The sequence below is a fragment of the Acrocarpospora sp. B8E8 genome, from assembly GCF_039871605.1.
Taxonomy (GTDB): domain Bacteria; phylum Actinomycetota; class Actinomycetes; order Streptosporangiales; family Streptosporangiaceae; genus Acrocarpospora; species Acrocarpospora macrocephala.
Map to the genome: position 1 here is coordinate 1 of NZ_JBDPLV010000030.1, position 56037 is coordinate 56037.

General features: G+C 69.6%; 56 protein-coding genes and 1 pseudogene (1 of these 57 only partly in view). 34 read left to right on the top strand and 23 right to left on the bottom strand.

Annotated features, from left to right (window positions below):
• Positions 1-18: 18 nt before the first annotated feature.
• A pseudogene (locus ABGB08_RS26910) lies at positions 19-114 on the bottom strand (VOC family protein); the annotation flags it as partial.
• Between the two features lie 75 nt (positions 115-189).
• On the opposite strand from ABGB08_RS26910, the gene ABGB08_RS26915 reads away from it, so the two are divergent.
• The 3 genes from ABGB08_RS26915 to ABGB08_RS26925 all read left to right on the top strand — a co-directional run bounded on the left by ABGB08_RS26915 (position 190) and on the right by ABGB08_RS26925 (position 3037).
• A complete protein-coding gene (locus tag ABGB08_RS26915; RefSeq protein ID WP_347595277.1) occupies positions 190-1053 on the top strand; it encodes an aminotransferase class I/II-fold pyridoxal phosphate-dependent enzyme in 864 nt (287 codons plus the stop codon).
• A gap of 94 nt (positions 1054-1147) precedes the next feature.
• Positions 1148-1651, top strand: coding sequence for a hypothetical protein (locus ABGB08_RS26920; protein ID WP_347594978.1), 504 nt, complete (start codon positions 1148-1150; stop codon positions 1649-1651).
• A 381-nt stretch (positions 1652-2032) separates the two neighbouring features.
• Entirely contained in the window at positions 2033-3037 is a 1005-nt protein-coding gene (locus tag ABGB08_RS26925; protein ID WP_347594981.1) for an alpha/beta hydrolase, read from the top strand.
• Between the two features lie 153 nt (positions 3038-3190).
• Here ABGB08_RS26925 and ABGB08_RS26930 read toward each other — a convergent pair whose 3' ends face one another.
• Together ABGB08_RS26930 and ABGB08_RS26935 are read right to left on the bottom strand one after the other, a co-directional pair.
• Positions 3191-4162: a GNAT family N-acetyltransferase gene (locus ABGB08_RS26930; protein ID WP_347594984.1), complete on the bottom strand. Its 972-nt coding sequence runs from the start codon at positions 4160-4162 to the stop codon at positions 3191-3193.
• A 170-nt stretch (positions 4163-4332) separates the two neighbouring features.
• Complete coding sequence (locus ABGB08_RS26935; RefSeq protein ID WP_155352631.1) at positions 4333-4578, bottom strand: DUF2630 family protein; 246 nt, start codon at positions 4576-4578, stop codon at positions 4333-4335.
• A 132-nt stretch (positions 4579-4710) separates the two neighbouring features.
• Between ABGB08_RS26935 and ABGB08_RS26940 the strand changes: the two genes are divergently transcribed.
• The 5 genes from ABGB08_RS26940 to ABGB08_RS26960 all read left to right on the top strand — a co-directional run bounded on the left by ABGB08_RS26940 (position 4711) and on the right by ABGB08_RS26960 (position 8909).
• The gene (locus ABGB08_RS26940; protein ID WP_347594987.1) at positions 4711-5577 is read left to right on the top strand and encodes an SIS domain-containing protein; all 867 of its coding nucleotides are present in this window, start codon (positions 4711-4713) and stop codon (positions 5575-5577) included.
• Positions 5574-6395 carry a class II fructose-bisphosphate aldolase gene (locus ABGB08_RS26945; RefSeq protein ID WP_347594990.1) on the top strand — a complete coding sequence of 274 codons (822 nt, stop codon included), beginning with the start codon at positions 5574-5576 and terminating at the stop codon, positions 6393-6395. Before ABGB08_RS26940 ends, ABGB08_RS26945 begins: the two co-directional genes overlap by 4 nt.
• Before the next feature lie 168 nt (positions 6396-6563).
• Positions 6564-8276 carry a 2-isopropylmalate synthase gene (gene leuA, locus ABGB08_RS26950; protein ID WP_347594993.1) on the top strand — a complete coding sequence of 571 codons (1713 nt, stop codon included), beginning with the start codon at positions 6564-6566 and terminating at the stop codon, positions 8274-8276.
• Positions 8277-8397: 121 nt separating this feature from the next.
• A complete protein-coding gene (locus ABGB08_RS26955; RefSeq protein ID WP_347594996.1) occupies positions 8398-8571 on the top strand; it encodes a DUF3073 family protein in 174 nt (57 codons plus the stop codon).
• A 2-nt stretch (positions 8572-8573) separates the two neighbouring features.
• On the top strand, positions 8574-8909 hold the full coding sequence (locus tag ABGB08_RS26960) for a metalloregulator ArsR/SmtB family transcription factor (RefSeq protein ID WP_347594999.1): 336 nt from the start codon (positions 8574-8576) through the stop codon (positions 8907-8909).
• Here ABGB08_RS26960 and ABGB08_RS26965 read toward each other — a convergent pair.
• The gene (locus tag ABGB08_RS26965; RefSeq protein WP_347595002.1) at positions 8906-9604 is read right to left on the bottom strand and encodes a TetR/AcrR family transcriptional regulator; all 699 of its coding nucleotides are present in this window, start codon (positions 9602-9604) and stop codon (positions 8906-8908) included. The two genes, ABGB08_RS26960 and ABGB08_RS26965, sit on opposite strands and share 4 nt — an antisense overlap.
• Positions 9605-9704: 100 nt before the next feature.
• Here ABGB08_RS26965 and ABGB08_RS26970 point away from each other — a divergent pair, with 100 nt between their 5' ends.
• From ABGB08_RS26970 to ABGB08_RS26980, 3 genes are read left to right on the top strand one after another with little or no spacing between them, the layout of a single operon-like run.
• Positions 9705-10193, top strand: coding sequence for an SRPBCC domain-containing protein (locus ABGB08_RS26970; RefSeq protein ID WP_347595005.1), 489 nt, complete (start codon positions 9705-9707; stop codon positions 10191-10193).
• A gap of 9 nt (positions 10194-10202) precedes the next feature.
• A complete protein-coding gene (locus tag ABGB08_RS26975) occupies positions 10203-11129 on the top strand; it encodes an NAD-dependent epimerase/dehydratase family protein (protein WP_347595008.1) in 927 nt (308 codons plus the stop codon).
• 24 nt (positions 11130-11153) lie between these two features.
• Complete coding sequence (locus ABGB08_RS26980; RefSeq protein ID WP_347595011.1) at positions 11154-12053, top strand: Gfo/Idh/MocA family oxidoreductase; 900 nt, start codon at positions 11154-11156, stop codon at positions 12051-12053.
• On the opposite strand, the gene ABGB08_RS26985 is transcribed toward ABGB08_RS26980, so the two are convergent.
• Together ABGB08_RS26985 and ABGB08_RS26990 are read right to left on the bottom strand one after the other, a co-directional pair.
• Positions 12044-13324 carry a Glu/Leu/Phe/Val dehydrogenase gene (locus ABGB08_RS26985; protein ID WP_347595014.1) on the bottom strand — a complete coding sequence of 427 codons (1281 nt, stop codon included), beginning with the start codon at positions 13322-13324 and terminating at the stop codon, positions 12044-12046. The genes ABGB08_RS26980 and ABGB08_RS26985 overlap by 10 nt on opposite strands.
• A gap of 232 nt (positions 13325-13556) precedes the next feature.
• On the bottom strand, positions 13557-14405 hold the full coding sequence (locus ABGB08_RS26990; protein ID WP_347595017.1) for an SDR family NAD(P)-dependent oxidoreductase: 849 nt from the start codon (positions 14403-14405) through the stop codon (positions 13557-13559).
• A 45-nt stretch (positions 14406-14450) separates the two neighbouring features.
• Between ABGB08_RS26990 and ABGB08_RS26995 the strand changes: the two genes are divergently transcribed.
• Together ABGB08_RS26995 and ABGB08_RS27000 are read left to right on the top strand one after the other, a co-directional pair.
• Entirely contained in the window at positions 14451-15020 is a 570-nt protein-coding gene (locus tag ABGB08_RS26995) for a TetR family transcriptional regulator (protein ID WP_347595020.1), read from the top strand.
• A 49-nt stretch (positions 15021-15069) separates the two neighbouring features.
• Positions 15070-16641, top strand: a complete 1572-nt coding sequence (locus tag ABGB08_RS27000; protein WP_347595023.1) for an alkaline phosphatase D family protein — start codon at positions 15070-15072, stop codon at positions 16639-16641.
• On the opposite strand, the gene rocD is transcribed toward ABGB08_RS27000, so the two are convergent.
• The 5 genes from rocD to ABGB08_RS27025 form a co-directional block, all read right to left on the bottom strand.
• Positions 16638-17849 (bottom strand): ornithine--oxo-acid transaminase, encoded by a 1212-nt coding sequence (gene rocD, locus ABGB08_RS27005; RefSeq protein ID WP_347595026.1) that lies wholly within the window; start codon positions 17847-17849, stop codon positions 16638-16640. The genes ABGB08_RS27000 and rocD overlap by 4 nt on opposite strands.
• On the bottom strand, positions 17846-18670 hold the full coding sequence (gene ddaH, locus ABGB08_RS27010) for a dimethylargininase (protein ID WP_347595280.1): 825 nt from the start codon (positions 18668-18670) through the stop codon (positions 17846-17848). Before ddaH ends, rocD begins: the two co-directional genes overlap by 4 nt.
• Before the next feature lie 143 nt (positions 18671-18813).
• Positions 18814-19257, bottom strand: coding sequence for an Lrp/AsnC family transcriptional regulator (locus ABGB08_RS27015; protein WP_155352619.1), 444 nt, complete (start codon positions 19255-19257; stop codon positions 18814-18816).
• A 122-nt stretch (positions 19258-19379) separates the two neighbouring features.
• The gene (locus ABGB08_RS27020; RefSeq protein WP_155352618.1) at positions 19380-19613 is read right to left on the bottom strand and encodes a DUF397 domain-containing protein; all 234 of its coding nucleotides are present in this window, start codon (positions 19611-19613) and stop codon (positions 19380-19382) included.
• 91 nt (positions 19614-19704) lie between these two features.
• Positions 19705-20598 (bottom strand): helix-turn-helix transcriptional regulator, encoded by an 894-nt coding sequence (locus ABGB08_RS27025; RefSeq protein WP_347595283.1) that lies wholly within the window; start codon positions 20596-20598, stop codon positions 19705-19707.
• A 218-nt stretch (positions 20599-20816) separates the two neighbouring features.
• On the opposite strand from ABGB08_RS27025, the gene ABGB08_RS27030 reads away from it, so the two are divergent.
• Positions 20817-21323: an ATP-binding protein gene (locus ABGB08_RS27030; RefSeq protein WP_347595031.1), complete on the top strand. Its 507-nt coding sequence runs from the start codon at positions 20817-20819 to the stop codon at positions 21321-21323.
• Between the two features lie 83 nt (positions 21324-21406).
• Here the strand turns inward: ABGB08_RS27030 and ABGB08_RS27035 are convergent, their stop codons facing one another.
• On the bottom strand, positions 21407-23605 hold the full coding sequence (locus tag ABGB08_RS27035) for an MMPL family transporter (protein WP_347595034.1): 2199 nt from the start codon (positions 23603-23605) through the stop codon (positions 21407-21409).
• A gap of 39 nt (positions 23606-23644) precedes the next feature.
• A complete protein-coding gene (locus ABGB08_RS27040; RefSeq protein WP_347595286.1) occupies positions 23645-27025 on the bottom strand; it encodes a BTAD domain-containing putative transcriptional regulator in 3381 nt (1126 codons plus the stop codon).
• 106 nt (positions 27026-27131) lie between these two features.
• Between ABGB08_RS27040 and ABGB08_RS27045 the strand changes: the two genes are divergently transcribed.
• Positions 27132-27797, top strand: a complete 666-nt coding sequence (locus ABGB08_RS27045; RefSeq protein WP_347595037.1) for a hemerythrin domain-containing protein — start codon at positions 27132-27134, stop codon at positions 27795-27797.
• Here the strand turns inward: ABGB08_RS27045 and ABGB08_RS27050 are convergent.
• Together ABGB08_RS27050 and ABGB08_RS27055 are read right to left on the bottom strand one after the other, a co-directional pair.
• Positions 27794-28510 (bottom strand): DUF5941 domain-containing protein, encoded by a 717-nt coding sequence (locus tag ABGB08_RS27050; RefSeq protein WP_347595040.1) that lies wholly within the window; start codon positions 28508-28510, stop codon positions 27794-27796. The two genes, ABGB08_RS27045 and ABGB08_RS27050, sit on opposite strands and share 4 nt — an antisense overlap.
• Positions 28507-30087 (bottom strand): CDP-alcohol phosphatidyltransferase family protein, encoded by a 1581-nt coding sequence (locus ABGB08_RS27055; protein ID WP_347595043.1) that lies wholly within the window; start codon positions 30085-30087, stop codon positions 28507-28509. Before ABGB08_RS27055 ends, ABGB08_RS27050 begins: the two co-directional genes overlap by 4 nt.
• 240 nt (positions 30088-30327) lie before the next feature.
• On the opposite strand from ABGB08_RS27055, the gene recO reads away from it, so the two are divergent.
• Both recO and ABGB08_RS27065 read left to right on the top strand, forming a co-directional pair.
• Entirely contained in the window at positions 30328-31110 is a 783-nt protein-coding gene (gene recO, locus ABGB08_RS27060) for a DNA repair protein RecO (protein WP_347595046.1), read from the top strand.
• Between the two features lie 13 nt (positions 31111-31123).
• Entirely contained in the window at positions 31124-31894 is a 771-nt protein-coding gene (locus tag ABGB08_RS27065; protein WP_155348182.1) for an isoprenyl transferase, read from the top strand.
• A 7-nt stretch (positions 31895-31901) separates the two neighbouring features.
• On the opposite strand, the gene ABGB08_RS27070 is transcribed toward ABGB08_RS27065, so the two are convergent.
• From ABGB08_RS27070 to ABGB08_RS27095, 6 genes are all read right to left on the bottom strand, one after another.
• Positions 31902-32426: a CGNR zinc finger domain-containing protein gene (locus tag ABGB08_RS27070; protein WP_347595050.1), complete on the bottom strand. Its 525-nt coding sequence runs from the start codon at positions 32424-32426 to the stop codon at positions 31902-31904.
• A gap of 276 nt (positions 32427-32702) precedes the next feature.
• Positions 32703-33083, bottom strand: coding sequence for a transcriptional repressor (locus tag ABGB08_RS27075; protein ID WP_155352608.1), 381 nt, complete (start codon positions 33081-33083; stop codon positions 32703-32705).
• Positions 33080-33913 (bottom strand): metal ABC transporter permease, encoded by an 834-nt coding sequence (locus ABGB08_RS27080; RefSeq protein ID WP_347595054.1) that lies wholly within the window; start codon positions 33911-33913, stop codon positions 33080-33082. The genes ABGB08_RS27075 and ABGB08_RS27080 overlap by 4 nt, the downstream gene beginning before the upstream one ends.
• A gap of 1 nt (position 33914) precedes the next feature.
• Positions 33915-34700 (bottom strand): metal ABC transporter ATP-binding protein, encoded by a 786-nt coding sequence (locus tag ABGB08_RS27085; protein ID WP_347595289.1) that lies wholly within the window; start codon positions 34698-34700, stop codon positions 33915-33917.
• A gap of 62 nt (positions 34701-34762) precedes the next feature.
• Complete coding sequence (locus ABGB08_RS27090) at positions 34763-35692, bottom strand: metal ABC transporter substrate-binding protein (protein ID WP_347595057.1); 930 nt, start codon at positions 35690-35692, stop codon at positions 34763-34765.
• Positions 35693-35773: 81 nt separating this feature from the next.
• Positions 35774-36178 carry a DUF6703 family protein gene (locus tag ABGB08_RS27095; RefSeq protein ID WP_347595060.1) on the bottom strand — a complete coding sequence of 135 codons (405 nt, stop codon included), beginning with the start codon at positions 36176-36178 and terminating at the stop codon, positions 35774-35776.
• Positions 36179-36230: 52 nt separating this feature from the next.
• Here ABGB08_RS27095 and ABGB08_RS27100 point away from each other — a divergent pair, with 52 nt between their 5' ends.
• From ABGB08_RS27100 to ABGB08_RS27110, 3 genes are all read left to right on the top strand, one after another.
• On the top strand, positions 36231-36512 hold the full coding sequence (locus ABGB08_RS27100; protein WP_347595063.1) for an antibiotic biosynthesis monooxygenase family protein: 282 nt from the start codon (positions 36231-36233) through the stop codon (positions 36510-36512).
• A 78-nt stretch (positions 36513-36590) separates the two neighbouring features.
• On the top strand, positions 36591-37976 hold the full coding sequence (locus tag ABGB08_RS27105; protein ID WP_347595066.1) for a glycine--tRNA ligase: 1386 nt from the start codon (positions 36591-36593) through the stop codon (positions 37974-37976).
• A gap of 149 nt (positions 37977-38125) precedes the next feature.
• Entirely contained in the window at positions 38126-38575 is a 450-nt protein-coding gene (locus tag ABGB08_RS27110) for a hypothetical protein (RefSeq protein WP_347595069.1), read from the top strand.
• Here the strand turns inward: ABGB08_RS27110 and ABGB08_RS27115 are convergent.
• Positions 38551-38970, bottom strand: coding sequence for a hypothetical protein (locus ABGB08_RS27115; protein ID WP_347595072.1), 420 nt, complete (start codon positions 38968-38970; stop codon positions 38551-38553). The two genes, ABGB08_RS27110 and ABGB08_RS27115, sit on opposite strands and share 25 nt — an antisense overlap.
• Before the next feature lie 110 nt (positions 38971-39080).
• Between ABGB08_RS27115 and ABGB08_RS27120 the strand changes: the two genes are divergently transcribed.
• Genes ABGB08_RS27120 through ABGB08_RS27150 form a run of 7 tightly spaced genes read left to right on the top strand, consistent with a single transcriptional unit; the run spans position 39081 to position 44759 of the window.
• Positions 39081-39221 carry a hypothetical protein gene (locus ABGB08_RS27120; RefSeq protein ID WP_347595074.1) on the top strand — a complete coding sequence of 47 codons (141 nt, stop codon included), beginning with the start codon at positions 39081-39083 and terminating at the stop codon, positions 39219-39221.
• Positions 39218-40201, top strand: coding sequence for a MoxR family ATPase (locus ABGB08_RS27125; protein ID WP_347595077.1), 984 nt, complete (start codon positions 39218-39220; stop codon positions 40199-40201). The genes ABGB08_RS27120 and ABGB08_RS27125 overlap by 4 nt, the downstream gene beginning before the upstream one ends.
• On the top strand, positions 40198-41097 hold the full coding sequence (locus ABGB08_RS27130) for a DUF58 domain-containing protein (RefSeq protein ID WP_347595080.1): 900 nt from the start codon (positions 40198-40200) through the stop codon (positions 41095-41097). The genes ABGB08_RS27125 and ABGB08_RS27130 overlap by 4 nt, the downstream gene beginning before the upstream one ends.
• Positions 41094-42041 (top strand): VWA domain-containing protein, encoded by a 948-nt coding sequence (locus ABGB08_RS27135; RefSeq protein WP_347595083.1) that lies wholly within the window; start codon positions 41094-41096, stop codon positions 42039-42041. Before ABGB08_RS27130 ends, ABGB08_RS27135 begins: the two co-directional genes overlap by 4 nt.
• A 10-nt stretch (positions 42042-42051) precedes the next feature.
• Positions 42052-42900 carry a trypsin-like peptidase domain-containing protein gene (locus ABGB08_RS27140; RefSeq protein WP_347595086.1) on the top strand — a complete coding sequence of 283 codons (849 nt, stop codon included), beginning with the start codon at positions 42052-42054 and terminating at the stop codon, positions 42898-42900.
• Positions 42901-42909: 9 nt separating this feature from the next.
• Positions 42910-43587 carry a response regulator transcription factor gene (locus ABGB08_RS27145; RefSeq protein ID WP_347595089.1) on the top strand — a complete coding sequence of 226 codons (678 nt, stop codon included), beginning with the start codon at positions 42910-42912 and terminating at the stop codon, positions 43585-43587.
• Positions 43584-44759 (top strand): HAMP domain-containing sensor histidine kinase, encoded by a 1176-nt coding sequence (locus tag ABGB08_RS27150; RefSeq protein ID WP_347595092.1) that lies wholly within the window; start codon positions 43584-43586, stop codon positions 44757-44759. Before ABGB08_RS27145 ends, ABGB08_RS27150 begins: the two co-directional genes overlap by 4 nt.
• Here ABGB08_RS27150 and ABGB08_RS27155 read toward each other — a convergent pair.
• Positions 44756-46186 (bottom strand): alpha/beta hydrolase, encoded by a 1431-nt coding sequence (locus tag ABGB08_RS27155; protein ID WP_347595095.1) that lies wholly within the window; start codon positions 46184-46186, stop codon positions 44756-44758. The two genes, ABGB08_RS27150 and ABGB08_RS27155, sit on opposite strands and share 4 nt — an antisense overlap.
• Positions 46187-46464: 278 nt before the next feature.
• Here ABGB08_RS27155 and ppdK point away from each other — a divergent pair, with 278 nt between their 5' ends.
• From ppdK to ABGB08_RS27190, 7 genes are all read left to right on the top strand, one after another.
• Positions 46465-49098, top strand: coding sequence for a pyruvate, phosphate dikinase (gene ppdK / locus ABGB08_RS27160; protein WP_347595098.1), 2634 nt, complete (start codon positions 46465-46467; stop codon positions 49096-49098).
• 141 nt (positions 49099-49239) lie between these two features.
• Positions 49240-50466: a deoxyguanosinetriphosphate triphosphohydrolase gene (locus ABGB08_RS27165; RefSeq protein WP_347595101.1), complete on the top strand. Its 1227-nt coding sequence runs from the start codon at positions 49240-49242 to the stop codon at positions 50464-50466.
• 189 nt (positions 50467-50655) lie between these two features.
• Positions 50656-51864: an FAD-dependent oxidoreductase gene (locus ABGB08_RS27170; protein ID WP_347595104.1), complete on the top strand. Its 1209-nt coding sequence runs from the start codon at positions 50656-50658 to the stop codon at positions 51862-51864.
• Between the two features lie 138 nt (positions 51865-52002).
• Complete coding sequence (locus tag ABGB08_RS27175; RefSeq protein ID WP_347595107.1) at positions 52003-52785, top strand: M23 family metallopeptidase; 783 nt, start codon at positions 52003-52005, stop codon at positions 52783-52785.
• Positions 52786-52794: 9 nt separating this feature from the next.
• Positions 52795-54645 carry a DNA primase gene (dnaG, locus tag ABGB08_RS27180; protein ID WP_347595110.1) on the top strand — a complete coding sequence of 617 codons (1851 nt, stop codon included), beginning with the start codon at positions 52795-52797 and terminating at the stop codon, positions 54643-54645.
• A gap of 144 nt (positions 54646-54789) precedes the next feature.
• Positions 54790-55929 (top strand): RNA polymerase sigma factor RpoD, encoded by a 1140-nt coding sequence (gene rpoD, locus ABGB08_RS27185; RefSeq protein WP_155338147.1) that lies wholly within the window; start codon positions 54790-54792, stop codon positions 55927-55929.
• 75 nt (positions 55930-56004) lie between these two features.
• On the top strand, positions 56005-56037 hold the 5' portion of the coding sequence (locus tag ABGB08_RS27190) for a hypothetical protein (protein ID WP_347595113.1). The gene runs 438 nt beyond the window's last position; 33 of the gene's 471 nt are visible here — the first part of the coding sequence; its start codon is at positions 56005-56007; its stop codon lies beyond the right edge, outside the window.

Genomic DNA, 56037 nt, shown 5'->3' on the forward strand with positions numbered 1-56037 from the left:
GGTGAAGTTCCCCGTCGTTCAGTCCAAGCAGAACTCGTTTCCCTCCGGATCGGCCATCACGATGTAGCCCGCGCTGGTAGGAGGCGCCGGCTCGTCGCGGCGCAAGCGGGTGGCGCCGAGACCGACGGGCGGACTGGTCCGGCTGGTATCGGCGGGCTATCCCGCAAGCCGAGGGGTTGTACGCGCAGTATCTACGTACCGCTGGTCAACAACGCCAACGGCGAGGTCCTCACCCCCGCGCGCGCCCGTGCCATTGCGCACGCCGTGCTGACACACAACGCACAGCGCAAGGACCGCCCGGTCTATGTGCTGGCCGACGACGTATACGTGGGCAGTTACCTCCGCGCCAGCGTGAAGGGCCAGCCGATCGCGTCGATCAACGGGGAGGACCTGGGCGCACCGGCCCTGGGGCAGATGAGCGACTGGACGTTATCGGTCGTCACCGCGTCCAAGACATTCGCGCTGCCCACCGCCCGGATCGCGTTCGCGACAACCACCAACCCGTGGCTGTTCCAGTCAGTTGCTCACTACCGAACGGTGCTCGCACACGGCCGAGTGCCGCAGATCACCGAGCTGACCGCCGCGGCTGCGCTGTGCCTGACCCCGCAGTCGTGGATTGACGACTGGAATCGCCGCTACCAGCGGGCTCTGGGAGACCTGACCCATCGGATAGACCTGGTGAACGGTGCTGTCGGGTTCGACGCCTTCCAGATCGAGCCGCCCGAGGGCGGCTGGTTCCTGCCGCTGCGGGTCTCCCCACGGTTAATGCCGGGGGCGTCGAGCGGTATCGACGCTTTCGCGGTCCTGCTCCACACCGCAGGAGTGGCGCTGCTGCCGGGCGAGCTGTTCGGGTACCGCGATCACGCCGATGGGTTCTTCCTTCGCGGTTCTCTGGCGGTCGGCGGGGACACCCTGAGGCGGGTCGCCGTGGCGCTTCAGGATGCGGCGGTGGAACTCGTGAGCCCGGACGGGCCTCGCCTGGTGGAGCAGGCGGTCAAGCGGGCCCGCCAGGTCGCCGACATCGACGCGATCCTCGCCGCCTGCGAGTACTGAAGTCCGGGACATCCGCAGGGGCACCTGATTAAGATCGTGCCCCCACATCTGGTGGTCCAGGCGGTGCAAGAACACAACACATTGGGGAGAGGCTATGCAAATGGTCGGTCGGCGGCAGATGCCGAGACGGCGCAGGGGTCACACCACGCAGGTCACAATAGGCGGGGAGTCCTTCACGCTGATCGCCGCCGCCGGGGACGACGGTCTGCTGTCCGACGTGGTGATGCAGTGGGGCAAGCACGGCACAGCCACGTCGGGTCTCATGGACCTGTACGCGATGGCGCTAACGATCGCGGTTCGGCACCACGTGCCGCTCGCCGAGCTTATAGCCGAGCACCGCAACCTGTACTTCGTCCCAAATGGCAGCACCGACGATCCGGACATTCCGCGTGTCCGGTCAGTGATCGACTGGGTGGTGCGCAGGTTGGCGCTGGACTGGCTCCCGTACGAGGAGCGGACGAAGCTCGGCCTGTTCACCCTGCGGGAGCAGCTCGACGCTGCGGCGAAGTCGATGAACGAGGAGGCCAGCATGCGGCCGGTACCAGCCCAGGGCCTGGACACCACGTGGTGGGTATCGGCCACGACGATCGGCGCCTGACACCATCGCCCAACTCGAAGGTTTCGTCGAGGGCCTGGACATCCAGCTCGGCGAGCGCATCAACCGTGGCTACCCGCACATAATTCTCGGCCGGGACACTGGCGTATCGGGAAGCAAGTTTAACTTTCTGGGCGGGATAATCGCCGAACTCAGCCACTGGCCTGTTGAGGCAAAATCCGGGATGGTTATTCTGCGGTGAACTACTCTCGAAGGCGGTGTCTTCCATTCTTGGCAAAGGCATCGCGCATGTCACTGTGAGCTGGATCAACGTCATGGGTTAATGATCGATCAAGACGAACACCCAGTCGCCTCGTGAAGCGAAGGAGTGCCTCTGTGAGCCCCACGAGAGCCTCCCGCCTGGTGAAGGCCGGAGCATGGATCATGGGAACGGCCGCCTTGGCCAGTGCCGCGCACCAGATTCTTGGCGAGCGGCAAGACATGCGCCGCTTTCCTCCCCCGGGAAAGCTCGTCGATGTGGATGGCCGCCGCCTGCACGTGTGGTGTGAAGGCGATCACGGCCCGACGGTCGTGGTTGTGACCAGCCTCGGTTCCGGTTGCTTGGAATGGGTGAGAATCCAGCGTCGGCTCCTGCCCCATCACCGGGTGGTGCTGTACGACCGTGGCGGGCTCGACTGGTCGGAGTGGGTTCCGGGCCGCCGCTCGGCCGTGGAACTGGCCGAGGAGCTTCACGCTGCCCTTGAGGCCGCCGATATCCCCGGCCCTTATGTTCTGGTCGGTCATTCCCTCGGCGGGTCGATCATCAGGGTCTACGCGGCGCGCCACCCGGAAAAGGCCGCGGGTCTGATCCTCGTCGATGCCAGCCACGAACGGTCCTCCGAGGAGATCGTGGAAGAGTTCGGCTGGAGGATGGGCGACTTCGGCCGGTGGCAGCGGGCGCTCACCCGCTATGTCCTCAGGCCGCGCGGGATCGAGCGGACCCGTGTCCGGTTCCTGGGTCATCGCGATTACCATGACGAGGCCGCCCTGACCGTCCCCGCCGATTGGGTCGGGGCTGCTGTGGCGCTGGCGTTGACCACTCGGCGGCGTCGCGCCGTCGTCGCCGAACTCGTACAGAACGGCTCAGCGAACAGGAAGGCATTTGCTGCCGAGCGGCGTGACTTTGGCGACCTGCCGCTAACGGTCATCACCCGTAGCATGACCGCAGTCGACACCTACTACGGCTTCGCAGATGCTGAGTTCCTGCGTAGGTGGATGAAGATCTGGATGCCGTTACAGCAGGACCTCGCCACCCTGTCGACCAACAGCCGCCATGTCATCGCCGAAAATGCAAGCCACCACGTGCATATTGACGAGCCGGACCTCGTGGTCTCGGCGATCATCGATATGTGCGAAACAATCCGAAAATCCCGCCCAGGCGAATTCTAATGGCACATTCCGGGCTGGACCAAGAGTGACACACAGGCCAGGCCGTTTCTTTCTTTGGTGCTAAATGCTCGGACGCCACACAACTCTGCCTTACCTGTAGCTCGCCAAGCATCCGGCCAAAGACCCGGTCGAAGGAACCGGCGGCCCGTTCCTCTAGAGCGACAATTGCCACTCGTTCCAGACGTCCAGGAGGCGGTAGCCGAGCTGTTCGTTGATGGCGATCATGTGGGTGTTGGTGATCGCGTTCCAGGTGATGATTTTGGTGGCGGTGGGTTGTTCGGTGTGGAACCAGGTGGTGTTGGACTGTTTCATGATGAGGCCGAGGCGGTGGCCGCGGTGTTCGCGGAGGACGGCGGTGTCGGTTTGGCGGCCCCAGTCGTTGGGGGTGTGGTCGGTGATGATGCGGGTGAAGCCGACGGGGCGGCCGGTGGCGCGGTGGCGGGCGATCGTGGTGTAGGCGGTTTGCTGGCCTTTGGCCCAGCCTGCTTCGAATCTGCGGATGCGGGCGGCGGTCCAGCGCATGGGTTCGGTGTCCAGGCCGTCGGAGGGGGCGTCGTTCATGGCGCCCATCAGGGTGGCGGCGTCGTCGACGAGGTCGTCGGGGGCCGCGTCCTGCCAGCGGTCGAGGGTGTAGTCGGGGGAGAGGCTCGCCACCCCCTTCTCGTACGCCGTCCAGTCGACGGAGGTCAGGTCGAGGATGCGTCTGGCCTGGGCGGAGGCGGCTTCGAAGCCGTGTTTGCGGGCGAAGGCGCCGCCGGGGGAGTCGGGGAGGGCTTCGGCGAAGAGGATCTGGCGGTCGTGGGCTCGGGCGCGGGCGATGGCGCGTTCGAGCAGGGCGGTGCCGATGCCTTGGCGGCGGTGGGCGGAGCTGACGTGGAAGATGCGTAACAGCGCCGCGTGGGTGTTGTCGGTGCCCGGGATGTGCACCGCGACTCCGCCGACGACCTGGCCGTCGAGGCGGGCGACGTAGGTTTCGCCGTATTCGGCCGTCCAGCCGTGTTCGGCCACCACGGCGAAGCGCGGAAAGGACGAGACGGGGCCGGGAGCCTCATCGGCGGCGGCGATGGCGTGGAACGCGTGCAGGCGGTCGCCGGGGTCGGCGTAGTCGAGACGCTCGATGTCCATGCGTCCAGCAAACCCTCTGGCGCGGGCTCCGAGCGACCGGATTTATCCGCTTATAGCGATGAGGTCACCCGCACCCCAAGCAGCCGGACGGGGCGCGCGTTACTGGCGGTAGCTCGGGGTCGACGGGTAGCCGTGCCGAGGTCGGACAAGCAGCTGGACGGGGCGCGCGTTTACTGACGGTAGCCCTCGACCTCGGTCACCGAGCGGGTTTCCGCGTTGTCGGGGTTGTCGCCGACCTGGCGTTTGGCGCGGCGCTGGCGGAGCAGGTCCCAGCACTGGTCCAGGGACTCCTCCAGGGTCTTGATCCGGGAGCGCTCCTCGCTGCTGGAGACCTGGCCCGCGGCCAGCCGCTCGCGAAGCTCCCGCTCCTCTTCCACCAGTTCGCCGATCCTGGAGAGGATCTCGTTGTCCCGCATGTCCGTGCCTCCTTCTCGCTTTTCCGACACTCTACGTCCCGGAGATCACCACGCCAGTTACTGGTCTGGTTTGACAGATTTGAGAGTTTTGAGAGGTTGTCGGTGATGTTGCCGAAAGTGGGAGACGCAGCGGTGAGCCATACCCAAGCCGAGGTCGAGAGCCAGCCGGAGATGTGGACCAGGACCCTGGCTGTCCCGTACGCGGATCTGCCCCGAGCCGGGCTGAACGTGCTCGGGGTCGGCTGCGGAACCTCGTTCTACATCCTCGACGCGTACGCGCGACGCCGGCAGAGCCTGGGCCGGGGGCGGACCAGGGCCACCATCGCCACCGAGTTCGCCGACGAGGATCCGTACGACATGGCGATCCTGCTGTCGCGGTCGGGCACGACCAGCGATCTGCTGCCGCTGGCGGAGCAGCTGTCCGAGCGCATGACCACGGTCGCGATCACCGGCACGCCCGGGTCGCCGATCACCGAGCTGACCCACCGCCAGGTGCTGCTGGACTTCGCCGACGAACGATCGGTGGTGCAGACCCGCTTCGCCACCTCGGCGCTTACGCTGCTGCGCGCTTCGATCGGCGAGGACGTGAGCGGACTGCCCGCCGAGGCCGAGCGTGCCCTCGCGGAGCCGCTGCCGGATCCCGCGGACTTCGATCACGTCGTCTTCCTGGGGACCGGGTGGACGCTGGGGCTGGCCGAGGAGGCGGCGCTCAAGTGCCGGGAGGCGGCCAAATTGTGGACGGAGTCGTACGCGACGCTGGAATACCGGCACGGGCCGATCGCGTGCGCGGGGCCGCGGAGCCTGGTGTGGTCGCTGGCGCCGTTGCCCGAGGACGTCATCGGCGCGATTGTCGGGACGGGGGCCACGCTCAGGGTGGCGGCGGCTGATCCGCAGGCGGAGCTGGTTGTGGTGCATCGGCTGGCGGTGGCCTTCGCGCGGCATCGGGGGCTGAACTGCGACAGCCCTGATCATCTGTCCCGTTCGGTCGTGACCGGATGACGCTGATCACCACCGCCGAGATCATCGACAACGCCCGGCGGCGGCGGGTGGGGGCGGGCGCGTTCAACGTGATCGAGATCGCGCACGCTGTGGGCATCGTGACAGGGGCGGAACGGATCGGGGAGCCGGCGATCCTGCAGGTCAGCGAGAACACGGTCGCCTATCACGGGGGGATCGACGCGATCGGGGCCGCCTGCCTGGCGGTCGCCGACGCGGCGCGGGTTCCGGTCGCGGTGCATCTCGATCACGCCACCACCTGGGAGCTGGTGGAGCGGGCGGTGCAGCTGGGGTTCTCGTCGGTGATGTTCGACGCGTCGGCGTTGCCGTACGAGGAGAATGTCGCGGCCACCGCGGAGATCGTGCGGCGGTCCGGGGTGTTCGTGGAGGCGGAGCTGGGGGAGGTGGGCGGGAAGGACGGGGTGCACGCGCCGGGGGTTCGTACCGATCCGGCCGAGGCCGCGGCCTTTGTGGAGGCGACGGGGGTGGACGCGCTCGCGGTGGCGGTGGGGACGTCGCACGCGATGGTGACGCAGGACGCCGAGCTGGACTTCGAGCTGATCGCGCGGCTGCGGGAGGCGGTCGAGGTGCCGCTGGTGCTGCACGGTTCGTCGGGGGTGCCTGACGCGGGGCTGGTCCGGGCCGTCCGGCATGGGATGACAAAGATCAATATCGCGACCCAGCTGAACGTCATGTTCACCGCTGGAATTCGTGGGGGATTGACCGACTCCAAAGTGGTCGATCCCCGGCACTACCTGGCCTATGGGCGGGCCTCGGTGGCCGGGCGGGTCCAGCAGTTGCTGGAGGTGCTGACCGGCTGAGCGGTCTCGGGTGTTCTCCTGCGTCTGCTACTGTGCAAGACATGCTGCGCGGTCTGCTTCTTAGCTGCCGCGGCGAGGGCCTGTAGAAGCTAGGCCGGCTCCCTCGTCGCGGAGCGAGCCATGCGCGTCGGCCACTTCTCTGTGAACCCGACCACCAGGAGCCCTTCCGTGTATCCCCAGCAGCAGCGCAGCCCCATGCCGTTCCAGCGTTACAGCCCCTTCGAGCCGATCCGCCTGACCGACCGCACCTGGCCTGATCAGGTCATCGACCGCGCGCCGCGGTGGTGCGCGGTCGACCTCCGGGACGGCAACCAGGCCCTGATCGACCCGATGGACGCCCACCGCAAGCTCAAGATGTTCGAGCTGCTGGTCAGGATGGGCTACAAGGAGATCGAGGTAGGTTTCCCGGCCGCCTCGCAGACCGAGTTCGACTTCATCCGCCAGATCATCGAAGAGGGCCGGATCCCCGACGACGTGGTGATCCAGGTGCTGACCCAGGCGCGGCCCGAGCTGATCGAGCGCACCTTCGAGTCGGTGAAGGGCGCCAAGCAGGCCATCGTGCACCTGTACAACTCCACCTCGACGTTGCAGCGCCGGGTCGTGTTCGGTCAGGACAAGGACGGCATCACCGCCATCGCGGTCGAGGGCGCCAAACTGTGCAAGAAGCTCGCCGAGGACATGGGCGACACCGAGATCTACTTCCAGTACTCGCCGGAGTCGTTCACCGGCACCGAGCTGGAATACGCGGTGGAGGTCTGCAACGCCGTCAACGACGTGTGGCAGCCGACCCCGGACCGCAAGGTGATCCTCAACCTGCCGGCCACCGTCGAGATGGCCACCCCGAATGTGTACGCCGACCAGATCGAGTGGATGCACCGCAACCTGGCCTACCGGGACTCGGTCATCCTCTCCCTGCACCCGCACAACGACCGGGGCACCGCCGTGGCCGCCGCCGAGCTGGGATACCAGGCGGGCGCGGACCGGATCGAGGGCTGCCTGTTCGGCAACGGCGAGCGCACCGGCAACGTGTGCCTGATCACGCTGGGCATGAACCTGTTCTCGCAGGGCATCGACCCCGAGGTCGACATTTCCGACATCGATGAGATTCGCAGGGTAGTCGAGTACTGCAACCAGCTGCCCGTGCATCCGCGTCACCCGTGGGGCGGCGAACTCGTCTACACCGCGTTCTCCGGGTCGCACCAGGACGCGATCAAGAAAGGGCTCGAGCATCTGGAGCGGGACGCCGCCGCGGCCGGGGTGCCGGTGGACGAGTTCGCGTGGGCGGTGCCGTACCTGCCGATCGACCCGAAGGACATCGGGCGGACGTACGAGGCGGTCATCCGGGTCAACAGCCAGTCGGGCAAGGGCGGTGTGGCCTACATCATGAAGGCCGACCACCACCTTGACCTGCCGCGACGGCTGCAGATCGAGTTCTCGCGGGTGGTGCAGGCGCGCACCGACGCCGAAGGCGGGGAGGTGACGCCGGCCGCGATGTGGGCGGTGTTCACCGACGAGTACCTGCCCAATCCCGACCGGCCGTGGGGGCGGCTCGGGCTGCTCGCGCACCGGAACGTGTCCTCCGCCGACGGGCAGGACGTGATCAGCGCGGACGTGCGGGTGGACGGGCAGATCCGCGAGATCCAGGGCCGGGGGAACGGGCCGATTTCGGCGTTCTGCGACGCGCTCGCCTCGGTCGGGGTGGATATCCGGGTGCTCGACTACACCGAGCACGCGATGAGCGCCGGCACGGACGCGAAGGCCGCCTCCTACGTGGAGGGGGAGATCGGCGGGCAGGCCCTCTGGGGGGTCGGCATCGACGCCAACACCACGACCGCGTCGTTGAAGGCGATCATCTCGGCCGTCAACCGAGCGCACCGCTGACATTCGCTCCGGGCCACCTGGCGAGGTGGCCCGGAGCCGAGTTTTTTGTCGGCGGCTCACGTTAGGCTGACACTTGCAGATTTGCTAAATTGCCCATCATGGCAAGCGAGGAGGAGAGGCCATGGGACGGGGTCGGGCCAAGGCAAAGCAAGTGAAGGTCGCTCGCGAGCTGAAATATCGCGATGGCGGCGACCTGGAGTCGCTGCGACGGGAACTGGGCGTCGACGGGGCGCCCGCCGCGAACCGGAGCGACGACGGCGAGACGGAGCAGTACGAAACGGAGCAGGGCGTCTAGTAATGCCCGTGCCGCTCTACCAGGCCAAGGCCGAACTGTTCAAAACCCTCGGCCATCCGCTTCGCATCCGGGTGCTTGAGCTCCTGTGCGAAGGGCCGAAACACGTGCGCGACCTGCTGGTCGAGATGGAGGTCGAAGCGCCCAACCTCTCCCAGCAGCTCGCGGTGCTGCGCCGGGCCGGGCTGGTGACGGCCCGGCGCGACGGGACGACCGTCGCCTACGAGCTGACCGGGCCGGATGTGTCCGAGCTGATGCGGACGGCCCGGGGGATCCTCACCGAGCTGCTGGTGGGGCAGCGGGAACTGCTCGCCGAGCTGGAGCAGTCCCGGCGGAACTAGTCGGGGAGGCCGAGGAAGCGGGCCAGGCCCCGCATGTTGTGGTCGAAGAGTTCGGCCCGGTGGGTGACCACGTTGTCGAACTGGCCGAAGAGCTCGAAGCTGATCATGCCGTACAGGCCGGTCCAGGCGGTGATGGCGCGGGTGATCACGTCGTCGGAGACGCCGGGCATGAGGGATCTGATGATCTCGGCGTCGGCGCTCAGCATGGGCGGGACCGGGGGGCAGATGTCCGGCGGCGACAGGCGCCCGGCGCGGTGGGCGTCGCCGAGGATGCGCCCGTAGACGGTGGTGGCGCGGCTGGCCGGGCCGATCGTGTCCTCGGGGGCGCGGTAGCCGGGGACCGGTGAGCCGTAGATCAGCGCGTATTCGTGCGGGCGGGCCAGCGCCCAGTTCCGGACCGCGTGGCAGACGGTCAGCCAGCGCGCGCCGAAGTCGTCCGGCGGGCCTGCGGCGTCCGCGTCCTCGACGGCGGCGCCCACGGAGTTGTAACCGTCCACGATCAGGGCAGTGAGCAGATCATCCTTGGTCGGGAAATAGCGGTGCACGGCGGAGGACACCATGCCCATCTCGCGCGCGACCGCGCGCAGCGACAGGCCGCTCGCCCCCTCGCTGGCCAGCTGGACTCGGGCGATGTCGGTGATCTCCCGGACCAGTTCGGCCCGGACACGTTCCCGTGCGGTACGGCTTGCGTTCACGTGGGCACCATATCAGAGCGCCGCGATAAATCGAGAGCAGTGCTCTTGACGAGTAGTGCTCTAATGAGAGAGCATTGCTCTCATAAGGAAGGGGACGCCGATGAATGGGTTGTTCTACCGGGGGCCATCCCTCGAGAAGCTGCACACCGACTACGCGCTGCGCGGCCGGATCGACGAGAAGGCGCCGATCGTCTCCACCTCCAGCGTCGTCGTGAACGCGCCGGTCGACCGGGTATGGGAGGTCATGAGCGACCTTCGCGGCTGGCCGGCGTGGTATCCGCAGTATCGGGTGCTCGATCTGACCGAGATGGCCCCGGGCGCGTTCTTCCGGTGGCAGCTGGGCAGCATGAAGATCACCTCCAGGTTCGCCGTGATCGATCCGGGGCGCGAACTGACCTGGACCGGCGTCGTCTTCGGCTACAAGGCCGTGGACCGGCACCTGCTGGAGTCCCTGGACGACGCCAGGACCCGCGTCACCATGTCCGAATCCCTCGCCGGGCCCTTCGCCTCCGTGCTGTACGGCCCGGACAAGCTCCGCGAAGGACACGAACGTTACTTGTCCGCACTCAAGGCCGAAGCCGAGAAATAGGAGCACATCATGGGTAAGCACGTCATTGTCGGAGCGGGTCAGGTCGGCCGCCAGGTCGCCGAAATCCTGGACGCGCAGGGGCACGAGGTCGTCCTGGTGTCCCGGTCAGGCTCCGGGTCCGAGCGCATCACGAAGGTCGCCGCCGATGCCGCGGACGCCGACGCGCTCGGCCGCGCCGCCCGGGGAGCCGATGTCCTCTACAACTGCGTGAACCCGAAATATCACCGCTGGCCGACCGACTGGCCGCCCATCGCGAACGCGCTCCTCCGCACCGCGGAGGCCAACAGCGCCGTGCTGGCCATGGTCGGCAACCTGTACATGTACGGCCCCGTGGACGTCATGACCGAGGACCTTCCGCCGGCCGCGACGGGCCACAAGGCGAGGGTCAGGGCCGAGATGTGGCGGCAGGTGCTGGCCAGCCACGAGGCCGGGCGGATCAGGGCCACCGAAGTGCGCGGGTCCGACTATTTCGGTCCGGGGTCCACGGACCAGGCGTACCTGTCCATGCAGGTGATCGGTCCGGTGGCGGCGGGCAAGCGGGCCGTCGTGCTGAGTGATCCCGATATTCCGCACTCGTGGACGTACCTGCCGGATGTGGCGCGGGCGTTGGTGATCGCGGGAACGGATGAGCGGGCCTGGGGGCGGCCCTGGCACGTACCGACGGTGCCGCCGCTCACCATCCGGCAGGTCGCCGAGCGTGTCGCCATCCTGGCCGGGACGCGATCTCCCCGGATCACGGAGATCCCCGTGTGGGGGGTCGCGGCTCTGGGGCTGTTCATGCCGTTCATGCGGGAGCTCCGCGAGACCCGCTACCAGTTCGACCGGCCGTTCGTGCTGGACTCCTCCGCGTTCCAGAAGACCTTCGGCGTCGCGCCGACACCCATCGATGAGGCCCTCAAGGCGAGCATGCAGCATCTCGCCGCGCAAACCCGGTGATGTCGTCTTATGTAGGGTCGGGGGATGCTGCGTATTGGAGTGATCGGGCTCGGCGATATCGCCGCGAAGGCGTACCTGCCGGTGCTCGCCGCCACCCCCGGGCTGGACTTACGGCTCTGCACGCGTGACCCGCGGACATTGCGGCGGGTGGGTGACACCTACCGGGTGTCCGGCCGGTTCTCGCGGGTGGATGATCTGATCGCCGATGGGATCGACGCGGCTTTCGTGCACGCGGCCACCGCCGCGCATGTGGAGATCGTCAGCGGGCTGCTGGACGCGGGTGTGCACGTCTTCGTCGACAAACCGCTCGCTTATCACTTCGTGGACGCGGAGAAACTCGTCCGGCTGGCGCGGTTGCGCGAACGTTCGCTGATGGTGGGGTTCAATCGCCGGTACGCCCCCGCGTACGTGGTTCTGGCCGGACTCCCGCGCGACCTGGTGATCATGCAAAAGAACCGGGCAAACCTTGCCGAAGATCCACGAGTCGCGATATTTGATGACTTCATCCACGTGGTCGACACGCTGCGGTTCCTGGCTCCGGGCGAGGTCACCGGGACCCGGATCAGGACGCGGGTGGTCGGCGGGCTGCTCGAACACGTCGTCCTCGAACTCGAGGGGGACGGATTCACGGCGCTAGGGATCATGAGCAGGGTCAGCGGCGCCGCCGAGGAGACCTGCGAAACCATGGGCGGCGGCATCAAACGCCGCGTGCTCAATCTCGGCGACGTCGTCGACTTCACCCCTGGCGAGACGCTCGTCCGGCGGCCGGACTGGACGCCGGTCTCCCGGCAACGCGGCATCGAGCAGGCCTGCCACACCTTCCTGGACGCGGTCGGTGCCGGCAGGCTGCTCGATGCCGATGACGCTCTGGAGACCCATCTCCTCTGCGAGCAGATCGTCACTCAGGGCGGATCTCAGGGGTAGAGGCCACGCAGCCGGTGTGCTTCGGCTACCCGGCCGACCCCGATCGCGTGTGCCGCTTCGCGCAGGGTCAGCCCGCGGTCGGCGGCAAGCGTGTTCACTTCGCGGAACGCGCCCTCCATCAGGTCGCGTAACTTGACCTCGACCTCGTGGGCGCTCCACGAGTAGGCCTGGGTGTTCTGCACCCATTCGAGATACGACACGATGACGCCGCCGGCGTTGGCCAGGATGTCCGGGATGATCGTGGTGCCCTGATCGGCGAGGATCAGGTCGGCTGCCGGGGTGGTGGGCCCGTTCGCCCCCTCCACGATCAGCCGCGCCTTCACCCGAGGCGCGTTCGCGCCGGTCAGCACCCCTTCCAGGGCGGCCGGGACCAGCACGTCCACATCGAGTTCGAGGAGCTCGTCATGGGTGATCGCGTCCGCGTGCGGGTAGCCGGGCACCCCGCCGTTCGCACCCGCCCACGCGCGCACATCGGCGACATCGAGCCGCTCCGAGTAGATCGCGCCGGACGCGTCGGAGACCGCCACCACCCGGCAGCCCGCGTCCGCCAGGTACTGCGCCGCCAGCGCCCCCACCTTGCCGAACCCCTGCACCGCGACCGTACGGCCTTCGGCGCAGCCCAGCGCGGCCAGCGCCGCGATCTGCACCCCGCGCGAGGTCGCGCCCGCCCGCCCGAGCGACCCGCCGAGCGTGGTCGGCTTCCCGGTTACGACACCCGGTACGGAATAACCCGCGTTCACGCTGTACGTATCCATGATCCACGCCATGGTCTGCTCGTCGGTGCCGACGTCCGGAGCCGGGATGTCCTTCTCGGGTCCGATGAGGGGCTGTATCTCGTTGGCGTACCGCCGGGTCATCCGCTCCAGCTCGCGGGTGGTGAGCGTGCCCGGGTCCACGGCCACGCCGCCCTTCGCGCCGCCGTACGGGATCCCGACGAGAGCGCATTTCCACGTCATCCACATGGCGAGCGCGGTGACCTCGGCCAGATCGGTGTCCGGGTGGAAGCGGATGCCGCCCTTCGCCGGGCCGCGCGAGAGATTGTGCTGCACGCGATATCCCTGGACGACCTCCATCCGGCCGTCCTCCCGCCGTACCGGAACCGAGACGGTCAGGGATCTGCGCGGTGTGGCCAGCATGCGATGCAGGCCGTCATCAAGCCCGAGGAAGCGCACCGCCTCGGCGAGCTGGAACCGGGCGGCGTCCAACGCCTGCTGCCCCGGAGCCATGCCCTGAATTCCCGACGTCGTTGTCGGGAAGTCCATGATGGTCATGTCGGAGAGTTCTCCTCCATCTAGTGTCGGTGCGCCGCACGGGGACGGCTCCGGCCCGTCCCGTCGTCATTGACGGAACGTTCCCACCGGCACCGGTCCCCGTGCGACGCCTCTACCTGTGATCCAATCCTGGCGTCGGCCCTCGGGGGAATATGCCGAGTCGGCGGAATAGGTCTGCCTGTTGGCCGTTTTGGAGCGTGTCGCAACCCGATGCCGACGGCGCCGCTTGCGTCTACGCCGAGACGTAAGCCTCCGAGAGCTCCCACAACCGTGTCGCGAGCTGGGCGTCATCGGCCTGCGGGTTGACCTTCGCCCCGGCCCGCAGCCCGTCGTGGTAGGCGCCGTTGGCGACCTCGGACGCGCTCGCCAGGGCGATCAAGGGGCCCGCGCCGTCCGCCGCGCCGAGCGCGACCCGCCGGATGAGCGGGATCCGGCTCACCACTCCGACCAGCCCGGAGCCGGACGCGAACCGGATCTCCTGCTCGACCCCGCGTTCCGCGGCGACCCGCCGCGGATGGAAGCAGACCGCCGTCACCCCGGCCTCGCGGCGGGCCAGTTCCCGGGTGAACAGGATGTTCATCAGCTTGCTCGTCGAGTAGGCGATCCAGCCGCCGCCGTAGCGGCGTCGCGTCCACTCCAGGTCGTCGAGGTCCAGCTTGCCGAACCGGTTGCCGACGCTGGCGGTCGTCACGACCCGGGCGCCGCTCTCCCGCAGCCGCGGCAGCAGAAGCTTCGTCAGCAGGAACGGCGCGAGATGGTTGGCCTGGAAGGTCAGCTCGTGATCGTCGGTGGTGACGCGTCGCTCCGACACCAGCCCGCCCGCGTTGTTGGCCAGCACGTCGATGCGCGGGTAGCGGTCGAGCAGGCGGCCGGCCAGCGCGCGTACCTCGGAGAACCTGGCGAAGTCGGCGATCTGCGGCTCCGTGCCGAGCCGGGCCGCGATTTCCCGCGTACGCCCGGCGGAGCGCCCGACCGCGACGACGGTCGCGCCCCGCTCGGCCAGACGAAGGGCGGCGGCCGCGCCGATGCCGGAACTGGCACCGGTGATCACGACGGTACGCCCATGAAGATCCTTAGTCATGAGACAGAGTGTCTCACCATGAGTCGGAGATGTATAGTGGGGGTGATGGTACGAGGACAAGCGCTCAGAGATCACGTGGCGAGCGGCATTCTGGAGGCGGCCGCGGCGCTCATCGCCGAGCGGGGCGAATCGGTGAGCATGACCGACGTGGCCACCGCGGCGGGCGTCGGCCGCGCCACCCTCTATCGCTACTTTCCGAGCCGCGAGGCGCTGCTGGCCGCCCTGCTCGAGGCCGGCCTCGCCGAGGTGGCCCAGCGGCTGGCCGATGCCCGGCTCGACGACATCCCGATCCCCGAGGCGTTCGCCCGGGGCACCCGGGCCGTCCTCGCCGGGATGCTGAAATACCGCGGGCTCGGCTCGTTCCCGCTGACGGAGGCCCAGAAGGAGGCGGCCGACACGGCGATGATGGGGCCGCTGCGGGCTCTGTTCGACCGCGCGGCCGAGGAGGGGGCGCTGCGGTCCGACCTGTCGCGCGAGGCGCTGGTCGAGGTCTATCTGAGCCTGCTGGAAGGGATCAAGGTGCGGGTGATGCTCGGTGGCCTCGGCGGTCTCGGCGTCGAACCGGCGGCCGCGGCGATCACGGAAGTGTTCCTGCGCGGGGCGTTGGCCGGCTGATCGTCGCGCGGGGGTGCGGGCGATGTCGTGCCTGCGGTATCACTTGGGGGTGGCACACCTGGTGATCGGGCCGTTGTTGCGGCATGTCGATGGGTTCACGGCGACTGTTTGGGTTGAGACCAGTGCGTCGTGCACGGTCACCGTGGTGGCGGGGGAGGAGCGGGTTTCGGAGCGCACTTTCACGGTGCACGGGCATCACTATGCGGTGGTTGATGTGCCGGTTCGGGAGGCGGTGCCGTACCAGGTGGAGTTGGACGGGGTGGGGGTGTGGCCCGAGGAGGGGATGGAGCGGAGTGTTGTCCGGCCGGTGCGGCGGCTGGAGAAGGTGGTGTTCGGGTCGTGCCGGACGAGTGTGCCGCATGACGCGGCGCATCTGGTCAGTCATGGGGTGGACACGCTTCGGGCTTATGGGCATGGGATGACGGTTGACGATCAGCTGCCTGATCTGTTGCTGATGTTGGGGGATCAGGTGTACGCCGATGAGCCGTCGGCGGAGATAAAGGGATATATCCGGGAACGGCGGGGGAGTGCCGCGCCGGTGGATGAGATCGCGGACTTCGAGGAGTACGCGGAGTTGTATCGGCAGGCCTGGACGGATCCGGAGATCCGGTGGGTGCTGTCCACGGTGCCGACCGCGATGATCTTTGACGATCATGATCTGCGGGATGACTGGAACACCTCGCAGCCGTGGCGGGAGCAGATGGCCAAGATCGCGTGGTGGAGGCGCCGGGTGGTCGCGGGGCTGGGGGCGTATTGGGTCTACCAGCATCTGGGCAATCTGACGCCGGCCGAGCGGGCCGTCGACGAGGTCTACGGGAAGATCCGGGAGGCGGAGGACGGAGCCGAGATCCTCGACGCTTTCGCGGAACGGGCCGACGCCGATCCGACCACCAGCCGGTGGAGTTACGCGCGGGACTATGGCGGCATCCGGCTGATCATGCTGGACACGCGGTGCGCGCGGCATCTGGTGCCGGGGGAGCGGTCGGTGCTGGACGCGACCGAGTGGGCCTGGCTGGAGCAACAGGTGGCGGGGGAGTACGACATGCTCCTGGTCGGCTCGTCGGTTCCTGTCCTGCTTCCGGCTGGAATCCACCACGTCGAAGCCTGGAACGAAGCGCTCGCCGACGGCGCGTGGGGCAAGCGGGTGGCCCGATGGTCCGAACGTGTCCGCCAAGCTGTCGATCTGGAGCACTGGGCGGCGTTCCGCCGTTCGTTCGAACGCCTATGCACCATGCTGGCCGGAACAGGGAAGACCGTGCTCCTGCTGTCCGGAGACGTGCACTACTCGTATGTGGCCAAGGTCAAGGGGGCGCCTCTCTACCAGCTGGTCTGCTCCCCGATCAGAAACCCCCTCAGCCGCACGCTCCGCCTGGCCAACATCATCGCCCAGTTCGGCGTCGCCACCCTGGTCGGCGGCCTGATCGCCAGAACCGCCAGACTCCCCAAACCACCCTTCAAATGGCGGATCACCAACGGCCCATGGTTCTCCAACGCCCTGGCCACGCTGACCTTCCCGGCCGACGGCATCCCCGAAGCGCGCTGGTACAGCCCGACGACCGTCGCGGACCCACCCGAACTCACCGAAATCTCCCGAGTACCGCTACCCGGGAGACCGGCTTAGAGTTTCGTCGACCGGGCTTGGAACTCGCTGAGCACTGCGGCGAGTTGGTCGATCGCCCAGGAAAGATCCTCGGCGGTGATGACCAGTGGGGGAGCCAGGCGGATGGTGGAGCCGTGGGTGTCTTTGGCGAGGACGCCCTTGGTCATTAGGGACTCGCAGACCTGGCGGCCGCTTGCCAGGGATGGGTCGATGTCGATGCCTGCCCACAGGCCGCGGCTGCGGACCGCGACCACGCCGGGGAGCGTGCTCAGGCGGTCGTGCAGGGTGGCGCCGAGTTCGCGGGCCCGGGCCTGGAACTCGCCGCGCTTCAAGATGGCGATTACCGCGTTGCCGACCGCGCAGGCCAGCGGGTTGCCGCCGAATGTTGATCCGTGCTGGCCTGGCTTGATCACACCGAGCACGTCCGCGTTCGCGGCCACTGCGGAAACCGGGACGATGCCACCGCCCAGGGCCTTCCCCAAGACGTACATATCCGGAATGACGCCTTCGTGGTCGCACGCGAACGTCTCGCCGGTGCGTCCGAGGCCGGACTGGATCTCGTCGGCGATCATCAGGATGCCGGCCGAGGTGCAGATCTCGCGGACCTGCGGGAGGTAGCCGTCCGGTGGCAGGAGCACGCCCGCCTCGCCCTGGACCGGCTCGATCAGCACCGCCACCGTGTTCTCGTCGATGGCCTCCCGGATCGCCTCCGCGGAGCCGTACTTCACGATCGTGAAGCCCGGCGTGTAGGGGCCGAAGCCGTCGCGCGCGTCCGGGTCGGTGGAGAAGCTGACGATCGTGGTGGTACGGCCGTGGAAGTTGTCCTCCATCACGATGATGTTGGGTTCGCGGATGCCCTTGACCTCGTGGCCCCACTTGCGCGCCACCTTGATCGCGGTCTCCACCGCCTCGGCGCCGGTGTTCATCGGCAGGATCATGTCCTTGCCGCACAAGTCGGTCAGCCCATCCGCGAACGCCGCGAACTGGTCGTGGTAGAAAGCCCGGCTGGTCAGCGTGAGCCGGTCGAGCTGCGCCCGGGCGGCGGCCAGGATCTCGGGATTGCCGTGGCCGAAGTTGAGCGAGGAGTATCCCGCCAGGCAGTCCAGGTAGCGCTTGCCCTCGACGTCGACGACCCAGGCGCCCTCGGCGGAGGCGATGACGACCGGGAGCGGGTGGTAGTTGTGCGCGCTGCGGCTCTCGGCCAGCTCGATGAAATCCCGGGTGTTCACAGGCGGATCTCCAAAGTGCAGCACTTGGGCCCGCCGCCGGCTTTGCGCAGCTCGGTCAGTTCGACGGGAACGACCTGATAACCATGCCTGGTCAGGGTATGGCAGAGCCCGTCCGCCTCGGCGTTGATGACGATGTTCTTACCGTCGCTGACCGCGTTGAGGCCGAGCACCAGCGCGTCCGCCTCGCCGGCGATCACCGCGTCCGGGAAGAGCCGCCGCAGCACCTTCAGGCTGCCCTCGGAGAACGCGCCCGGGTAGTAGGCCACGTTGCCGTCGCCGAGCGCGAACAGCGCGGTGTCCAGGTGGTAGAAGCGCGGGTCGACCAGCCGCAGCGTGATCACCGGCCGGCCCAGGAACTCCTGCGCCTCCATGTGCGCCGCGGTGTCGGTACGGAACCCGGTGCCCGCCAGGATGATCTCGTCCAGGGTGAGGAAGTCGCCCTCGCCCTCGTTCGTGAAGGCCGCCTCCTTGACCGGATAGCCCCGCCGGGTGAACCAGTCCAGGTAGGCCGGGCCCTCCGCGGCCCGCTCCGGGTGCGCGAACCGGGCGCCGTAGACCTTGCCGTCCACGACCAGCGCGCCGTTGGCCGCGAACACCATGTCCGGCAGCCCGTCGATCGGATCGATCGCGCTCACCTTGTGCCCGAGCGACTCGTACGCGCTCTTCAAGGCCTCCCATTGCCGTACGGCTGTCGCCGCGCTGGCTCCCAACGCCGGATCCATCCACGGATTGATCCGGTACGTGACTCCGAAGAACTCGGGTCGGCACATCAGGAAATGCCGGGTGGTCGCGACCCGATGGTCAGGAAGACCCACGGTCATGTGCGCAGGAATCACGAAATTTCTCCACAAAGAGGGCTGGGTTGCTGTCTTCAGGGTAGAAATGCCGCGACTTCTCGCCAATGCGGCGACATTGCGCCTCAGCGGTGATCGATTGCGTTTTCCGGGGCCCGACCGGCGATTCGTTACGCCGGACGGGACGTGATCAGGCGGGTGAGCACGATCGCGCTCTTGGTCCGCACCACGAAAGGCTCGGCGGCGATGCGCTCGATGACCTGCTCGACATGGCGCACGTCGGTGGCCCTGATGTGCAACAACGCGTCGGCCTCCCCGGTGACCGTGCAGGCCGAGACGACCTCGGGCAGCCGCGACACCGCCAGCGCGATCGCGCTCGGCGAGGTCTTCCCCTGGCAGAACAGTTCCACGTAGGCCTCGGTGGTCCACCCCAGCGCCGACGGCTCGACCTGCGCGGTGAATCCGGTGATCGCCCCCGTCTGCACCAGCCGATCCACCCGCCGCTTCACCGCCGGAGCCGACAGCCCGACCTGGCCGCCGATCTCCGCATATGTCGATCGGGCGTCCTCGACGAGGGCCCCGATGATGGCACGATCCAGCTCGTCCAACTTCACGCCCCCTGTATATCGCCCTGGCGGGCGAGCAGGCGCGGCGGGCGGCCATGATCAAAAGCGGTGGTCAAACCTTCGTGAGCGCCGCTCCCGGAACGCGGCGCTCAAGAGCGTTCCAGCCGAGATCAGGTCCGCGCGACCAGATCGTCGAACTCGCCCGACTTCACCGCCCGCAGGAACGCGGCGATGTCCGCGCGGCCGAAGACCAGCGCGGGACCTGTCGCGAAGCGGGAGTTGCGGAAGGCGACCTTGTTGTCGGCGAGGCGGGCCACCTCGACGCAGCTGCCGCTGGGATTGCTATGGGTGCTCTTGCGCCACGTGGTGCCGCTCAGGTCGTTCGCGTTGGGGACGTGGTCCATCGTGCCCTCCAGATTTCTCGTTCTGGAGAGCAAGACTATGCCGTGCACGTGCATCCGTGTTTGCAGTTGTGTTTGCAGGTGTGTTTGCACGCTAGAGAGTTTTGAGGATGTCCTCCAGGAACGCGGCGGTCCGGGAGACCGGCATGGCCTCCACGCAGAGGGTGTTCATGACCTGCATGTAACGGTCGACTTCTTCGGGTTTCTCCAGGTAGAGGGCGCTGGTGAGCTGCTCCAGATAGACCACGTCGGGCAGTTCGCGCTCGTCGAACCGCAGGATGGTGAACGGGCCGCCGGCGGCGGCGTGGCCGCCCCGGTCGAACGACACGATCTGCAGGGTCACATTCGGGTTACGAGTTGCGTCGAGCAGGTGCTCGATCTGCCCGCGCATCACCTCGACGCCGCCGAGCGGTCGGCGCAGCGCGGCCTCGTCGATCACCGACCAGAGTTTGACCCCGTCCGGGCCCTCCAGGCGCTTCTGCCGGGCCACGCGTAATGCGACCCGGCGGCCGATCTCGTCGTCCGGGGAGTCCTCGTGGCCGAGTTTGATGACCGCGCGGGCGTAATCCGGCGTCTGCAGCAGGCCGTGCACGAACTGGACCTCGTAGCTGCGGATGACCGCCGCGGCCTCCTCAAGGCCGACGTAGACCTCGAACCAGCTGGGCAGCAGATCGCTGTACTTGTGCCACCAGCCGGGGGTGTTGGCCTCCCTGGCCAGGGTGAGCAGGACGGCCCGCTCGTCGGGGTCGGTCAGGCCGTACATGGTGAGCAGGTCCGCGACGTCGCGTTCCTTGAAGCTCACCCGGCCCAGCTCCAGGCGGCTGATCTTCGCGTGCGAGGCGCGGATGATGTGCCCCGCGTCGTCTGGGGAGATCCCCTTCGCCCGGCGCAGCCGCCTGAGCTGCGCGCCCAGCAGGATGCGCAGCACGGTGGGACCGCCGCGCGAATACGGGAGGACGCGAGGTTCCTCGCTTGTGTCAGGCGCCACGTTCACGTCGACTCCAGGGCTGGACGAACGATTGCCGGAACAGTGAACCATTGTCGCATTGCGGGCACGTTGCGGGTAGCCGATCTTAGACCCGAGCTGACAACTCCGCGGTTACGAATATTTACCGGGAATCTGGGGATGTACGTACCGATGCACGTGCATCCGTGATTGCATATGATGTTACAGGGAAGGCCGAAAGTTCACCTTCAAGGACGGCGATGACCGCACATCTGGCAGGGCTAGGAGCCGCGACCGCGCCTTCTTGGCTCATTCCGGAGTTCGAGTCGGTTGTGGGGCCTGACTTGAGCTGGCCCGCACCCGCCAGCTGCGCTCTGCGAGCGGGTGCGGGCTCGGCCTCGGTCGCCAGGAGGTTCGCCGTCCAGACCCTGCGCGAGTGGGGCCTGCCGCAGGTCGCCGACGATGTCCAGCTGGTGGTATCCGAGCTGGTCACCAACGCGCTGCGGCATGCCCTGCCCGACGGCATGAACTCCGGCGCGTCCGGCGCCCCCGTCCAGCTGCGGCTGGTCAACCAGAGCGTGCACGTCGCCTGCGCGGTCCGCGACCCGAGCGAGCGGGTGCCGATGATGTGCCCCGAGGATGATTTCGCCGAGTCCGGGCGTGGCCTGCTCCTGGTCCAGGAGCTGAGCCTCACCTGGGGCTGGACCATCCTGCGGGGCACCGGCAAGGTCGTCTGGGCGATCTTCACCGTTCCAGGCGGTTATTAATGAGAAAACCCGTCCCATAGCCAGCCGCATAGCCACCGACCAGGCGATTCACCGCTGCGGCTGTCCAGATCACGACTTTCTCATTAATAGAGTCGGGCCAATTCCCGCTCAGGAGCCGCCGCGTGCGCGGTTTTCGGGAGCAGCCGGTCGAGCCAGCCGGGCAGCCACCAGTTGGCCCGCCCCAGCAGGGCCATCGTGGCGGGCACCAGCACCATCCTGACCACGGTCGCGTCGATCAGCACGGCGGTGGCCATGCCGACCCCCGTGGTCTTGACGGTCACGTCCGGGTCCAGGGCGAAGCCGATGAAGACCGCGACCATGATCGCCGCCGCGCTGGTGATCACCTTGCCGGTGGCGGCCAGGCCGCGCACCACGCTGCCCCGGGCGTCGCCGGTGGCCAGCCAGTCCTCCCTGATCCGGGAGAGCAGGAAGACCTCGTAGTCCATGGACAGGCCGAACAGCACGGTGAACATCAGGATCGGCACCCAGCTGGAGATGGGCCCGCCGTGCGGCAGCCCGACCAGGCGCGCGCCCGCGTCGGTCTGGAAGACCACGGTGATCACGCCGTACGCCGCCGCCACCGAGAGCAGGTTCATCACCGCCGCCTTCAGCGCCACCACCGGGGCCCGGAACAGCAGGGTGAGCAGCAGCAGGGACAGGGCGACCACGAACGCGATCACGATCCACAGCCGCTCGGCCAGCCGGTCGGAAATATCACCGAATCCGGCGACGGTTCCGGTCACCATCACGCCGTCGGGCAGGGTGGCGCGCAGCCGCTTGACCAGCTCCGTGGTGCGCTCGTCCTGCGGTCCCGTGGTCGGTTCGATCGTGAGGACCGCCGCCTGGCCCTGGATCAGCGGGGGCGTGACCGCCTTGACGCCGACCTGGCCGGGCAGGGCGGCGGCCACCTGGGCGGCCAGCGGAGCGGGCATGGCGAGCACGATCGGGCCGTTGGCGCCGGGGCCGTACTCCGCGGCGACCAGGTCGTAGGCGACCCTGGTGGTGTTGCTCTCGGGCTGGCTGCCCGCGTCCTGCGGCCAGGTGCGCATGCCCAGCACGGGGGCCGCCAGGGCGAGCAGCACGACCAGGGCGGCCAGCGCGGACCGCAGTGGCCTGGCGCCGACCCAGCGCGCCCAGCGCTCGGTCCGGGTGGGGCCGGTGCGCAGCGCCGTACGGACCGGGTCGCCGGTGCGCTCGCGGCGGGGCAGCACCCGGCGGCCGGCCAGCCCCAGCATGGCCGGGACCAGGGTGATCGAGGCGATCATGACCGCGCCCACGGTGGCGAACGTGGCGTACGCGAACGAGGCGTACACCGGCAGGGTGGACAGGTTGAGACCGAACAGCGAGACCAGCACGGTCAGGCCCGCCACGAGCACCGAGGAGCCCGCGGTGGCGGTGGCCTCGGCCGCCGCCTCGCGCGGCGACAGGCCCCGGCGCAGCCCTTCCACGTGCCTGCTGACCAGGAACAGCGCGTAGTCGATGCCGACGCCCAGGCCGACCATCGACGCGATGGTGGGGGCGGTTGACGAAATGTCGGTCACGGCCGCCAGGAGCGTGATCAGGGAGGTGCCGACGCCCAGGCCCATCAGGGCGACCAGGATGGGCAGCCCGGCCGCGACCAGCGAGCCCAGCGCGGCCACCAGGATCAGCAGCGCGGCGATCACGCCGACCGCCTCGGCGGAGCCGCTGGGCGCGGAGAAGTTCTCCGGCACCTCGCCGCCGAACGCCACGGTGAAGCCCGCCTGCTCGACCGGTTCGGCCGCGGCGCGCAGCGCGTCCACGCCCTCCGAACCGGAGAAGTCGGTCACCGGGATGCGGTAGTTGACCGCGACCAGCGCCGTGTCTCCATCCTTAACGTCTCCATCCTTAACGTCTCCATCCTTAACGTCTCCATCCTTAACGTCTCCATCCTTAACGTCTCCATCCTTAACGTCTCCATCCTTAACGTCGCCGTCCGCCGACAGGCGGGGCGGCGCGACCATGGCGACGCCGCGCATCATCTTCAGCCGGGCCGCCAGCTCGGTCAGCAGCGGCTCGGGAACGGCCCGATCGCCGTGGACGACCACGCGGGCGGTGGCGCCTGACAGTTCGGGGAAGTGCTCGGCCAGATAGGCCGTCCCCACTTGATAGGGAATGCCGGGGATGGAGTAGTCGTCATGGGTGTCGCCCCCCGCGACCCCGGCCACGCCGACGGCGGCGACCAGGGCGAGGAGCCAGGCGAGGAGCGTGCGCCACGGATGGGCCGCGGACGCGCCGCCGAGGCGGCCGAGAAGACGAGCCATGGGGGTGTCCTTTTCATCGGATTGGACCCCTACAGTCGGTCAGCCCTCTTGCCCGTCTCTTGGCGCCGTCTTGGAGTCCACTCCGCGCGCCGCCTCCTCGGCCTCCGCCGCCCACGTGGCGGCCCCGTGGACGCGCGCGATCACGGCCGCGTGCCGGTAGCTCGCCGCCGCCTCCGCCGGCCGCCCGGCGGCCAGCAGCAGATCGCCGAGCGTGTGCGCGACCGGCCTGGCGGCCACCGACAGGGACGCGGTCCCGGGCACCAGGTCCTCGATCTCGCGGAGCACCTCGATCATCTCCGCCATCTCGGCCGGGGTGCCGAGCCGCGCCACCGCCTGGCCGCGCAGCACCGCGTACATGGAGTAGTAGTAGTCCCGCCGCAGCGCCTGCCCCCGCGCCCGCGCGGCCTGCGCCCGCTCCACCTCGCCGGCTTCGAGCAGGACGAGTGCCACGATGTCGGCCGCGGTCGGCCCGTACGTCTCGAACAGCAGGTCGGCGGCGGGGGCGTACTCGGCCAGCCGGCCCTGGCTGAGCCGGATCCCGAACACGGCGAAGGCGTGCCCGCCCTCGGCGTGGATCGAACCGGCCCGCGACAACGTGTGGTACGCCTCGACGTAGCGCTGTTCCGCCTCCTCCAGCCGTCCGGCGATGTGGGCCAGCGTGCCCTCGGCGATCATCCCGACCGCCCCGGCCTCCACCATCTGGTACGCCTTCGCGATCTCGTGCGCGCGGTCCAGGTGCGCCCGCATGCGCTCGATATCGCCCAGCATGCAGCGCCCCCGGGCCGCGAGGAACTCGCCGTACCAGCGGTAGGCGACCATGTGGTGGGCCACCGCGATCTCGATCAGCCGCTCGCTCAGCTCGACCACCCGCCGCGGGTCGGCCTCCATGTGGCAGCGCCGGATCTGCACCACCAGGTTGATGGCCTCGGCCGCGGGGTCGTCCATGGTCGCGACCAGCGCGTCCAGGTCCGCCACCGCGGCGGTGGCCCGCGGATCCTCCTCGCCCTCCATCTCGGAGTACACCATGTCCAGCAGCCGGCACCGCGTCAGCGGCTCCAGGTCGTCGCGGCGCAGCACCCGGGCCAGCAGGTCCAGCGTGCGCTCGTCCACCGTCCCGTACGGCTTGATCTGCCAGGGCGTGGCCTCGGTCCAGCAGGTGAGCGCGGTGATCAGCAGGTCGTCCCGGCCGGTCTCCTCGGCCAGGTCGATGGCCCGCTGCCGGGTCTGCCTGGCGGCGGCCACGTCCCCGGACAGCACGTGCGCCTGGGCCAGCCGGGCCAGCAGCTCCACCCGGCGGAAGTCGGGGTCGCCCACCTCTCCAGGCACCCGCTCGAAGCACTCCAGCGCCTGCGCGAACAGGTCCGCGGCGGTGTCGTGGGCATAGCGGCGGGTGGCGAGCTCCCCGGCCCGGATGGAGTAGCTCATGGCCCGCTCCGCGGTGGCCGAGGTGGCCGCCCTGGCGTAGTGGTGGGCCAGCGCGGGCAGGTCGCCCGGATGGAGCCGGGCGATCGAGTCGGCCACCCGGGCGTGCGTCCTGGCCCGGCGCATCTGGGACAGGTCCTGGTGCAGCGTGTCGCGGACCAGCGCGTGGGCGAACCTGACCCGGCCCGGCGCGGGCTCGGTGAGCAGCCCGGTGAGCACCCCGGCCTCCAGCGCCTCCAGCACGCCGTCCTCGTCGGCGTCGGCGGCCCCGACCAGCACCTCCACCTCGGCCTCGCGGCCGACCACGGCGGCCAGCCTGAGCACGCTCACGGCCGGCGCGGGCAGCCGGGCGAGCCGCCGCCTGAGCACGTCCCGCACCCCGTCGGGAACCGCGCCCAACCGGCCTTCGGAATCCAGCAGCCGGGCGCTCTCCCGCACGTAGAACGGGTTGCCGCCGGTCCGCTCGGCGAGCGAGGCGAGCGTGTCCCGGTCCACCGGCCTGGCGCAGATCGAGGAGACCAGCGCCTCGATGTCGGCGGCGGACAGGCCGGCGAGCGGCAGCCGGATGGGGGAGTGCCGGGCCAGCTGCGCGAACGCGTCCTCCTGCGACTCGGTCACGTCGGACGGGCGGAACGCGGCCACCAGCAGGATGCGCGCCCCGGCCAGCTCCTCGGCCACGGCGGTGAGCAGGCCGAGCGTCTCGGCGTCGGCCCGGTGCAGGTCGTCCAGGACGATGGCGAGGCCGGGACCGTTCCCGTTCTCGCCGGTCATCCCGCGCAGCCAGGCGCAGGCCGCGCGGTGCAGCCGGAACCGGCCGATGGCCGCGTTCTCCTCGGTGGGGTGCTGCCCTTCGCCCAGCAGCGGGGCGAGCTCGCCCTGGTAGGCGCCGAGCGGCACGTCCCTGGTGAGCGGGCGGAGCGCTTCGATCCACGCCCAGGCGGGCGGCGCGCCGTCGTCCTCGGGGCAGCGTCCGGTGGCGATCCGCCAGTGTTCGGGGCCGAGCCCGTCGATGAGCCGGTTGATCAGGGTGGACTTGCCCGCGCCCGGCTCGCCGCTGATCAGCACCAGGCGTGACTCGCCCGCGAGCGCGTCCTGCGCGGCCTTGGCCAGCACGTCCAGTTCGGTGTCCCGCCCGACGAACAGCGGCTCCACCGCCCGGGTCTCGGCCGGTTTGCGGGTCTTGGCGGCGACCGGCTGCGGGGCGCGGGGCCGGGTGGCGGCGGTGAGCACGGACAGGTCCTGGTTGAGGATGGCTCGTTCCAGTTCGACCAGCGCGGGGCCCGGGTCGAGGCCGAGCTCCTCGGCGAGGGTGTGCCGGGCGCGGCGCAGCGCGGCCAGCGCGTCGGCCTGCCGTCCGCTGCCCCACAGCGCCAGCGCGAGCAGCCGCCAGCTCTCCTCCCGGAGGGGATGGCGCCGGGTGAGCAGCTCGGCTCCGGGCACCGCCTCGATCGCGGGCGCGGAGTGCAGCGTCACCTCGACCAGTAATTCCTGCGCGCCGAGCCGGATCTCGCCGAGCCGGACGGATTCGGCGATCGCCCACTCCTCATCGGCGACTTCGGCGAACGCCTCGCCCCGCCACAGGCCGAGGGCCTCGCCGAGCGCCTTCCTGGCCGCGGCCGGGTCGCTCTCGCTGAGCGTTCTGGCCTGCTCGGCCAGGCGCTCGAACCGCCAGGCGTCCACGGCGTCGGGGTCCAGCCGGATGGCGTAGCCGGGGGCGGCGCTGACGATCACTTCGGCGGGCGCGCGCGGGGGCCGGTCGGGTTCCAGCAGGCGGCGCAGGTTCGCCACGTAGGACTGGAGCGAGGCGGTCGCCTTGGCGGGCGGTTCACCGCGCCACAGGTCCTCGATCATCCGGTCGACCGAGACGACGTCGCCGCGCATCGCCACCAACAGGGCCAGCACCGCACGCTGCCGAGGACCCCCCAGCGGTACGGATCTGTCGCCCACCCGGGCGTCAAGCGGTCCGAGTACCCGCAGGAGCACCGGCACACGAGCCATCACGGGGCTAAGCGTAGTACTGCCTCGATCCCAAGACCGTCCCAAGTGGGCTTCAAGACGGCAGGCGGAGATTTATCGGCACACAGACCAACAAGGGAGCTCAGAAATGTCCACCGCCACCCAAGACCATCCGTACGTCCAGGAAATGGTGATCATCCACCGGGTGTTCCGGCGCGAGTCCCGGCTGCTGCCGCGGGTCGTCGGCCGGGTCGCCGCCGGGGATGCCGCGCGCGCCAAGGTGGTCGCCGAGTACTACCGCGCGTACGCCGAGGGCCTGCACCACCACCACACGAACGAGGACAACCTGCTCTGGCCCAAGCTGCTGGCCCGGGTCGACCTGGAAGCCGAGCTGGTACTGCGGATGGAAGCCCAGCACGAGGTGGTGGCCGGCACGATGGAGCGGATCGCCGCCCTGCTGCCCGAATGGGAGCGCACCGCCGCCTTGCACCTGCGCGACCAGATCATCGCCGAACTCGGCAGGCACCGTGACGCGCTGGTGGAGCACCTGGGCGAGGAGGAAGAGCGCATCCTGCCGCTGATCTCCGAGCACATCACGGTCGCCGAGTGGAACGCCCTGGGCGAGCAGGCGTTCCGCGAGATGGCCAACGACTCCGCGACCAAGAAGCTGATCTCCCTGGGCTCCATCCTGGAGGAGATCACCTCGGAGGAGTACGCCCACTTCATGGCCGACAAGCCCGTCATGGTCAAGCTGATCTGGAACCTGGTCGGCAAGCGCGTCTACGCCAAGCAGATCAAACTCATCCGAGGCTAACCCTGTTCGGCGTCGCCGGTCGCGGCTTCCATGGCCTCCTCCGGGCTGGCCTCCAGGTCCTGGTCGGCGGAGGCCTTGTCCAGCGCGGACGCCTTGTCCAGCCGCACCCAGCTGGTCACGCTCTCCACCGAGAACAGCACCACCAGATACGCGGTGAGCAGCCCGGCCACCCACGTCAGCTGCCCGAACGCGGCCCCGGCCCCGATCACCAGCAGCCGGACCTCCCAGCCGAGACCCGCCTGGAAGATCCAGGCGGGCGGCCAGATGCTCTGCCTGGTCCGGTAGACGGTGTCGTAGGTGTGGTAGCCCACGATGTAGATCAGCACGAAGAGCAGCCACTTGGGCGTCTGCTCGGCCAGGCCCAGCAGGATGATGGTGAGGAACTCCGCGCCGCGCAGCAGCGGCGGGGTCAGCCAGTCGAAGCGGCCCAGATGGTCCCGGGGCGCGGTCGGCACCACCAGCGCCACCAGCACCAGCGCCGGGACCAGCAGGATCGGGCCCTCGGTGAGCACGCCGGTGACCGCCAGCGCGATGATCGCGAGCAGGGCCGCCAGGGTCGCAGGAACCGGCGGCAGGCCGGGCCCGAGGCGGTTCTTCAGGACGGCGACCAGGGGGCCGTCGTCGCGGTAGGCGAGCAGCCGCTCGGTCTGGATCCGGCGGCGCTCCTCGTCCGGGTCGGGGAGCGGGGTGACCTGCTGCGGGTGCGTGATCATGCGAGTGACCTCAGGAGACGTCCGGTCAGGGTGTAGGTGGCCGCGACGCCGCCCCAGACGATCAGGGTGAGGAACGTCACCCGGGGGTCGAAGAACGCGGTGACCAGGGCGATGGCGGCGAACCGCTCGCCGATCGGGAAGACGATCATCTTGCGGGCCCAGTGCATCGGGCGGAACCGCCCGGCCCTGGCCCAGAACCGGAGCATGGCGTGCACGCCGCCGCTGCGGCTGAGCTTGCGGGTCTCCAGCGCCTCGCGCAGCGGCCGGTCGTCGGCCACGGTCAGCTCCAGGGTGGGCAGCGGCACCGGCGGCTTGCGCCGGTTGGCGGCCCCGAAGGAGAAGTCCAGCAGGTGCTTGACCGACTGGAGCGCCAGCGCCACGAGGGCCAGCGTCCACACGCCCTCGCCGTCGCCGAACTGGCCGGACACGGTCGCGCCGACGGCCAGGCCGACGAAGCAGGCATACTCCTTGAACCGGTCGAAGGTCGCGTCCAGCCAGGCGCCGAGCACGCCGAACTGGCGGGCGTAGCGGGCGACCTGGCCGTCCACGCAGTCGAAGACGAACGCGAAGTAGATGAGCACGCCGCCGGCCACGTAGCCGGGCCGGGTGCCGGTCGCGAACGCGCCCGCGGCCAGCAGGCCCGTGAAGATCGAGATCAGCGTGACCTGGTTGGGGGTCAGGCCGCGGCGGGCCGCCCAGCGAGCCAGGAAGCGCGAGTAGGTGCTGACGAAGAACGTGGTGAAGAAGCCGTCGGCGCCCTTGACCGCGTTGTCCAGCCGGGCCCGGTCCTCGTTGAAGGCAGCCATCTCGGCGAGCGCGGCCACCGCCTCGGCGGGGTCGTGCAGGCGGCGGTAGAACAGGTCGCGGCGGCCGCGCACGCCGACCGAGACGCCGCGCCGGACCAGGCCGAACACGAGCAGCTCGGTGACGTCGTCCTCCGGGCCGACCAGGTGAACCAGGTCGGCGAGCTCGCGGGCCACCTCGGCCAGCGTAGCCACGTGCTTCTGCTGCACGTGGATGGGCCCGAGCAGGGCCGCGTTGGGGCGGGTGACCGCGTGGTGGGCGGTGCCCACCGAGATCACCCGGCCGCGCCCGGCCCGGGTGCGCTGCGGCAGCCCCTCCAGCACGGCCGTGCCGATCTCGGGCTCGGCCTCCTCGATCGGGGGCGGCTCCGGCGCGTTCTCGTCCCGCTCCTCGCGCAGGATCAGCGCGATCGCGCCGCGCTTGGCCTTGGTCAGCTGGTAGATCAGCTCGTCGTGCAGCAGCGCGTTGGCGGGCAGGATCAGCACGTTGTCGGTGGATCCCGCCACCGCGTCGGCCAGCGCGCGCAGGTCACCGGCCACGTCGGCGCTCTCGGCCACCCGCGCCGGCTGGACGCGGAACGCCGCCGCGTCGGCGGGCCTGGCGATCGTGACGGGCTCGGGGTCGAGGGAGGCGAGCTGCTGGAGCAGCCTGCCGTACACGGTGGGGGCGCCGGGCAGCGACGGCAGCGGCAGGTCCGTGGGGGGGACGGGCGGCGCGCCGGCCTCGGAACCGATCGGGCCGGGCGAGGAGCCCAGCAGGACCACGCGGGTCATGGCACCCTTTCAGGCGGGGGTCAGTCAGTCAGGGCGGCGGATACCAGGTGGCCGGTCAACCATCTGATACGGAAAGCCCGCCAGCGCGCCAAAGCTTAGTGACCTTTCGGTTAAGCCGTAGCACCCCAGGTTTACCCCACGTCAACCCGATGTCCAAGCTAGGGACGACTTTTCCGCCCCAGGCAGCGCCCCAATTCTTACCGAAATTTCCCTATTTGTGACCCGGAGTAGCATGAGCGGGTGAGTCTTTACCGTGACGAGGGCGTCGTGCTGCGCACCCACAAGCTGGGGGAAGCCGACCGAATCATCACGATCCTCACCAAGCGCACCGGCAAGGTCAGAGCCGTCGCCAAGGGCGTGCGCAAGACCAAATCCCGGTTCGGCGCCCGGCTGGAACCCTTCACCCACGTGGACGTGCAGCTGCACCCCGGCCGATTCCTGGACGGCCGCTCGCTGGACATGGTCACCCAGGTCGAGACCCTCCGGCCGTACGGCGAGGCGCTGGGCGCCGACTACCCCCGCTACACGGCGGGCACCGCCATGCTGGAGACCGCCGACCGGCTCACCCCCAGCGAGAAGGAGCCCGCGCTCCGCCAGTTCCTGCTGCTGGTGGGCGGGCTGCGCACGCTGGTGGACGGCTCGCACGAACCCCGCCTGGTGCTGGACGCGTTCTTCCTGCGCTCCCTCGCGGTGGCCGGTTACGCCCCGGCGCTGGCCGAGTGCGCCCGCTGCGGCGCGGAGGCGGTCCGGGCGTTCGCGATCGTCGCGGGCGGCGTGGTCTGCGGCGCCTGCCGCCCGGCGGGCGCGGCCGTGCCGGCGGCGGAGACGATCGCGCTCATGATCGCTTTACTGCGCGGGGACTGGCCCGCCGCCGACGCCTCGCACTCCCGCAACCGGGTCGAGTGCAGCGGCCTGGTGGCCGCCTACCTCCAGTGGCATCTGGAGCACGGAATCCGCTCATTGCGTCATGTCGAACGCACCGAGTCTGCACCGGCGGCGCACGTTCCCCCCACACGGAGCTAATACCCTCGTGGGCATGGTTCGACCGCCTACCCCGCATCCGTCCGGGGCCACCCCGCCCGCAATCCCGCGCGAGTCCGTGCCCCGGCATGTCGCGATCATCATGGACGGCAACGGCCGCTGGGCCAAGGCCCGTGGCCTGCCCCGTACGAAAGGGCACGAGGCGGGCGAGGCTTCGCTGTTCGACGTCATCGAGGGGGCGATCGAGCTCGGCATTCCGTACCTGTCGGCGTACGCGTTCTCGACCGAGAACTGGAAACGTTCGCCCGACGAGGTGCGCTTCCTGATGGGCTTCAACCGGGACGTGATCCGGCGGCGGCGTGACGAGCTGAACGCGATGGGCGTGCGGGTGCGCTGGGCCGGCCGGCCCGGGCGGCTGTGGAAGAGCGTGATCTCCGAGCTGCAGACCGCCGAGGCCATGACCACCCGCAACGCCACCCTGACCCTGCAGTTCTGCGTCAACTACGGCGGCCGGGCCGAGATCCTCGACGCCGCCGTCCGGCTCGCGGGCGACATCGCCGCCGGGCGGGTCAAGGCGGGCCGGGTGAACGAGCGGCTGTTCTCCCGCTACCTGGACGAGCCGGAGATCCCGGACGTCGATCTGTTCGTCCGCTCCTCCGGGGAGCAGCGCATCTCCAACTTCCTGCTCTGGCAGACCGCGTACGCCGAGATGGTCTTCCTCAACCGCCTCTGGCCCGACTTCGACCGCCGCGACCTCTGGCAGGCGTGCGAGATCTACGCCCAGCGCGACCGCCGCTACGGCGGCGCGATCCCGAACGCCGTCTAGGCACCTTTTAAGCTCGGCGCCGCGCCCGATACGCGGCCACGTGCATCCGGTTCCCGCAGGTACGGCTGTCGCAATAGACGCGGGACCGGTTGCGCGACTCGTCCACGAACACGTGCGAGCAGTCGGGGGCCGAGCAGGTCCGCAGCCGATCCCGCTCACCCTCGACCAGCACGTGCGCCAGCGCCACCCCGCAGTCGGCCGCCAGATGCTCGGCCAGCGAGGCCCCGGGCGCGAAGTAGTGCACGTGCAGCGGGAACCCGTCGTGCTGGGTCAGCCTGGGCGTGATCCGGGTCCGCCCGAGCAGCGTGTTCAGCCGATCGATCGCGACCGGATCGTCCGGGGCGGTGAACACGTCATGGAAAGCGCTCGCCAGCGCGCGCACCTCGGCCAGATCGCCGGGGTTCAGGAACTCCACCCCGCTGACCTTCCGGCGGAGCACGAAGGCGGCGAGCTCCTCCATGTCCGCGGGCGGGGTGTTGACCAGATCGACCGCCGTGGCGAGCGAGTACACCATGTCATGACTGAATGGCATGTCGACTCCCGTCAACCCCCCGTTTTCCCTTGTCCAGGAAGCGTATCCGTTACCCGAAATGTGACCAAATGCGAGCACAGATCAGGCAGCCGTAGCCTTGCGACCCCGGCGTTCCCCGTTTCTGGGGTTCCCGCTTCAGCGCCGACCGCCTACCCATTCGTAGGTCTTACACCGGCTCCACGGGCGTTTTGCGTCTCCCCGCAACTCTGGGCGACGTTGGTCTCATCAAAACATGCGTTCGCCTACGCTCGCTCGCATTTGCCTGAACTGCTTCCGTCAGCGTGGACCGGAGCAGTCGGCGCAGGTGCCGAAGACCTCCACCGTGTGGGTGATCTCCACGAATCCGTGCTCGGCCCCGATCGCCTCCGCCCAGCGCTCCACGTCGGGCCCGGCCACCTCCACGGTCCGGCCGCACGCGCGGCAGACCAGATGGTGGTGGTGCACGCCGCTGGCGCAGGCCCGGTAGACGGCCTCGCCGTCGTCGGTGCGCAGCACATCCACCCGGCCGTCGTCGTTGAGCGCCTGCAGCGCCCGGTAGACCGTGGTCAGCCCGATCTTCGCGCCGACCGACCGCATCTCGGTGAAGATGTCCTGCGCGCTGCGGAAGCTCTCGCTCCTGCGGAGAATCTCGTGCACCGCGTCGCGGCTTCTGCTCATGATATGGACTCCCGGGTACGGCTTCGCCGTACGAATCTACCCACCGCCAGGGCCACGGCGAACCCGGCGAGGGCGAGCAGGACGATCGCCGCGCCGGACGGCACGTCCAGGTAGAAGGAGGACGTCAGCCCGCCCACCGTGGCGAGCACGCCGAACAGCATGGCCAGGGCCATGGTGGCCCGGAAACTGCGGGTCAGCTGCTGGCTGGTGGCCACCGGGACCACCATGAGCGCGCTGACCAGCAGCAGGCCCACCACCCGCATGGCGACCACCACCGTGACGGCCGCCACCACGGCGATGAGCAGGCCGAGGAAGCGGGTGGGCAGGCCGGCGGAGCGGGCCACCTCCTCGTCCTGGCAGAGCACGAACAGCTCGCGGCCGAAGACCGCCAGCACGGCCAGCACCAGCACGGCCAGCACGGCGATGACCCACACGTCCTGCCGGTTCACGCTGGTGATCGCGCCGAACAGGTAGGAGTTGAGCGAGGCCGTGCTGCCGCCGGGGGTCAGGTAGATCAGCATCACGCCGCCCGCCAGGCCGCCGTAGAACAGCAGCGCCAGCGCCACGTCCCCGCTGGTCCTGCCCCTGGCCCGGACCAGCTCGATGGCGACCGCGCCGAGCGCGGCCACCACGACGGCGGTCAGCACCGGCGCGGTCCCGGTCAGGAAGCCCAGCGCGACGCCGGTCAGGGCGACATGGCCGATGCCGTCGCCGAGCAGGGCCAGGCGGCGCTGCACGATGAAGGTGCCGACGGCGGGCGCGGTCAGGCCGACCAGTACGGCGGCGGCCAGCGCGTACCGCATGAAATCCAGGGACAGCAGCTCTATCACGTCATAGATCCAGGTTCTCGGTGCGCGAGCCGATCGCGGCGTCCGACCAGCCGGAGAGCGCGCCCGCGCCGGGGTGGGGGGCGTGCGGGTGCACGTGGTCGTGCCCGGGCAGCGCGTGCGCGCCGACGGCCTGCGGGGGCGGGCCGTCGTGCACCACGCAGCCCTCCTTGAGCACGACCGCGCGGGTGATCAGCGGTTCCAGCGGGCCCAGCTCGTGCGCCACCAGCAGCACGGTCCTGCCCCCCTGGATCAGCCCGGCCAGGGTGTCGGCCAGGTGCCGCTGGCTGGCCGCGTCCACCCCGGCGGTGGGCTCGTCCAGCACGAACACGTCCGGTTCCCCGGCCAGCGCGCGGGCGATCAGGACCCGCTGCTGCTGGCCGCCGGACAGCGCTTGGACGGGGTCCCCGGCCCGGTCGCTCAGGCCGACCTCGTGCAGGGCGCGGGTGACCGCCGCCTTGTCCGCCGCGCTGGTGGGGCGAAAGCGGCTCTGGCGGGCGATCCGGCCGGAGGACACGATCTCGCGCACGGTCGCGGGCACGCCGCCGCCGACCGAGAGGCGCTGCGGCACGTAGCCGATGCGCCACCACTGGCGGAACCGGGCGGGGGCGGCGCCGTACAGCTCGGTGGTGCCGCCGGACAGGGGGATCAGGCCGAGCAGCGCGCGGATCAGGGTGGACTTGCCGGAGCCGTTGGCCCCGAGGACGGCGACGACCTCGCCCTCCTCGATGGCGAGGTCGACGCCGCGGAGGATCTCCCGGCCGTCCAGGCTGATCCGCCCGGCGGTCATCCGGAAGGCCGTCGTGGCGGGCACGTTCACCGCCTTTCCCAGGTCGTGCGCGACAGGTGCGGTCATGTGCAGCCAAGCGCGGTGCGGAGGGTGGCGAGGTCGCCCCGCATCGCGGTCAGGTAGTCGCCGCTGGCGGGCTGGCTCTCCAGCGGATTGAGCACCGCCGTCTTCGCGCCGACCTCTTGGGCGAGGACCTCGGCGACCTTCGGGCTGACGAGCTCCTCGGTGAAAATGGTAGTCACCTTCTTCTGCTTGGCGATCCCGGCCACCTCGGCCAGGCGGGCCGGGGAGGGCTCGGCGTCCGGATCGATGCCGCTGATGCCGATCTGTTCGAGCATGTAGCGGTTGGCCAGATAGCCGAAAGCCGTGTGGCTGGTGACGATGGCGCGGTTGGCGCAGGTGGTCAGCCCCTGCTGGAACTCCTTGTCCAGCGTGGTGAGGTCCGCGGCGGTCGCGGCGGCGCGTTCCCAGTAGCCGGACGCGTGCGCCGGGTCGGCGGTGGCGAGCCGTTCGCCGAGCTTGGTGGCGATGGTGGCGAAACGGTGGGGATCAAGCCAGATGTGCGGGTCGTAGCCGATGTCCTCGTGCGCGTGCCCGTCTTCTTCCCCGTGCTCTTCCTCGTGCGCCGCGGTCGCGAGGGTGGGGACGACCGTCGCGGCGTCGAAGCCCTCGCCGGCGGCGTGCTGCTGGACGGCCTCGTCCACGGCCGGCTGCACGCCCTTGATGTAGACGATCAGCCCGGAACTCTGGATGTCGGCGACCTGCCGGGGCGACAGCTCCAGGTCGTGTGGCTCGACACCGGGCTTGGTGAGCCCCTCCACGGTCACGTCGGCGCCGCCGACCCGCTGGGACAGCCACTGGAGAGGATAGAAGGCGGCGGCGACGTGGAGCTTGCCCCCGGCCGGAGCCGATTGAGGAGATCGATCGACGGTGGACCCGCAGGCGGGCACGGTGAGCAGAGCCGTCCCCGCGACGGCTATGAGACTACGCAAGCGCAAATTTCCGGACATCACGCTTACGAGTATGAAGGAAAATGAAAACGGTTGTCAAAACTGTCCGGTTTATCCGCCGTGTCAGATGACCCCGAACCGGGTGAGTGCCACTAGCAGGAGAAATGTGCCCAGTGCCACCCGAAGCAACCGCCCACCCGGCCGCAAGGACGGCCAGGACATGTACGCCAGCCACGCCACGAACCCGAACACCGGCAGCACCGCCAGCCCGCCACGCCAGTCCGCCACCGCGAAACCGACCAGCAACAGCACCACCAGCAGGACCGGCACCACCCAGCGCGGCAGTTGGTAAAGAAACACCAGCACGGTCGCGCTGCGCTGCTCGACCGCCCGGCGGAACCCGGTCGAGCCGGGCGTGAAGAACTGTTCCCCCGCCGGCAGCGGACGCTTGGCCGCGGGCTTGCGGGCCGGCGGCCGGGGCTTGGCCAGCGGGTGCGGTGATTTGCGGGGTTTAGAGGTATCGGCCACGGTCACGAGCCTAACGCCGCGACTCCACCAGGGGGATGGCATGCTGGGGCCCATGCTCGCCGTGATCCGCTATTCGGTGCCCGAGGCGCAGACCGACCAGTTCACCGGTCAGGCCACGGAAATCCTCGATCTGCTCGCCGCCCAGGACGGATTCGTCCGCGGCCAGGTGAGCCGCTCGGTGGACGAGCCCAACCTGTGGGCCCTGGTGAGCGAGTGGGACGGCGCGGGTTTCTACCGCCGTGCCCTGTCCGCGGCCAGGATGGCGATGTATCCGCTGATGACCCTCATGATCAACGAGCCCAGCGGCTACGAGCAGGTGTACGGAAAGGGCTGAGCGGGTGACTGCGGGATTCCCCTAAGCTTGGCGGATATCAATCCCAGCGCCGACACCCAGCCGGATGGAGCCGCACTCATGGCACGTCGTACCGACGTCATGGAAACCATTGTCAGTCTCGCCAAGCGCCGCGGGCTCGTGTACCCGTCGAGTGAGATCTATGGCGGACTGCGCGCTTCCTGGGACTACGGTCCGCTCGGGGTCGAGTTGAAGAACAACGTGAAGCGCGAGTGGTGGAAGAGCGTGGTGCAGGGCCGCGACGACGTCGTGGGCCTGGACTCGTGCGTGATCCTGGCCCGCGAGGTCTGGGTCGCCAGCGGCCACGTGGAGACCTTCACCGACCCGCTGACCGAGTGCCAGTCGTGCCACAAGCGGTATCGGGCCGACCACCTCGAAGAGGCCTACATCGAGAAGCACGGCAAGGCCCCGGAGCACGGCCTGGCCGACCTGGTCTGCGTGAACTGCGGCACCAAGGGCGCGTTCACCCAGCCCAAGCAGTTCAGCGGCCTGCTGAAGACCTACCTGGGCCCGGTCGAGGACGAGTCGGGCCTGGCCTACCTGCGCCCGGAGACCGCGCAGGGCATCTTCATCAACTACCTGAACGTGCAGCAGTCAGCCCGCAAGAAGATCCCGTTCGGCATCGGCCAGCAGGGCAAGTCCTTCCGCAACGAGATCACCCCGGGCAACTTCATCTTCAGGACCCGCGAGTTCGAGCAGATGGAGATGGAGTTCTTCGTCAAGCCGGGCACCGACGAGGAGTGGCACCAGTACTGGATCGACGAGCGCCTGCGCTGGTATGTCGATCTGGGCATCGCCAAGGACAACCTGCGGCTCTACGAGCACCCGAAGGACAAGCTGTCCCACTACTCCAAGCGCACGGTCGACATCGAGTACCGGTTCAATTTCACCGGCGCGGAGTGGGGCGAGCTCGAGGGCATCGCCAACCGCACCGACTTCGACCTGACCAGCCACGGCAAGGCCTCCGGGGTGGACCTGTCGTTCTTCGAGCAGGAGACCGGCGAGCGGTATGTGCCCTATGTCATCGAGCCGGCCGCCGGTGTGGACCGGGCGGCGCTCACCTTCCTGCTCGACGCGTACACGGTGGACCAGGCTCCCAACGCCAAGGGCGTGATGGAGGAGCGCACGGTCATGCGCCTGGACCACCGGCTCGCCCCGGTCAAGGTCGCGGTGCTGCCGCTGTCCCGCAACGCCGACCTCTCCCCGAAGGCCAAGGACCTGGCCGCCCAGCTGCGCCGCCGCTGGAACGTGGACTTCGACGACGCGGGCGCGATCGGCCGCCGCTACCGCCGACAGGACGAGATCGGCACGCCGTTCGCGATCACGGTCGACTTCGACACCCTGGAGGACCACGCGGTCACCATCCGGGAGCGCGACACGATGGCCCAGCAGCGGGTGAGCCTCGACCAGGTCGAGGCCTACCTGCGCCAGCACCTGAACGACTAGCCCGCCCACGGGATCAGCGTCGCGTGACGCGGTTGTGCCACACGGGCCCGTCCAGGAGGTCGAAGACCACCTGCACGGGCCCGTGTCCGCATAGCCAGAGTGAGCAATAGTGTTGCACTAGTGATGCACATCTGGCTTATCGTGGAAGCATGAAGTCCTTCCCGTTCAGTGCCTTGGCCCGCGAGCGCAACGAAGTCTTTCCCGAACTGGACGCCGCCGACGTCCTTCTTGAACGCCGGGACGCCGAGAACGTCTGGCTAGTACGCGACGAGCGCTATCAAGCCGCGCGCAGCGCGCTGCTCACTCTGGCCCGGTCCATGACGATCGTGGCCCGCGCCAACCAGGCACTCGCTGAGGAAGCGCTGGCCGAAGATCTGCCCTGGCTGACTTGGCTGCCGGAGAATGAGCGCCCGCAGTGCGTCCGCGAACTGCTCGCCCATCTCCTCGCCGGGGCCGACACCGGCGAATTGATGCCCTACGCCCGAGCCCGCCGGTCCTGGACCTCCACCGCACTGGCCTGGAGCAACCCTGAGATCGCCCGCGAACTCCTCAACCCGTTCGACGGCACCGGCGGTCAACGCATCGACGGCGACGAGTGAGCGGGCGAGGCGAAGAGATCCGCCGACCGACCGGGTGGATCGTCCGCGCAGCCAACGCCAAAGCCTGGCGGGCGTGGCGCGAACTGCGGGCACAGGCGCCAGGTAATTGCGACCGGTGCTGGTTGGACCTCACCGGTGACCCCCGCCGGATCAATGACCGGCAACACCCTCTTAACGGGGCGCTCGGCACCGTGAAGCACGACGGCCGCGACCTTGAGCAGTGGCAGTACGAGATTACCGCCGGGGGACGCGTCTGGTATGTGATCGATGATGCCGAACAAGTCATCTGGTTCACGAAAGTCGCCGCCGGTCACCCAAAGGAGTCGGAACGACGGAACCGGTGGTAATGGCTGACGCTTGGCTACTTCGGCGAGGTAGCGCTGAAACGGCGTCATCTACCGAAAGTTACCGACCGATTCCGAAAGACAAAGTAAAACGCTGATTTATGGGGGTTTTCGGGGCGGTTTGCTGACATGGGGTGATTGTTGCTTTGGGAAGGGGACCCATGTCTACTCGTTGGAAGGCGGCGGCGTTCGCCTCGGGGCTCGTGCTGGTGGCCGCGGGGCCCGCGAACGCGGAACCCGCGCCGCGGCCGGAGGCCGAGCTGCTGCTCGTGGTGGACGACTGCCCGTTCCTCGAACTGTGAGCGAGCCCCAGCGGCTCGAACGCGCGCTGTTCGAGGTCAAGAGAGTAATCGTCGGCCAGGACAAGATGGTCGAGCGCATGCTCGTGGCCATCCTGGCCCGCGGTCACTGCCTGCTCGAAGGGGTGCCCGGCATCGCCAAGACGCTGGCCGCCGAGACCCTGGCCGCGGTGGCGGGGGGCTCGTTCGCCCGGATCCAGTTCACACCCGACCTGGTGCCCTCCGACATCGTCGGCACCCGCGTCTACCGCCCCTCGACCGAGAGCTTCGACACCGAACTCGGTCCGGTGATGGCCAACTTCGTGCTCGCCGACGAGATCAACCGGGCCCCGGCGAAGGTGCAGTCCGCCCTGCTGGAGGTGATGGCCGAGCGGCACGTCAGCATCGGCGGCACCACCCACCCGGTGCCGACCCCGTTCCTGGTGCTCGCCACCCAGAACCCGATCGAGTCCGAAGGCGTCTACCAGCTGCCGGAGGCCCAGCGCGACCGTTTCCTGATGAAGATCGATGTCGGCTACCCGACCGAGTCCGAGGAGCTCGCCATTCTCTACCGGATGAGCGTGGACCCCCCGCGGGCCGCCCAGGTCCTCGGCGCGGACGAGCTGCTCGCCCTGCAGCGCACCGCCGAGACCGTCTTCGTCCACCACGCCGTCGCCGAATACACCGTCCGCCTCGTCTACGCCACCAGAACCCCCGACCGGTACGGCCTGCCCGAGCTCACCCGCCTGCTCGCCTTCGGCGCCAGCCCCCGGGCCACCCTCGGCCTGGTCGCCGCCGCCCGCGCGCTGGCCCTGATGCGCGGCCGCGACTACGTGCTCCCCGGCGACGTCGCCGACCTGGCCGTGGACGTGATCGCGCACCGCCTGGTGCTCTCGTTCGACGCGCTGGCCGAAGGCATGTCTGCCCGCCATCTGGTGGAACAGCTGCTCAGAACCATCCCGCAGCCCAAGATCGCGCCCACCCAGCAGGAGGACGCGGCGTGAGACCGCCCGAGGAGGTGCTGCGGCGGCTCGAACTCACCGTCACCCGCAAGCTGGACGGGCTGCTCCAGGGCGACCATCTCGGCCTGCTGCCGGGGCCGGGGACGGAACCGGCGGAGGCCAGGCCGTACCAGCCGGGGGACGACGTGCGGCGGATGGACTGGAACGTCACCGCCCGTACCGCGCTGCCGCATGTCCGGGACGTGGTCGCGGACCGGGAGCTGGAGGTGTGGGTGCTGCTGGACGCGACCGCCAGCATGGACTTCGGCACCGGCCTGATGGAGAAACGCGCGCTCGCGCTGGCGGCCGTCGCCTCGGTGGGCTTCCTCACCCAGCGCACCGGCAACCGGATCGGCGCGCACGTGCTCCAGTCCGGCGCGATCCGGCGGCTGCCCGCCAGGACCGGCCGGCCGCACCTGATGGCGCTGATGCGCACGATCATGACCCTGCCGCGCGACGGCGTGGGGGTGCCCAGGATCGGCTTCGCCATGGAACAGCTGCGCCGGACCGTGCTGCGGCGGGGTCTGGTCGTGATCGTCTCCGACTTCCTGGACCCGGCCGAGACCTGGGAGACCCCGCTGCGCCACCTCGGGGTGCGCCACCAGGTGCTGGCCGTCGAGGTCGCCGACCCCCGCGAGTTGACCCTGCCCGACGTCGGCGTGATCACCCTGGTGGACCCGGAGACCGGGCGGCGGCAGGAGATCGCCAGCGGCAGCGCCCGGCTGCGGGAACGGTACGCCGCCGCCGCCGAAGCCCAGCGCGGCAGCATCCGCGCCGTCATCCGCCGGGCCGGGGCCGCCCATCTGGCCCTGCGCACCGACCGGGACTGGCTGCGCGACCTGATCCAGCACATCCTGCTGCAACGCCGCCTGGCCCGGTTGGCGGGAGGGGCCGGATGAACTTCCTCGCGCCGCAGTGGCTGCTGCTGCTCATCCCGGTGGCCGCGATCGTCGTGGCCTACCTGGTCATGCAGCTGCGCCGCAGCAAGTACGCGGTCCGCTTCACCAACCTGGACCTGCTCACCAGCGTCGCCCCCAGGGGGCCGGGATTTCGCCGCCACGTTCCGGCCGCCGCCTTCTCGGTCATGCTCGTCCTGCTGGTCATCGGGTTCGCCCGCCCGACCGCGGAGGTCCAGGTGCCCCGGGAGCGGGCCACCGTCATCGTCGCCTTCGACGTCTCCGCGTCCATGCTGGCCGAGGACGTCGAACCGACCAGGTTCGCGGCCGCCCAGCAGGCCGCGCGCCGGTTCGCCGAGGGGCTGCCCCCTCGTTTCAACCTCGGTCTGGTGGCGTTCTCGCAATACGCGTCCATAGCCGTCCCGGCCACCACCGATCGGCAGGCCGTCCTGGACGCGGTGGACCGGCTGTCCACCTCCGCGGGCACCGCCATCGGGGAGGCCGTGTTCGCCTCCCTCGACGCGATCAGCACGATCGACGCGCAGGCGGGCGCGGACCCCCCGCCCGCCCACGTGGTGCTGCTCTCGGACGGCTCGATCACCACCGGGCGCTCCATCGCCGAGGCCGTCGGCGAGGCCACCGCCCGGCGGGTGCCGGTCTCCACCATCGCGTACGGCACGCCGCGCGGCATGATCCAGATGGACGGCCGCACCATCCAGGTCCCGGTGGACGGCCCCGCCCTGAAGGACCTGGCCGACTCCACCGGGGGCCGCTTCTACGAGGCCGCCTCCGGCGACGAGCTGCGGGCCGTCTACGACGACATCGGCAGCTCGGTCGGGTTCCGGGTCGAGCGGCAGGAGGTGTGGCCGTGGTTCGTCGGCCTCGGCCTGCTCGGCGCGGTCGTCGCGGCCGGAACGTCCCTGTTCTGGTTCTCCCGCATCCCCTAGAGAGGCGCGCGTGACAGATCCCATCGGACTCGGGACGCCAAGCGGGCCGGGATTCCAGCAGGTGCCGATCGAGTGGCGGCCGGTGGCGCGGGCCGTACCGGAGCGGCCGGAGGAGCGGCGGCGGCGCGGGGCGCTGGCGTCGGCGACGCTGGTGGCGCTGCTGGTCGGCGGCGCCGCCGGCGGCGCGGCCGGATGGCTGGCGGGGCGGCCCGGGGAGGAGCAGCGGGCGGTGGCGTTGCCCCGGTCCGCGGCTGGGCCGCTGCCGTCGGCGGGCAGCCTGAGCGGCACGGCGTCGACGGTGCTGCCGAGCGTGGTCTCGGTGGAGGCCGGGAGCGCCTCCGGGTCGGGCTTCGCCATCGACCAGATCGGCCATGTGCTGACAAATGCTCATGTGGTGGATGACGCGGATTCGGTGACCGTGATCCTGCACGACGGGCGGCGGCTGTCGGCGCAGGTGATCGGCAGCGACGAGGCCTACGACCTGGCGGTGCTGCAGGTGGAGGCGGGCTCCGGGCTGGTCCCGGCCATGCTGGCCCGCTCGGCTGACGTCCGGGTGGGCGACCAGGTGCTGGCGATCGGGTCTCCGCTCGGCCTGGCCGGGACGGTCACCTCGGGGATCGTCAGCGCCCTGGACCGGGAGGTCCAGCTCGGCAACGGCGGCAGGCAGACCGCGCTGCAGACGGACGCCTCCATCAACCCGGGCAACTCCGGCGGGCCGCTGGTGAACGTGCGCGGCGAGGTGGTGGGCGTGAACACGGTCATCGCCACCCTGTCGCGGCGCGGCGGCAACATCGGCATCGGGTTCGCGATTCCGGTGGACCGGGCGGCCTCGGTCGCGGAACGCATCATCCGGGACTAGGTTCGATAGATGAGGCTGCTCGTGGTCGAGGACGAGGAAGACCTCGTCGATGCGCTCAGAGTCGGCCTGGTCCGGGCCGGTTACGCGGTGGACGTCGCCTACGACGCGCCCACCGCCGACGAGAAACTGAAGGTCAACGCCTACGATCTGGTGCTGCTGGACCTGAATCTGCCGGGCGGGGACGGGTTCGAGCTGTGCCGGGCGGTCCGGCGCGGCGAGGGCGGCGGCCAGGTCCGCATCCTGATGGTGACCGCCAGGGACCGGCTGGACGACCGGGTCAAGGGCCTGGACGAGGGTGCCGACGACTACCTGGTGAAACCGTTCGCGTTCCCGGAGCTGCTGGCCCGGGTGCGGGCGCTGCTGCGCCGCGACACCGCCGGGGGGACCGCCGTGCTGGAGGTCGGCGACCTGCGCCTGGACACCGCGCGGGTGGAGGCCTACCGGGGCGGGCGCCCGCTCAGCCTGACCCCCAAGGAGTTCGGGGTGCTGCACTATCTGATGACCCGGCCAGGCCACGTCGTCTCCACCGAGGAACTGCTCGAACACGTCTGGGACGAGCACACCGACCCGTTCACCAACACGGTCCGGGTGACCGTGGGCACGCTCCGGCGCAAGCTGGCCGGGGAGGGCGACTCGCTGATCGAGACCGTGATCAGCCGGGGCTACCGGCTGCGGGGGGCCACGTGAGGCTCTTCGTGCAGACGATCAGGTTCCGGTTGACCGTGCTCTACTCCGGGCTGCTGATCGCCTCGGCCGCGCTGGTCTTGGGGGCGATCTACTTCGCCGTGTCCAAGACCACCGAGCAGCGGCCGTACACGGTGGAGTACGCCAAGGCCCAGACCCGGTCCGGGGAGTATCTGGGGAAGATCCCCGTGGTGCAGGTCGAGGAGGTGGAGAACGCGGTCAACGTGCGCACCATGGAGACGCTGCGGAACTACTCCTTCGGCACGCTGGCCGGGCTCTTCCTGGCCGCGCTGGTGATCGGCTGGGTGCTGGCCGGGCGGGCGCTGCGGCCGATCCGGTCGATCACCAGGACCGCCGCCGAGATCCAGGCCACCGACCTGGCCCGGCGGATCAACCTGGCCGGGCCCAGGGACGAGCTGCGCGACCTGGCCGAGACCGTGGACACCATGCTCGGCCGGCTGGAGGACGCCTTCCGGGCCCAGCGCCAGCTCATCGACGACGCCTCGCACGAGCTGCGCAGCCCGCTGGCGATCATCCGGGCCAACCTGGACGCGGTGCTGACCGCGCCGGAGGCCACCGACGAGGAGCGGCTGCGCGCGGTCGCCATCGTGGACCGGGCCACCACCCGGATGACCCGCCTGGTCGAGGACCTGCTCGCCTCGGCCCGCCGCCAGGCCCCCGCCTTCGTGGACGCCGACGTGGACCTGGCCGCCATCGCCAACGAGGCCTGCGAGGAGTTCGCCGCCCTCGCCGTGGCCAGGAACCTGACGCTGCGGCGGCTGCTGCGCCCTGGCCTGTCCACCGTCGGCGACCACGACGCGCTGCGCCGCGCGATCGGGAACCTGATCTCCAACGCGGTCCGGCTGGCGCCGTCCGGCACCGAGGTGATCGTGGCGGCGGGGGAGCGTGGCGGCTGGGTGTGGGCGGCCGTCCAGGACGCCGGACCCGGCATCGCCGAGGACGAGCGGGATCGGGTGTTCGACCGGTTCTGGCGCGGTCAGGCCAGCCGCAGGGACCGGCATACCGGGCTCGGCCTGGCGATCGTCCGCCAGATCGTCGAATCGCACGGCGGCCTGGTCCGGGTCTTCTCCGAGCTGGGCACGGGCAGCACGTTCGTGCTCTGGCTGCCCGGGCCGAGTCCCGGCGAGGCTCCGGAGGGCAATCCGATGGCCTAAGGGCAGACGGTGCCGTTGTCGGGGACCTTGCCGTTCAGGAAGTAGGCGTCGACGAGCGTGTCGATGCAGGTGTTCTGGCCGTACGCGCCGTGGCCTTCGCCCTTCAGCGTCAGCAGCACGCCGGTGCCCAGTTGCTCGGTCAGCTTGGGCGCCCACTCGTACGGCGTGGCCGGGTCGTTGGTCGTGCCGATCACCACGATCGGCCCCGAGCCGCGGGCGTCGATGTGCTTGTTGCTGTCCTCCCCGCGCGCGGGCCAGACGCTGCAGCCGCCCGCGCTGGCGACGTCGGGCCCGAAGATCGGCGACTTCTTGCTCATCTCCTTGGCCAGGCTGACCGACTCCTCGACGCTGGGGCGGTCGGTGGTGTCCGCGCAGAGGATCGCGATCAGCGACGATTGCAGGGTGTTGTAGCTGCCGTCCGGCTGGCGCCCGGCGTAGGAGTCGGACAGGTTGAGCAGCCCCGCGCCGTTGCCCGCGATCGCGTCCGCGATGGCCTGGGTGAGCAGCGGCCAGGTCAGCTCGCTGTACAGCGCCTCGGCGATGGCGACCCTGGCCACGTCGTCGGTCACCAGCCGCCCCTGCACGTTGAGCGGCTTGCGCCGCAGCGAGGAGATCAGGCCGAGCACGGCCGTGTTGCCGTTGAAGGGGCAGTCCTGCCTGGCGCAGTCGGCCAGGTAGTTCTCGTACGCCCGCTGGAACCCCTTCGCCTGCGTCTTGGACTGCTCCAGCAGCCCCAGCGCCGGATCCACCGCCGCGTCCAGCACCATCCGCCCGGTCACCTTCGGGAACTGCGTCGCGTAGAGCGCGCCCAGGTGGGTGCCGTAGGAGAACCCGAGGAAGTTCAGCTTCGGATCGCCGAGCCGGACCCGCAGCATCTCCATGTCCCTGACCGCGTTCAGTGTCCCCACGTACGGCAGGATCTCCCCCGAGTGTTTCTGGCACGCCTGCGCGAACTCGGTCAGCAGCCGGGTCTGGGTGGTCACGTCCAGGCTGGGTTCGGCCCGCAGGAACGCCTCGAAGGGCTTGGGGTCCATGCAGCGCACGCCGTCGCTGCGCTCCACCCCGCGCGGGTCGAAGCTGACCAGGTCATAGTGCCCGCCCAGGCTGCGGAACGCCGCCGCCGCGTCGGTCAGGGTGCTCACCCCGGAACCGCCGGGGCCGCCGAAGTTGAGGACCAGCGAGCCGAGCTTGGGGCCGGGTCCGGTGGCCCGCAGCCGGATCAGCGCGATGCCGATCGTCTTGCCCCCCGGCTTGGTGTAGTCCAGCGGGACCTCCATGGTCGCGCACTGGAAGCCCGCCGTCGGCGCGATCTTCTCGCACGCGCCCCAGTTGATCTCCGCGGGTTTCGCCGTGGTCTCCGGGGCGGGCGCGGTCGTGCCGCACGCGCACAGAGCCAGCAGCGCGGCAACGGCCGCCAGTCGCCTCATCAATACCCCTCGATAGTCTGTGAGGCTTCTTCCCGGCAAATGGTCTACACCAATTAACGTGCAGGCAACATTTCGCACCTCTTGAACGATTGGTTTATACCACGTCGTGGAGTGAGAAGAATGGTCGTTTTTTACGCTTCGCTGAATTGGATTAGACCGGTCTGTGGGCCTCTGCCTGCGGAAATGGTTACATGTGACAGTCGTGACGATTCGTGGTGTTCTTTATCGGTAGAGTCCTGAAAGGCGGGGTCGGTCTGCGTTTGCTGAAGGAGCTCATCGTGCCGAAATACGTCTACGACTTCACCGAGGGGAACAAGGATCTTCGCGATCTACTCGGCGGCAAGGGCGCCAATCTCGCGGAAATGAGCAATCTGGGTCTTCCCGTGCCTCCCGGGTTCACCATCACCACCGAGGCGTGCCGGAAGTATCTGGCGGACGGCGAGATTCCGGTCGAGGAGATCGCCACACACCTGGCCAAGCTGGAGGCGGCCATGGGCAAGCGCCTCGGCGACCCCGAGGACCCGCTGCTGGTGAGCGTACGTTCCGGGGCCAAATTCTCGATGCCCGGCATGATGGAGACCGTCCTCAACATCGGCCTCAACGACGCCTCCGTGCACGGGCTGGGCGCCAAGTCGGGCAACGAGCGGTTCGCGTGGGACTCCTACCGGCGGCTGATCCAGATGTTCGGCCGGACCGTGCTCGGCATCGACGGGGAGAAGTTCGAGGAGGCGCTGGAAGAGCTCAAGGGCGGCCGGGGCGACCTCGATCTGGACGCGGCGGATTTCCAGCGGTTGGTCGGGACGTACAAGGAGATCGTGCGGGCCGAGAAGGGCCGGGAGTTCCCCGGTGACCCGCGCGAGCAGATGGAGCTGGCCATCCGCGCGGTCTTCGACTCCTGGAACGCGCCGCGCGCGGTGCTCTACCGGCGCCAGGAGCGCATCCCCGCCGACCTCGGCACGGCCGTCAACGTGGTCGCCATGGTCTTCGGCAACCTCGGCATGGACTCCGGCACCGGCGTCGCCTTCACCCGCGACCCCGCCTCCGGGCAGCAGGGCGTCTACGGCGACTACCTGCAGAACGCGCAGGGCGAGGACGTGGTGGCGGGCATCCGCAACACCGTCCCGCTGCAGGACCTGGAGAAGATCGACCCGACCTCCTACCAGGAGCTCCTGGACATCATGGCCCGCCTGGAGGGCCACTACCGGGACCTGTGCGACATCGAGTTCACCATCGAGCGCGGCAAGCTCTGGATGTTGCAGACCCGGGTCGGCAAGCGGACCGCCGCCGCGGCCTTCCGGATCGCCGTGCAGCTCGTCGACGAGGGCCTCATCGACATCGACGAGGCCGTCGTGCGGTGCACCGGCGACCAGCTCGCCCAGCTGATGTTCCCCCGCTTCGCCGACGGCGCGAAGAACACGCTGCTGACCAAGGGCATGAACGCCTCCCCCGGCGCGGCCGTCGGCCGGGCCGTCTTCTCCTCCGACCGCGCCGTCGAACTCGCCGCCCGGGGCGTGGACGTCATCCTGGTACGGCGCGAGACCAACCCCGACGATCTCTCCGGCATGATCGCCGCCAGGGGCGTGCTGACCTCGCGCGGCGGCAAGACCTCGCACGCCGCCGTGGTGGCCCGGGGCATGGGCAAGACCTGCGTCTGCGGCGCCGAGGCGCTGGAGGTGGACGCCAGGGCCCGCCGCTGCACCGTCGGCGGCACCGACATTAAGGAAAGAGTCGTCGAGGAGGGCGACGTCATCTCCATCGACGGCACCACCGGCGCGGTCTACCTGGGCGAGGTGCCCGTGGTGGCCTCGCCCGTGGTGGAGTACTTCGAGGGCATGCCGTCCGGCGACGAGCTGGTGGCCGCCGTGCACCGGATCATGGCGCACGCGGACGGCAGCAGGCGGCTGGCCGTCCGCGCCAACGCCGACACCCCCGAGGACGCGGCCCGGGCCCGGCGGTTCGGCGCGCAGGGCATCGGCCTGTGCCGCACCGAGCACATGTTCCTGGGCGAGCGCCGCCAGCTGGTCGAGGACCTGGTCCTGGCCGAGACCCCGGCCGAGCGGCAGTCCGCCCTGGACGCCCTGGAACCCCTGCAGAAGGCCGACTTCACCGGCCTGTTCGAGGCGATGGCCGGGCTGCCGGTGACGATCCGGCTGATCGACCCGCCGCTGCACGAGTTCCTGCCCGACCTTGTGGAGCTGTCGGTCAAGGTGGCCACCGGCGCCGGAACCGACAAGGACGCCCGGCTGCTCGCCGCCGTCAAGCGGCTGCACGAGCAGAACCCGATGCTCGGCCTGCGCGGGGTACGGCTCGGCCTGGTCATCCCCGGCCTGTTCGCCATGCAGGTCCGCGCGATCGCCCAGGCGGCCCGGCAGGCGACGAAGGCCCGCGCCGAGATCATGATCCCGCTGGTCGGCGCGGTCCAGGAGCTGGAGAGCGTACGCGAGGAGGCGCTCCACATCCTCGCCGAGGCCGGCGTGCACGCCCTGATCGGCACCATGATCGAGGTCCCGCGCGCCGCGCTGACCGCTGGGCAGATCGCCGAGGCCGCCCAGTTCTTCTCCTTCGGCACCAACGACCTCACCCAGATGACCTGGGGCTTCTCCCGCGACGACGTCGAAGCCTCCTTCTTCGGGAAATATCTGGATCTGGGGATCTTCGGGGTGTCGCCGTTCGAGTCCCTGGACCGGGACGGCGTCGGCCGCCTGATGCGGATCGCGGTCGAGGAGGGGCGCGGCGCCAGGCCCGACCTGAAGCTGGGCATCTGCGGCGAGCACGGCGGCGACCCCGACTCCGTCCGGTTCTGCCATGAGATCGGCCTCGACTACGTCTCCTGCTCGCCGTTCCGGGTCCCGGTGGCCCGGCTGGAGGCGGGCCGGGCCGCGCTGAGCAGCGCCGGATCCGACACCCGGTAGCCATCTTGGCGACCGGGCGTTCGCGCCCGGTCGCCAACGGACTAGGGGCCACTGTTTCCATCGCGTTTGTCGTTGAGAGCGGTGTTTGCGGGTACTGTCTCACTCTCCTCGTCAATCTCCCTTGCAGAGAAAGGGGGACTCGTGACGCCGTACACCGAACACGACCAGGCACGATGGGTTCCCGAACCGCCGAGCCACACCGAGCGCGGGCCGTTCGAGCGGGACCGGGCGCGCGTCCTGCACAGTGACGCGCTGCGCCGCCTGGCGGCCAAGACGCAGGTCGTCACCCCCGGCGAGCGCGGCATGCACAGCCCGCGCACCCGGCTCACCCACTCCCTGGAATGCGCCCAGATCGGCCGCGAGATGGCCGGAGTCCTGGGCCGCGACCCTGACCTGGTGGAGACCGCCTGCCTGGCCCACGACCTCGGCCACCCGCCCTTCGGCCACAACGGCGAGACCGCCCTGAACGCGGTGGCCGCCCGCTGCGGCGGCTTCGAGGGCAACGCGCAGAGCCTGCGGCTGCTCACCCGGCTGGAGGCCAAGGTCCTCACCGAGGACGACCGCAGCGCCGGGCTCAACCTCACCCGCGCCGCCCTGGACGCCGCCATCAAATACCCGTGGACCCGCGAATCCGGCCCCAAATACTGCGTCTACCCGGACGACCGGCCGGTCTTCGACTGGGTACGGCAAGGCGCCCCGCCCGGCCGGGTCAGCTTCGAGGCGCAGATCATGGACTGGGCCGACGACGTCGCCTACTCCGTGCACGACCTGGAGGACGCGCTGCACTCCGGCCATGTCACCCCCAAGGCGCTCCGCGACCCCGAGGAGCGCCGGGAGGTCTGCCGCACCACCCGCGCCTGGTACGCGCCCGACACCGACCTGGGCGAGCTGGAGGACATCTTCGCCCGCCTGGTCGCCGAACCGGTCTGGCCCGCCCACTTCGACGGCGGCCTGGCCGACCTGGCCGCGCTCAAACGCCTCACCAGCACCACCATCGGCCGGTTCTGCCGCTCCGCCCAGGAAGCCACCAGGGCCGCCTATCCGGCCGAGTCGGCCGGCCGCCACGACGCCGATCTGATCGTGCCGCGCCTCACCCGGCTGGAGTGCGCCCTGCTCAAAGGCATCACCGCGCACTACGTGATGACCCGGGACGACCACCACGCCACCCAGGGACGGCAGCGCGAGCTCATCGCCGAGCTGGCCTCGCTGATCATGCTGGGCGCGCCCGCCACCCTGGAGCCCGCGCTCCGCCCCGCCTTCGAACTCGCGGCGGGCGACGCCGGGCGGCTGCGCGCCGTGGTCGACCAGATCGCCTCCCTCACCGACGCCTCCGCCATCGCCCTGCACGGGCGCCTGACGGCCAGGTAGCTGTGTTTATGGCCGATCCTCCGGATCGGCGGGCTTGGCCGCGCCTGCGTCTTCCCTCGTCACTCCGGCCGCTCCGCGACCTGCGTTCCTCAGTCCAGACACAGGCGCGGCCAAGCCGGGACATACGACTTACGGCGCGGAGGTTGCCCACAGGTGCGAGGATCGGCCATAGGGAAGGAGCACCCTGACATGTCTCATCACGATTCGCGGTTCGTCATTATCGGTGGTGGCCTGGCCGGTGCCAAGGCTGCCGAGACCCTCCGGGCGGAGGGGTTCGACGGACCGGTGACGATCATCGCGGCCGAGCAGGAACGCCCGTACGAGCGGCCGCCGCTCTCCAAGGGCTACCTGCAGGGCTCGGCCGAGCTGCCCGAGGTCTACGTGCACGAGGACGGCTGGTACCGCGCGCACGACGTGGACCTGCGCCTCGGCGTACCGGCCACCCGGGTGGTGCCCGGGGAGCAGGTGGTCGAGCTGGGGACGGGGGAGCGGCTGCCGTACCTGCGGCTGCTGATCGCGACCGGGTCCACGCCGCGCCCGCTGCCGGTGGACGGCGCGGACCTGGACGGCGTGCACTACCTGCGCACCCTGGCCGACAGCCAGGCGCTGCGGGCCGCCTTCGGCCACGGCGGCGACGTGGTGATCATCGGGGCGGGCTGGATCGGCCTGGAGACGGCCGCCGCCGCCCGCAAGGCCGGGTGCCGCGTGGTCGTCGTCGAACCCGAGCCGACCCCGCTGAACCGCACCCTCGGCAGCAGGATCGGCGAGGTCTTCGCCGACCTGCACCGGCGCAACGGCGTCGAGTTCCGCCTCGGCGCGTCCGTGACCCGGCTGCGCGGCGAGGGCGGGCACGTGCGCGCCGTGGAGATCTCCGGCGGCGAGTCGCTCCCGGCCGACGACGTGGTGGTCGGCATCGGCGCCGCCCCCAACATCGAGCTGGCCGCCGGCGCCGGGCTCGACGTCGGCACCGGCATCCTGGTCGACGCGTCCCTGCGCACCAGCGACCCCGCCATCTTCGCCGCCGGGGACGTGGCCGAGGCCGCCCACCCGCTGCTCGGCCGCCGGATCCGGATCGAGCACTGGGCCAACGCCCTCAACCAGGGCCCGGCCGCCGCCCGCGCCATGATGGGCCTCCCGGTCAGCTACGACCTGCTGCCCTACTTCTACACCGACCAGTTCGAACTGGGCATGGAGTTCTCCGGCGACATCGAGGGCCACGACCAGGTCGTCATCCGGGGTGCGGACCTGGAGTTCATCGCGTTCTGGCTGCGGCAGGGCCGGGTGATCGCCGGCATGAACGTCAACGTCTGGGACGTCGTCGACGACATCCAGGCGCTGATCCGGTCCGGCCGCCAGGTGGACCCGGCCGAGCTGGCCGACCCGGAAACCCCGTTCTAGTCCGAATCGTCATGCTGGTCGGTTACAAAAGAGAGGAAGAGTTTCGATACCGTCACGCAGGTGGAGATCATGCGATCGGGGACACTGGCGCTCGTTCTGCTCACGGCCGCGTGCAGCGCACCGGCAGGAGTGGCGGGCGTGAGCACCAATCCCCCCTCGCCGCGCGCGCTGTCGGCCGCCGACCCGACCGTGGAGGGCACCGCCACGCCGGGCCCGACGTTCGCCGCGGCCATCGTGCCCCCGCCGGGTGACGAGCCCGTCCGGCTGCCCCCGCCCAAGGTCTCCCGGTTCCGCTACGTCTACCCGGTCAAGGGCTGCAAGACCACCTACGAGCGCAAGCGGCTGGTGCTGCCCAAGACCACCATCTGGGCCGGGCGCGGCTGCGCCTTCGTGGCCCCCGTGGACGGCGTGGTGCGCGAGGTCAACGTGCAGAACAAGTGGAAACCCTCCACCGACCAGGGCGCCCACCGGGAGGGCCGGTATGTCACCGTGCTCGGCGAGGACGGCGTGCTCTACCTCGGCGGGCACCTCGATACGGTTGCGCCCGGCATCCGGCCAGGAGTGAAGGTCAAGGCGGGGCGGCTGCTCGGCCGGGTGGGCAACACGGGCAACGCCCGGAGCACGGCGAGTAATCTGTATTTCGCGGTCAGCTGGCCGGCGCCGCCGCAGTACTGGTGGATCCGGCGCGGCATGGTCGACCCCTGGACGTTCCTGGACGCCTGGTGGGACGGCAACCGCACGTTCTCCCCCCGGGCGGCCATGCTGGCGGTGCGCGAACGGGTTGGCACGCTCCCGGCGTGCTCGGTGCTGTGCGCGGGCAAGCCGCAGGAGCCGAAACCCAAACCCACCCAGAAGCCCGAGGAGGAGGAGCCCAAGGTGATCGTCCCATTGAACGTCGAGCCCGCCCGTTCCGGCCAATAGACTCGCGACGTGGCAGGCCGGATCAGTGATGAGGACATCGCGCTCGTACGCGAACGCGCGCAGATCGCCGATGTCGTGGGCGACTACGTGCAACTGCGCAACGCGGGCGGCGGCAACCTGAAAGGGCTCTGCCCCTTCCACGATGAGAAGTCGCCCTCGTTCAACGTCACCCCCGCGCGGGGCATGTACTTCTGCTTCGGCTGCTCCGAGGGCGGCGACGTCATCACCTTCATCCAGAAGATCGACGCGCTGACCTTCGCCGAGGCGGTCGAGCGGCTGGCCCAGCGGGTCGGCCTCCAGCTCCGCTACGAGCAGGGCGGCTACGTCCCCGGGCGGCAGCAGGGCGAACGCTCCCGGCTGATCGAGGCGCACCGCGCCGCCGCCGAATACTACGTCTCCCAGCTGTCCACCCCCGAGGCCGCCGCCGGCCGCCGGTTCCTGTCCGAGCGCGGCTTCGAACGCGTCGACGCCGAGCACTTCGGCATCGGCTACGCCCCCAACGAGTGGGAAGCCCTCACCCGCCACCTGCTGGCCCGCGGCTTCACCAGCCAGGAACTGCTCCGCGGCGGCCTGGCCGCCGAAGGCCGCCGCGGCCCGCGCGACCGCTTCCGCGGCCGCCTGATCTGGCCGATCCGCGAGATCACCGGCGACGTCATCGGCTTCGGCGCCCGCAAGCTGCTGGACGCCGACGACGGCCCCAAATACCTCAACACCCCGGAAAGCCCGATCTACCACAAGAGTTCTGTGCTGTACGGGATCGACCTGGCCAAACGGGAGATCTCCAAGCGTTCCCAGGCCGTCATCGTCGAGGGCTACACCGACGTCATGGCCCTGCACCTGGCCGGGGTGCCGACCGCCGTGGCCACCTGCGGCACCGCCTTCGGCGAGGACCACATCAAGGTGCTCAGGCGCATCCTGTTCGACCAGGGCCAGGGCGAGGTGATCTTCACCTTCGACGGCGACTCGGCGGGGCAGAAGGCCGCCCTGCGCGCCTTCCAGGACGAGCAGAAGTTCGTCACCCAGACCTATGTCGCGGTCCAGCCCGACGGCCTCGACCCGTGCGACCTGCGGGTCAAACAGGGCGACGCGGCCGTCCGGGACCTGGTCGCGAGCCGCGAGCCGCTGTTCGCCTTCGCCATCCGCAGCGTCATCTCCCGCTTCGACCTCAACACCAACGAGGGCAAACTCTCCGCCCTGGACGCCGCCGCCCCCGTGGTCGCCTCGATCAAGGACCGCGCGCTGCGCGGGATGTACGCGGTGGATCTCGACCGCTGGCTCGGCTTCATGAACGAACGATTCGTGGTCGAGCGCATCCAGGAGATCGCCGCCCGCCCCGCGGAGACGCGCCCCGCGGCCCGGCCCGCCCGCGTCAGCGGCCGCAAGGAGCCGATGGATCCGATGGCCCGGCTGGAGGCTGAGGCGCTCAAGCTGGCCGTCCAGCGCCCCGCCCTGCTCGGCCCCGAGTTCGACGCCCTCGGCGCCGACGCCTTCACCCAGCCCGAGCACAGCGCCCTCTACCAGCTCCTCCAGGAGACCGGCGGCACCGCGGCCGGCGGCTCCGGCGGCCGGGAGTGGGTCGAACGGCTGCTCAACGGCGCCGGCGAGGACCTGCGCCCGCTCGTCACCCGATTCGCGGTGGAACCCGTTCGCGCCGAGGTGAACACCGAAGAACGATACGGCGCGGGAGTTCTCACCAAACTCCAGGAGATCACCGTAGGCCGCGCGTTGGACCGATTGAAATCGCGAATGCAACGCCTCAACCCGATCGACGAACAGCAGGAGTACAACCGGATGTTCGCCGAACTGGTGGCGCTGGAGCAGCAGCGACGCGTGTTGAGAGAACGCGCCGCCGGGGCGTGAATAACAATACTTTCCTGATCTCACAGCGCCGAAACATTGGTTTGATATCGATTCGGTAATGACGTAGGTCTTACCTTGGGTGACAAAAATAGGCCTGCCGTTTTGTTGTGCCTATACCGCAGACTGTGTTCCGTGGGTGCATCGGTGCTACCAAGCGGGCCGCCATCGGTAGACCAGGTGGCGGAGCTCGTCGTGAAGGGAAGGGAGCGCGGAAGCGTCACGGTTGACGACGTGGCCGCCGCGCTCGACCGATCCGAGCTGCCTGCGGACGCGCTGGAGCGCGTCGTGCGCATGCTCGCCGAGAACGGGGTCGAGGTCCTTGAGCCGCAAGGCGACGAGGAGACCGCCAAGCCCGACGAGGAGGACGTCGGCAAGCGAGCCCCGACCAGCGACCTGGTCCGCATCTACCTGCGGGAGATCGGCCGGGTGCCGCTGCTCACGGCCGAGGAGGAGGTGGAACTCGCCAAGGCCATCGAGGCCGGCCTCTTCGCCGAGGACAAGCTCTGCGAGACCCCGTCCATCCGGGTCGCCCGTCCCGAGTTCGAGGACCTGGTCTGGGAGGGCGTCCGCGCCAAACAACGCCTGATCGAGGCCAACCTCCGCCTCGTGGTCTCCATCGCGAAACGCTATGTCGGCCGCGGAATGTTGTTCCTGGACCTGATCCAGGAAGGCAATCTCGGTCTCATCCGTGCGGTCGAGAAATTCGACTACACCAAGGGATATAAGTTTTCGACGTACGCCACCTGGTGGATTCGCCAGGCGATCACACGCGCGATCGCGGATCAGGCGCGAACTATTCGAATTCCCGTCCACATGGTGGAGACGATCAACAAATTGGTCCGCGTGCAGCGCCAGCTTCACCAGGATCTCGGCCGCGAACCCGCGCCGGAGGAGATCGCCGCGGAAATGGACCTGCCCATCGATCGGGTGATCGAGATTCAGCGCATCGCGCAGGAGCCGGTCTCGCTGCAGTCCCCCATCGGCGAGGAGGACTCCGACCTGGGTGACTTCATCGAGGACGCGGACGCCGTGGTGCCGATCGAGGCGGCTGCCTTCATCATGCTGCAGGACCAGCTGGACGACATCCTGGCGACGTTGTCCGAGCGGGAGCAGCGCATCATCCAGCTGCGGTTCGGGCTCGCTGACGGGCATCCGCGGACGCTGGAAGAGGTGGGTCGCGAGTTCGGCGTAACCCGGGAACGAATCCGTCAAATCGAATCGAAGACCCTGGCCAAACTCCGCCACCCTACGCGTGCCCAGATGTTGCGGGACTACCTGGATTGAGGCGTTTTCTGAACGGCCGCGCCTCCGGGCGCGGCCGTTCGCTTCTCGTGATCCCCGGTCCAGTAGTTTCTTCTTATGCGTCTTTTTGGGTCCCGGCTTCCCGCTGAT

Coding starts and splice junctions, on each gene's coding strand:
- ABGB08_RS26920 (WP_347594978.1), top strand. CDS start 1,148: ATGCAAATGGTCGGTCGGCGGCAGATGCCGAGACGGCGCAGGGGTCAC.
- ABGB08_RS26925 (WP_347594981.1), top strand. CDS start 2,033: ATGGGAACGGCCGCCTTGGCCAGTGCCGCGCACCAGATTCTTGGCGAG.
- ABGB08_RS26930 (WP_347594984.1), bottom strand. CDS start 4,162: ATGGACATCGAGCGTCTCGACTACGCCGACCCCGGCGACCGCCTGCAC.
- ABGB08_RS26935 (WP_155352631.1), bottom strand. CDS start 4,578: ATGCGGGACAACGAGATCCTCTCCAGGATCGGCGAACTGGTGGAAGAG.
- ABGB08_RS26945 (WP_347594990.1), top strand. CDS start 5,574: ATGACGCTGATCACCACCGCCGAGATCATCGACAACGCCCGGCGGCGG.
- ABGB08_RS26955 (WP_347594996.1), top strand. CDS start 8,398: ATGGGACGGGGTCGGGCCAAGGCAAAGCAAGTGAAGGTCGCTCGCGAG.
- ABGB08_RS26960 (WP_347594999.1), top strand. CDS start 8,574: ATGCCCGTGCCGCTCTACCAGGCCAAGGCCGAACTGTTCAAAACCCTC.
- ABGB08_RS26970 (WP_347595005.1), top strand. CDS start 9,705: ATGAATGGGTTGTTCTACCGGGGGCCATCCCTCGAGAAGCTGCACACC.
- ABGB08_RS26975 (WP_347595008.1), top strand. CDS start 10,203: ATGGGTAAGCACGTCATTGTCGGAGCGGGTCAGGTCGGCCGCCAGGTC.
- ABGB08_RS26980 (WP_347595011.1), top strand. CDS start 11,154: ATGCTGCGTATTGGAGTGATCGGGCTCGGCGATATCGCCGCGAAGGCG.
- ABGB08_RS26985 (WP_347595014.1), bottom strand. CDS start 13,324: ATGACCATCATGGACTTCCCGACAACGACGTCGGGAATTCAGGGCATG.
- ABGB08_RS26990 (WP_347595017.1), bottom strand. CDS start 14,405: ATGACTAAGGATCTTCATGGGCGTACCGTCGTGATCACCGGTGCCAGT.
- ABGB08_RS26995 (WP_347595020.1), top strand. CDS start 14,451: ATGGTACGAGGACAAGCGCTCAGAGATCACGTGGCGAGCGGCATTCTG.
- ddaH (WP_347595280.1), bottom strand. CDS start 18,670: ATGACCGTGGGTCTTCCTGACCATCGGGTCGCGACCACCCGGCATTTC.
- ABGB08_RS27020 (WP_155352618.1), bottom strand. CDS start 19,613: ATGGACCACGTCCCCAACGCGAACGACCTGAGCGGCACCACGTGGCGC.
- ABGB08_RS27030 (WP_347595031.1), top strand. CDS start 20,817: ATGACCGCACATCTGGCAGGGCTAGGAGCCGCGACCGCGCCTTCTTGG.
- ABGB08_RS27035 (WP_347595034.1), bottom strand. CDS start 23,605: ATGGCTCGTCTTCTCGGCCGCCTCGGCGGCGCGTCCGCGGCCCATCCG.
- ABGB08_RS27040 (WP_347595286.1), bottom strand. CDS start 27,025: ATGGCTCGTGTGCCGGTGCTCCTGCGGGTACTCGGACCGCTTGACGCC.
- ABGB08_RS27045 (WP_347595037.1), top strand. CDS start 27,132: ATGTCCACCGCCACCCAAGACCATCCGTACGTCCAGGAAATGGTGATC.
- ABGB08_RS27050 (WP_347595040.1), bottom strand. CDS start 28,510: ATGATCACGCACCCGCAGCAGGTCACCCCGCTCCCCGACCCGGACGAG.
- ABGB08_RS27055 (WP_347595043.1), bottom strand. CDS start 30,087: ATGACCCGCGTGGTCCTGCTGGGCTCCTCGCCCGGCCCGATCGGTTCC.
- ABGB08_RS27065 (WP_155348182.1), top strand. CDS start 31,124: ATGGTTCGACCGCCTACCCCGCATCCGTCCGGGGCCACCCCGCCCGCA.
- ABGB08_RS27070 (WP_347595050.1), bottom strand. CDS start 32,426: ATGCCATTCAGTCATGACATGGTGTACTCGCTCGCCACGGCGGTCGAT.
- ABGB08_RS27075 (WP_155352608.1), bottom strand. CDS start 33,083: ATGAGCAGAAGCCGCGACGCGGTGCACGAGATTCTCCGCAGGAGCGAG.
- ABGB08_RS27085 (WP_347595289.1), bottom strand. CDS start 34,700: ATGACCGCCGGGCGGATCAGCCTGGACGGCCGGGAGATCCTCCGCGGC.
- ABGB08_RS27100 (WP_347595063.1), top strand. CDS start 36,231: ATGCTCGCCGTGATCCGCTATTCGGTGCCCGAGGCGCAGACCGACCAG.
- ABGB08_RS27105 (WP_347595066.1), top strand. CDS start 36,591: ATGGCACGTCGTACCGACGTCATGGAAACCATTGTCAGTCTCGCCAAG.
- ABGB08_RS27110 (WP_347595069.1), top strand. CDS start 38,126: ATGAAGTCCTTCCCGTTCAGTGCCTTGGCCCGCGAGCGCAACGAAGTC.
- ABGB08_RS27115 (WP_347595072.1), bottom strand. CDS start 38,970: ATGACGCCGTTTCAGCGCTACCTCGCCGAAGTAGCCAAGCGTCAGCCA.
- ABGB08_RS27120 (WP_347595074.1), top strand. CDS start 39,081: ATGTCTACTCGTTGGAAGGCGGCGGCGTTCGCCTCGGGGCTCGTGCTG.
- ABGB08_RS27135 (WP_347595083.1), top strand. CDS start 41,094: ATGAACTTCCTCGCGCCGCAGTGGCTGCTGCTGCTCATCCCGGTGGCC.
- ABGB08_RS27145 (WP_347595089.1), top strand. CDS start 42,910: ATGAGGCTGCTCGTGGTCGAGGACGAGGAAGACCTCGTCGATGCGCTC.
- ABGB08_RS27155 (WP_347595095.1), bottom strand. CDS start 46,186: ATGAGGCGACTGGCGGCCGTTGCCGCGCTGCTGGCTCTGTGCGCGTGC.
- ABGB08_RS27170 (WP_347595104.1), top strand. CDS start 50,656: ATGTCTCATCACGATTCGCGGTTCGTCATTATCGGTGGTGGCCTGGCC.